Raw genomic sequence first — 55,003 nt, 5'->3', positions numbered from 1 at the left:
AGTAATTAACCTAAAAGGTAAAATTACTCAGCTTCGATGCTTACAAACTTACGGTTCTTAGGACCTTTAACCTCGAACTTCACCTTACCTTCAGTAAGAGCGAATAGAGTGTGGTCTTTACCGATACCTACGTTGTTACCAGCGTGGAACTTAGTACCACGTTGACGAACGATAATGTTACCTGCAAGAACAGATTCACCACCGAAACGCTTAACACCTAGACGTTTGCTTTCTGAATCGCGGCCGTTACGAGTAGAACCACCAGCTTTTTTGTGTGCCATTGTTAAACTCTCCTAATAGATTAAGCGTTGATACCAGTGATCTTCACTTCAGTGAACCACTGACGGTGACCCTGTTGCTTACGAGAGTGCTTACGACGACGGAACTTAACGATTTTAACTTTATCGCCACGACCGTGTTGTACAACTTCAGCAACAACTTTGCCGCCCTCTACAAGAGGAGCACCAACTTTGATGTCTTCGCCGTTAGCAACAAGAAGAACTTTATCAAATTCTACAGTTGCACCAGTTTCAACGTCTAATTTCTCTAAACGAAGAGTTTGACCTTCGCTTACACGGTGTTGTTTACCACCAGATTGGAAAACAGCGTACATATTTTACTCCGCTTTTTCCGCACAGCCTTTTCATGAGGGTGTGCGCTAAACTAATCATCAATAGGGCGCAGATTCTACAGAAGAGATGCCCCTATGACAAGCCATATTTTGAAAAAATTGGCGAAAAGCTAATCGCCAAAGAAAAGTGCGGCAATCATGCCCTTTAGTAATGTATTAATCAACGTTTTTTAGTGTATTATTCGACAATTATATAAATCGAATAAGCCTTGCAGGGTCTAACTTCAGCCGGATATACGATGGATTTTAAAACTATCCAAGCGCTTACTGCCGATGACATGGCAAAAGTGAATGAAACAATTCAAGCCCAACTAAATTCTGATGTCTCTTTAATCAACCAACTCGGTTTCTATATCGTGAGTGGTGGAGGCAAACGCCTGAGACCACTTCTGGCGATATTGTCAGCTCGTGCTCTTGGTTACCAAGGTAACGGTCATACCATGGCTGCGGCGTTTATCGAGTTCATCCATACTGCGACTCTGTTGCACGATGATGTAGTTGATGAATCTGACATGCGCCGTGGTAAAGCGACAGCGAATGCTGCGTTTGGTAATGCCGCGAGCGTGTTAGTTGGGGACTTTATTTATACTCGCTCATTTCAAATGATGACTGAGCTAGGATCAATGAAGATCCTTAAACTGATGAGTGATGCAGTTAATGTGATCGCAGAAGGTGAGGTTCAGCAGTTAATGAACTGTAATGATCCTGACACGACTGAAGAAAGCTATATGCAGGTCATCTACTCAAAAACTGCGCGTCTGTTTGAATCAGCAACGCAGATTGGTGCCATCTTAAATGACGCACCAGAAGAAGTAGAAGTGGCATTGCAAAACTACGGCAAATACCTTGGCACCGCATTCCAACTGATCGATGACGTGATGGACTATACGTCAGACGGTGAGGATATGGGTAAGAATGTTGGTGACGATTTGGCTGAAGGCAAACCAACGCTTCCTCTATTGCATGCGATGCGCAATACCACGCCAGATAACGCAGCGATGATTCGTGAAGCTATCGAGAAAGCTAACGGTATGGATCGACTAGAAGATATCTTAACGGTTATGCAGCAAGCTGGTTCTCTTGAGTACACAACACAAAAAGCGTTAGAAGAAGCCGATAAAGCCATTGCTGAGTTGGCGGTGCTGCCTGAATCCGACTATAAGCAAGCACTAATTACACTCGCTCATATGTCTGTGAAGCGCACTAGCTAACAAAAAAGAAAGACCCAAAAGTAAAAAGGAAGAGTCATGCTCTTCCTTTTTGTTATCTTTTACTGGTAACAGTCCTTAGTAATATTGATCGCAGTTACCATGCAACTGTGGGTTGTCTTCTATTTCATCAAAGCTTACCGCAAGCTGCTCTTCTGACCCCTGCTTCGCCAATAGAACGGTTTCAGCTTCTTGATCGACGACCAAGATGGTGCCAACACCTTGCTGACACTCTACAACCATACCTTTACGGATTCGACTCGCTTCCATCATCTTCTCCTTCACAAAGTTGTTTGGTTCTGACTCTGATACGGCAAGCCAAAAGAAAGGATCAAAAAAGCCGATCCTAAGATCGGCTTTCTTTGCTATTTGTCTTGTTTACATGCTTTGCATGTAGAGACGCTTATTTTGCGAATTCAACACCAATGTTGATATCACCATTTAGCGTTTCTAGCATGCCATCAAGTGCCGACTTCTCGTAGTCGCTTAATGCGCCGTAGCTTAGAACTTCTTCTACGCCATCTTTACCTAGCTTCACAGGTTGCGCGAAGTAAGGAGCATGCTCGCTATCGCCTTCAACATATGCACACTCGATCACGCCTTCTTCACCTTGAAGAGCACGAACTAGCGCTAGACCAAAGCGACATGCCGCCTGACCCATAGACAGAGTTGCACTACCGCCACCCGCTTTTGCTTCTACAACTTCTGTACCTGCGTTTTGGATACGCTTCGTCAGAGCTTCTACTTCTTCAGCCGTGAACTCAACACCTTCAACTTGAGAAAGTAGAGGAAGAATCGTTACGCCAGAGTGACCACCGATAACAGGCACGCGGATATCACCTGGATCTTTGTCTTTTAGCTCAGCAACGAATGTTTCTGAACGGATAACATCTAGCGTCGTTACACCAAACAGCTTGCGCTTGTCGTAAACGCCTGCTTTTTTCAACACTTCAGCAGCAATTGGCACCGTTGTGTTCACTGGGTTAGTGATGATACCTACACATGCTGTTGGACATACAACGGCAATCTTCTCTGCTAGCGATTTAACGATGCCAGCATTTACGTTAAACAGATCCGCGCGATCCATACCAGGCTTACGAGCCACACCAGCTGAGATTAGCACCACGTCCGCACCTTCAAGTGCAGGCGTTGGATCTTCACCAGCGTAACCTTTGATAGAAACTGGAGTTGGGATATGGCTAAGATCAGCAGCCACACCAGGAGTTACTGGAGCAATATCATATAGGGCTAAATCAGAACCTGCAGGAAGACGGTTCTTAAGTAGAAGGGCCAGTGCTTGACCGATGCCGCCAGCGGCACCAATAACGGCTACTTTCATGTAGTTCTCCTTGAGAGTATTTCTCTTATAAACGTATTCGTAGGGTATTTTGTAACCAGCTGAAATAAAGCTATCGGAATCACAACTTGATTACAATCAATTAACGCCAGCTTTGCGACCTCGCGCAACTCACTGTTACCGTGCTACAAACAAAGGTCTGATTATTCTTTTATTCTGTTGAAATGACAAGAAATTCAACACAATAAATAGGTCAACGATTTCATACTTAAAGAATCCTATCCTGTTTAGGGTTTACAGTGATGGAATTAACATAATGTCGTGACTTTTTGGCACTGCATGAATATCTATGCGAGAATATGCAAAATTGCTGACCCTTGATAAGAGAATCATAACGACTATGCGCAATTCAGAAAAACAAGATAACTTAGTTCGCGCTTTTAAAGCCTTATTAAAAGAAGAGAGTTTTGGCTCACAGGGCGAAATCGTTGATGCACTAAAACAACAAGGTTTTGAAAGCATCAACCAATCTAAAGTCTCTCGCATGCTAACCAAGTTTGGTGCTGTCCGTACACGCAACGCAAAAATGGAGATGGTTTACTGTCTGCCTGCTGAGCTAGGTGTACCAACAGTGAGCAGCTCTCTACGCGAGTTGGTATTAGATATTGATCATAACGCCGCTTTGGTTGTCATTCATACAGGTCCAGGTGCTGCTCAACTGATCGCACGCTTGCTTGACTCTCTTGGCAAATCTGAGGGTATTCTTGGTGTCGTTGCGGGCGATGACACTATCTTCATTACCCCAACAATGCCAGTATCTACAGAACAACTGTTCAAATCTGTGTGTGAACTTTTCGAATACACAGGCTAAGTAACTGTTTGTGGGCTATGAAATTAATTGAATTTTGTAGCCCATTAAAAATGTAAATTTTTTGATTTTACAGCTTATTTTTCACCCAGCAATTTTGTGATCAACATCACGCTATTGGTTTTTTTAACACCTCTTCTCAAACTCATCATAAGTATTTGTTCTAGAAAGAATTAACTTACAAATTTATCTCCACTCTCAGTCGCAACATTTAGACTTATTCGCTATAACTTTTAACAATCGGATAATTTTCTGCCAATTTTTTGTTATGATTCGCTCGCTTTTTCAAACGATTGGATTGGAAAAGATGCCGTTTCCAAATAGGAAACTCCTGAAGTAATTTATGGTTATTTCCGGGTTAATAATGAATATAAGGAAGGGAAATTCATGGCATTTAACAAACTTCTTAAAGTAGGCGCTATCGCTGCAGCAGTTATGGGCGCAGGCGCAGTTAACGCTCAAGAGTTTATTACTATCGGTACTGGCTCTGTTACAGGTGTTTACTACCCTACTGGTGGTGCTATTTGTAAATTGGTAAACAAAGGTCGTAAAGATCACAACATTCGTTGTTCAGTAGAATCGACTGGCGGCTCAATTTACAACGTCAACACAATCCGTGCTGGCGAGCTAGACTTTGGTATCGTGCAATCGGATTGGCAGTACCACGGCTACAACGGTACGAGCAAGTTTGCTGAACAAGGTCCGTACAAAAAACTACGCGCAATGTTCTCTCTTCACACAGAACCTTTTAACATCATTGCACGTGCAGATTCTGGTATCGAAAACGTTAAAGACCTGAAAGGTAAACGTGTAAACATCGGTAACCCAGGTTCTGGCGACCGCGCAACAATGGGTGTAGTGATGGATGCAATGGGCTGGACTAACGACAGCTTCAAGCTAGCATCAGAGCTTAAAGGCTCAGAGCGTTCACAAGCTCTATGTGACAACAAGATCGACGCGTTCATCTACATGGTTGGTCACCCGAACGGTTCAATCAAAGAAGCAACAACCTCTTGTGACGCGAAACTGATCCCTGCGACAGGTCCAGAGATCGACAAGATCGTTGCTGAAAACCCTTACTACGCGTTTAGCACAGTACCTGCTGGTATGTACCGTGGTACAGACAAAGACGTAAACAGCTTTGGTGTTGCGGCAACAATGGTAACAACATCAGACGTTTCTGATGATGTCGCTTACAACGTGGCAAAAGCGGTGTTTGAAAACTTCGACACATTCAAACGTCTACATCCTGCATTTGCAAACCTGAAGAAAGAAGACATGGTGAAAGCTGGTCTTTCTATCCCTCTTCACCCAGGTGCAGTGAAATACTACAAAGAAGTAGGTCTGCTTAAGTAAGCAACTACTGACTTCAAGCTCAGGCAGAAACGGATCGCTTTCTGCCTGATTGAGTATGCTGGCGGGACAGCCCCATCAGCATACTTTGTTCAATTTGCTTTATGCAATCTGCCGATTTCTTTCGGAAGTCGCGCTCATACCTAAGAAAAAGAAAACGCACCTTTACCACTCTCATCGTTCAATGAGTTTAAGGGTTATCGCGGTTCAATCGAAAGCAAACTTCGCTCTATTCACTACACTGTTATAGCGAAGCGAGGTTCTCGAAACATAAAACAGACAGGACCATCAATAATAAGGAAAAAGTACATGGCGACGAACAACACTCCGTCACAAGATGTGCAAGAGATGGTGGCTCAGGCAGACACAGGTGCGCGTAGCCCAATGGGCTTGCAAGGTCGAATCCTATGGTTCGTACCACTGTGCTGGTCGCTATTTCAATTATGGTATGCCTCTCCGCTACCATTTATTTTTAATTTTGGCGTACTCAATGACACTGAAGCGCGAGCAATTCATTTAACTTTTGCTACTTTTCTCGCTTTCACTGCTTATCCAGCAATGAAAAACTCTCCGCGTGATCATATCCCTTTGATTGACTGGATATTGGCACTAGCGGGCAGTTTTGCGGCAGCTTACATTTATATTTTCTACACTGAGCTTGCCGGCCGTTCAGGCGCACCAACCACTGTCGATATCGTGGTATCAGTCACTGGTATGGCATTGTTGCTTGAAGCAACACGTCGTGCACTGGGTCCCCCTTTGATGGTCGTTGCAGCCGTATTCCTGACTTACACCTTCGCTGGGCCATACATGCCAGATGTTATTGCTCATAAAGGCGCAAGCTTAAACAAAGCGATGTCGCATCTGTGGTTAACAACAGAGGGTGTATTCGGCGTGGCGCTTGGCGTATCAACGTCTTTCGTATTCTTGTTCGTACTGTTTGGTGCCATGCTAGAGCGCGCAGGTGCTGGTGCTTACTTCATCAAAGTTGCTTTCTCACTGCTTGGTCACATGAAAGGTGGTCCAGCGAAAGCCGCAGTGGTTGCATCAGGTCTATCCGGTCTAGTTTCAGGTTCATCCATCGCTAACGTAGTAACGACAGGTACGTTTACGATTCCATTGATGAAGCGAGTTGGCTTCCCTGGAACAAAAGCGGGTGCTGTTGAAGTTGCAGCCTCTACTAACGGTCAGCTCACACCACCTATCATGGGTGCAGCGGCATTCTTGATGGTAGAGTACGTCGGTATCTCTTACGTTGAAGTCATCAAAGCTGCTCTACTTCCAGCACTGATTTCTTACATCGCCTTGATTTACATTGTTCACCTAGAAGCATGTAAAGCTGGCATGACAGGGCTTCCTCGTCGCCACAACCCAACAATGCTACAAAGCCTATTGTCATTTACTGGCACTATTCTCGGTTTGTGCGTTATCAGTGCCTTGGTTTACTACGGTGTGGGTTGGACTAAAGACGTATTTGGCGATGCTGCTACAACCATCGTAACCATCGCGTTATTAATTGCTTACGTCGGTCTGGTGAAGATTTCAGCCAACCACGCCAAAGATGGTGCAATCGAAATTGATGCGGAACTCACTGAGGTCCCAGATCCGGGTCCAACAATTAAATCTGGCTTACATTTCCTATTGCCTATCGTCGTACTGGTTTGGTGTTTGACCGTTGAACGCTTTTCTCCGGGTCTATCGGCATTCTGGGCAACAGTATTCATGATCTTTATCTTGCTGACGCAACGCCCATTGATCGCATTACTGTCAAAACAAGGTGACTTGGTTGAACAAACTAAAGACGGCTTTGTTGACCTCGCAGAGAGCTTGGTGTCAGGCGCACGTAACATGATCGGTATCGGTGTCGCAACAGCAGCGGCAGGCACTGTAGTTGGTGTGGTCACCCTTACTGGTATTGGCTTGGTGATGACAGACTTCGTCGAGTTCATCTCTGGTGGTAGTGTCATACTCATGCTGCTGTTTACTGCGGTTATCAGTTTGATTCTGGGTATGGGTCTGCCAACAACTGCAAACTACATCGTTGTATCAACACTAATGGCACCGGTTATCGTAACTCTGGGGGCAGCTCATGGCTTGATCATCCCACTGATTGCGGTGCACTTATTCGTGTTCTACTTCGGTATATTGGCTGACGATACCCCTCCAGTAGGTTTGGCTGCATTTGCAGCTGCTGCAATTGCCAAGTCAGATCCGATTCGTACTGGTATTCAAGGCTTTACCTACGATATTCGGACTGCGATCCTGCCATTTATGTTCGTCTTCAACACTCAACTTCTATTGATGGGGATCGACACTTGGTGGCACTTAGCGCTGACCGTAATCTCTTCAATCATTGCCATGTTGATTTTCTCTGCGGCGACGCAAGGTTGGTGGTTCACACGTAACAAATGGTGGGAAACGGTCCTACTATTAGTATTAACGTTCTCTTTCTTCCGCCCTGGTTTCTGGTGGGACATGCTCTACCCAGCGAAAGTTCTTTCCCCTGGTGTTGAGATAGCTCAAATCACAGAAGGGCTAAATGTAGGAGAATCCCTAGAGTTACGTGTCGCTGGTGAAAACTTAGAAGGCGATTACATAGAGAAAACGGTACGTCTTCCGTTCGAAGATAAAGCGGCAACCGCTGAAGAGCGTATTTCTTCAATGGGTCTAATGCTGACCGAGAACGACGGCAAAATGATCGTAGACATGGTTGAATTTGGCAGCCCGGCAGAATCTTCTGGTATCGACTTCGATTGGGAGATCAAATGGGTAGTTCAAGACGCCGATCGACCGATGAAAGAGTGGGTATTTATCCCTTGTTTGATGATTTTGCTGGTACTTGCCCTGAACCAAAAACGTCGTGCTCGTAAGGAACAGTTGAGCGCATAACCGATTTGGCCTCGAGGATACGGGGCCTTAATGAGAGACATTGAATGTACAAACAAATTCTTGTTCCGGTTGATCTAAATGACCAAGGCTTTTCTGACCGCGCCGTTGAATTGGCGGTATGGCAGGCGAAGCAAGCCAATGCTGAAGTGCACCTGCTGACAGTATTGCCAGGCATCCATATGTCAATGGTCGCGAGTTACTTTCCGAAAGATGCCGCTGCAAAAATGAAGCAAGACGTAAAGCAGCAGCTAAAAGCGTTTGCTGATCAGCATATGGACGACGAAGTGATTTACAAGGTGCATGTTGCGGAAGGTAAAGCTTACGCAACCATCTTAGATTACGCAGAACGTTTAGGTGCAGACCTTATCATTATGCCAAGCCACAAACGTTCGAAGATCAACAAAGTGATGCTGGGCTCTGTAGCGAGTAAAGTAGTAGAGAACTCACCAATCAACGTTATGGTGGTGAAGCCTCAAGGCTAACGCGCTCATTCAAACTCAAAATGAAAGAAAAGGTTGATGCTCGCATCAACCTTTTTTCTGTCTTGGGCTAATTATCTCGCTGCTTTGACAAAAGCCTTCAATGTTTCGCTGCAATGTTGAGCATTGAGTTCGCGAATTTTACCCGACGCTTCTACCTGACCACCAGCAACAAAAGCAAAGTGGCTGGCGATGGCTCTGGCATCACTCAAATGGTGCGTGACCATCAATACCGTAATGCCGCGTTCAGCAGCCAACTGTTTAACCAGTGTCAGCATCTCTTCACGCAGCACTGGGTCTAGTGCAGAAAAAGGTTCGTCGAGTAACCACATTGGATGCGGTTGAACAAAACAACGCGCAAGAGCAACACGCTGGCGTTGACCGCCAGAAAGATGTTCAGGTAAACGGTCCAGATACTCAGCAACACCCACTTGCATTGCTGCTTGCTCGACAAGAAGCTTTTGGTCTGCCGTAAGCTTTAACCCCGGATGCAGCCCTAAACCAATGTTGTCCCTTACTGACAGGTGGGCAAACAGATTGTGTTCTTGGAACAGCATTGAAAACGGGCGCTGATACGGCTCTTTACTCACGATAGATGTGCCATCAACCAAGATATCGCCTAGGTCAGGATTAATGAATCCAGCAACCAAAGCGAGCAACGTTGATTTACCTGCACCGCTCGGTCCCATCAGCGACACGATTTGTCCGCGTTTAATCTCTAAATCAAAGCGAAATAGCTCACGTTGATAGGTGTACTGAACATCATCCAACACTAACATTATGCTTTCCCCTTTGTTTTTAATACTTTTTCAATCACAGCAAAGCAGCCTACGCTGAGTAATAGCAAGGTAACCGACACAACCGCTGCTGCATCCATTTGATAACTGCCCAGTAGTTGGAATAAATACAGCGGTAAGGTTCTAAATTCTTGCCCGCCAAACAAGGCGATCGCACTTAAGTCACCAATCGCAAACATAAAGCTGATGGCAAAAGCATGTGCAAACGGCTTACGCAGTGCTTGCCACTCCACGACTTTAAATCGTTGCCAACCACGCATCCCCAAACTGGCGCACACGTACTGGTACTGCTGCTCAATGTGCAACATGGGTTGAGATAAAGTTTTAATGACATAAGGCAATGCCATCAAGCCGTTAACCAAAATAACGACAAAAAACGCTAAGCTGAATACATCGGTAAACGATCGTAGTAACAGGAACAATCCCGTACTGATCACCAATCCCGGCGTTACTAAGATAATGGTTCCGATAAGCTCGATTTGGTCGGCGCGAGTGTTTTTGCACTGCAATCGCCAACGTCGGCTGGTCAGTAAAATCGACACGCCAGCAGCAACAGCAAGAGAGCTCGCGAGAACAGCGACTTTGATTGAATTAAGCAACGCGGACCAAAAACGCTCATCGGTCAATACCGTCCCAACTTGTTGGTTGATCCCACTGAACACCACCATCAAAAGTGGCGGTATTACTAGTAAAAAGGCACCTATGATCCAAAAGCTATCCCAAGCTTTTGACCACCCATGATCCTTCGTTAAATATTGCTGTACTGATGTACTGCCAGCGCTTACTGATACTGGCTTCGTCAACTTCTGTACGCCAATTGCTAACAAGCCACATAACAGCATTTGCCATAGTGCCAAAAGTGCCCCTGCCTGCAGATCAAAATCGAACTTAATTGCCTGATAAATGGCAAGCTCAATAGTGGTCGATTTCGGTCCGCCACCCAGCGCCATCACGGTGGCAAAGCTGGTAAAGCAAAGCATGAACACTAAGCCGCTTACGTGTGGTAATTGCTGCCTTAGGCGTGACCATTCTACCCAGCGGAATTTGTCCCAATGGCTCATTCCAAGGTGCGCACACAGTTTATGTTGCTCTGCGGGGATCGACTCTAATGCTTGCAAAAGTAGGCGCGCCGCATAGGGCATATTGAAGAACACATGCGCAAGTAAAATTCCGTTCAGACCATAGATGGAAAACGGCAGCTCAGCGTCGATACTTTTTAGCCATTGAGCCAATAAGCCGCTATTACCGTAAATCGCCAATAAGCCAAATACACCGACCAACACAGGCAGAACTAAGGTAGACGCAAACAACTTTAATAGTAGAGACTTACCATAGAACTCACGTCGAGAAAGCGCGTGCGCCACAGGGATCGCCAAACCGACACTCAAAATCGTAGAGAGGAAAGCTTGGTAGAAGCTGAACTTGGTGACGTGCTGATAGTATGGATCTCCCCACACTATAGACACATCAAGAGAAGGCGCTTGGACAATCAAAGCACCTAGGGCAGAAATAACAAAGGTCGCGATAATCATCGCGACCCCTAACCCTATTTTCGGAACAGAATTCAAAAGTAGAACCTATCTTAGAACGTCAATGCGCTTTGCCATTCACGAATCCAAGTCTTGCGCATTTTTGCTACTTCGTCTGCACTAAAGCTCAATGGTTTACTTGGTACGCTTAAGGTTTCAAAGCCTTTTGGTAATTCAACGTCAGTCACTGGGTACATCCAGTTGCCTGTTGGCATTGCCGATTGGAACTCATCACTCAAGATGAAATTCATAAACTCATCAGCAAGTTCCGCATTCTTTGAGCCTTTAACCTTAGCCGCTACTTCTACTTGCATGTAGTGACCTTCAGAAAAATCTGCGCTCGCATATTTCGCATCATCTTCTGCAATCAAATGGTACGCGGGAGAAGTCGTGTAAGACAGCACGAGATCGGACTCACCGTTCAAAAACATCGAGTAAGCTTCTGACCAGCCTTTCGTAACCGTAACTGTTTTCGTTGCCAGTTGCTTCCACGCTTGAGTCGCATCATCGCCGTAGATGGACTTCATCCACAGCATCAAACCTTGACCCGGCGTCGAAGTACGAGGGTCTTGGTAAATCACTTTCAGATCATCACGCTCTTCCACTAGCTCTTTCATGCTTTTTGGAGGATTCGCCAACTTCTCCTTGTTGTACACAAACGCAAAGTAGCCGTAATCGTACGGTACGAAGGTCTTATCATCCCAACCATTAGGCAAGGTCGTCTTCGATGTATCAACATTGTGCTCAGCCAGAAGCCCAGTCTTTTTCGCTTCCGCCATCAGGTTGTTATCCAAACCTAACACGATATCCGCTTTGCTATTGTTTCCTTCCAAGCGAAGGCGGTTAAGGATTGAAACACCGTCATCCAGAGCAACGAAATTAACGTCGCAACCGCATTTGGCTTCGAACGCTTTTTCAACTTTAGGACCAGGTCCCCAATCGGCAGCGAAAGAGTCGTAAGTGTAGACAGTTAGGGTGTTTTCAGCGGCAAACGCTGAAGTAGAAGTGATGGCTGCAAGGGCAATCAGACTAAGAGTGGTTTTCACTGCTCGCTCTCCATTTGCATTAGTAAACATGAGTTGAGCGGCACAGGGTTGAGGCGGTATCTAGGACTTCCAATATCCAGACTCAATTCCTACGCCAGCATTATCTGGTTCAGGTAATACGGGTCCCTGTTTGCTCAACAACGTTAAGCGATTAGGTCTCAGCACCCAATGGTATTGATAAGGTCAATGCCAAATGGGTTTGCTCCCCGATGAGTTGGATGGATTGTAAAGGTCTTTTATTGATTACACAATCAACGTTGGTCATAACCCCAACGTGGCACCAAGCCTTGCTCAATGCCCAAGTGATCAAGAATTCTCGCCACCATAAAATCCACTAAGTCTTCAATACTCTTTGGTTGATGATAAAAACCAGGAGCCGCAGGCATAATGGTGACGCCCATCTGAGAGAGCTTGTGCATGTTTTCAAGATGCAGCGTAGAGAAAGGCGTTTCACGCACCACAAGTAATAACTGTCCGCGCTCTTTCATTACCACATCCGCAGCGCGTTCAATCAAGTTATCCGACATGCCATGTGCAATGGCCGCAACACTCCCCGCAGAACATGGGCACACTACCATTTGCTTTGGTGCAGCAGAGCCCGATGCTACCGGAGAGAACCAATCGTCTTTGCCACAAACGGTGATGTTATCTGGATTGCAGTTGAGATGCTCAACTAACGCCTTTTGTGCCGCTTCAGGGCCGCTTGGTAATTTCAGATCATGCTCGGTTGCCATTACTACACGTGCAGCCGAAGAGATCAGCACATACACGTGATAATCCGCGGCAACCAAGCATTCAAGAAGACGAAGCCCATACGGGGCACCAGAGGCGCCCGTTAGTGCTAATGTGATGGCTTTTTTAGGGGTTACTTTTTGCTGCATAGATGTCATTAAGCTTTTTGTTTAAGTTGTTGCAGAAGCTTGCCGTGGATACCACCAAAGCCACCGTTACTCATCACGAGGATTTGGTCACCCGGCTGCGCTTGCTCTACGATTTTTGCGACAAAGCTGTCCATCTCTGCATCCACAAAAGCAGGTTGTTTACACTGGTCTGCAATCTCTTGTACCGACCAATCAATGTTGTCTGGTTGGAAGAGGAACACCTCATCAGCATTGTGCAATGAAGCCGCCAAAGTATTTTTGTGAACGCCGCGCTTCATCGTCGCAGAGCGAGGCTCTAAAACGGCAAGGATACGTTTTTCGCCAACCTTGTTACGTAAACCGCCCAATGTCAGTTCAATCGCCGTTGGATGATGAGCAAAATCATCATAAACCGTCACGCCTTGCTCTTCTCCTTTGAGCTCCAAGCGACGTTTGGTATTAATAAAGCGACCAAGAGCCTGACAAGCCAGTTCTGGTGCAACACCAACATGGCGAGCAGCAGCGATGGCCATCAAAGCGTTATCCACGTTGTGGTCACCAACAAGCTCCCAATCTACAACGCCTACTTTCTCGCCTTGCAGCAACACTTCAAATTTCGAGCCATCAACAACCAGTTTGCGTGCTTGCCAATCACCATCGACACCAGAGAACTGCTTTTCTGTCCAACAACCACGCTCGATCACATCTTGCAGCGACTGATCTTGCTTCGGAGCCAAGATCAAACCGTTCCCCGGAACAGTACGCACCAAATGATGGAATTGACGCTTTATCGCCTCTAGATCGTCAAAGATGTCTGCATGATCGAACTCAAGATTATTCATGATCAGTGTGCGTGGGTGGTAATGAACAAACTTAGATCGTTTGTCGAAAAAAGCACTGTCATATTCGTCTGCTTCGACGACGAAGAACATACTTTCACCCAAGCGAGCTGACACACCGAAGTTACCTAACACACCACCAACAAGAAAACCTGGTTGGTAACCGCAATCTTCTAAGATCCACGCCAACATACTTGAAGTGGTGGTTTTACCATGGGTACCCGATACCGCTAGAACCCAGCGATCGTGCAATAAGAACTCTTGTAACCATTGTGGGCCAGAGGTGTAACGCATATTGGTATTCAGCACATGCTCAACACATGGGTTACCACGGCTCATCGCGTTACCAATCACCACAAGATCTGGTTGAGGGTCAAGTTGAGAAGGGTCAAAGCCTTCAATAATTTCAATACCTTGAGACTCCAACAGGGTACTCATTGGTGGATAAACATTGGCATCCGAACCCGTCACTTTATGACCTAGCTGACGCGCTAAAATTGCCGCACCGCCCATAAACGTGCCGCAGATACCCAAGATATGAATGTGCATAAACTTAACCTTGTAATGCGTTCTTTAATCCTTTCATTATCGTGATAACCACCAGAAAAGCGAGAGCCTTTCGCTGTGTTCTTGCAGTCTCTTTCACAAATCTGACAGGGCTTAGCACTGACTGACCAAGCATTAACCAAGTGACAGACTTCTTATGCAATAAGACAAATAAATTGAGATCTCAGTCGGTTACTTCATTACCATTAATAAGATCCACGTCATAAACTTACATCTAGCGCAATCGTTTAACATCCATAAAGAGATGACCCCATTGCGCGACACCCCCAACGAAATGAAAAATGTAAGGATAAACCATGTCAGGACTGCGCACCCTAGGCGAATTCATTGTTGAGAAACAAGCGGATTTCCCCCACGCTAGCGGTGATCTTTCATCTCTCTTAGCTTCCATTCGTTTAGCTGCAAAAATTGTTAACCGTGAAATTAACGCGGCAGGTCTTGGTGATATCACCGGCGCTGTAGGTACGGAAAACGTACAAGGCGAAGATCAGCAAAAGCTTGATGTATACGCGAACGACAAGTTCAAAGCAGCACTCGAAGCACGTGACCAAGTGTGTGGCGTTGCAAGTGAAGAAGAAGATGAAGCGGTTGCGTTCAACAAAGAACTCAACCAAAACGCAAAATACGTTGTACTAATGGACCCACTCGATGGCTCATCAAACATCGATGTGAACGTATCAGTCGGTACGATTTTCTCTATTTACCGTCGAGTTTCTCCTATTGGTACCCCACCAACAGAAGAAGACTTCCTACAGCCTGGTCACAAACAAGTGGCAGCGGGCTACGTGATTTACGGCTCATCTACTATGTTGGTTTACACCACAGGTAATGGCGTAAACGGCTTCACTTACGATCCATCGATTGGCAGCTTCTGTCTTTCTCATGAAAACATGATGATCCCAGAAGACGGCAACATCTACTCGATCAACGAAGGTAACTACATCCGCTTCCCGCAGGGCGTGAAGAAGTACATCAAGTACTGTCAGGAGAATGTGCCTGAAGATGGTCGCCCATACACTTCTCGCTACATAGGCTCACTAGTTGCGGACTTCCATCGTAACTTGCTTAAAGGCGGCATTTACTTGTACCCAAGCACGCAAAGCCACCCTCAAGGCAAACTGCGTCTGTTGTACGAGTGCAACCCAATGGCATTCTTGATTGAGCAAGCTGGCGGTCTGGCATCTGACGGTGTAAACCGCATTATGGATTTGAAACCTACCGAACTGCACCAGCGTGTGCCTTTCTTTGTGGGTTCAAAGAACATGGTGAACAAAGTCGAAGAGTTTCTTGAGCTGAATCGCGAAGAAGACTAATTTCAGACCTTTGTCCAACGCGGCAGGTGTTTACCTGCCGCGTTTTTGTCGTTAAAGTGAACTGCGTAAATGTTAGCCAGATTAAGCCTCTCAGCGCTTAATCCTCAATGAAAAGGAATATTCAAATGAGCTTAAACAACGTACCAGCAGGTAAATCTTTGCCTGAAGATATCTATGTCGTTATTGAAATCCCAGCTAATGCGGATCCAATCAAATACGAAGTAGATAAAGACACTGGTGCTGTATTTGTCGACCGTTTCATGTCTGCGCCAATGTTCTACCCATGTAACTACGGCTATGTGAACAACACCCTTTCTCTAGATGGCGACCCAGTGGACGTACTGGTTCCGACCCCTTACCCATTAATGCCAGGTTCTGTGATTCGCTGCCGTCCAGTCGGTGTATTGAAGATGACGGATGAATCCGGTGAAGATGCGAAAGTCTTCGCTGTACCGCACTCTAAAATCTCAAAAGAGTACGAAGGCATTCAAGATGTTGACGATATTCCAGAGCTACTCAAAGCCCAAATCACACAGTTTTTTGAACGTTACAAAGAGCTTGAAGCAGGTAAGTGGGTGAAAGTGGATGGCTGGGCAGATGTGGCTGCCGCAAAAGCAGAAATCCTAGAATCTTACGAGCGTGCGCAAAACAAGTAATTGCGAACGCCAGAAAGCAAAAGAGCTGCAAATTAGCAGCTCTTTTTTGTTATATCGTTTTGACTAATACTCGCCAGCGGTAGAAGTTCGACCCGATTCATAATTTTGTTTGAAAAACGGGTCAATATCATCACAAATGCCAAAGTAAGGCATATCTCGTACGCCAAGCATATAAGCACTTTGCTCACAGTACTCTTTTTTACCTTCTTGGTAACCAGATTGATAAGCCATGATCAATTCCGGTGTAGCACGATTTGTATCATCAAGCTTGACGATACGGTCTTCCGATAATTCAATCAGACCATCGAGAGCAGATTGCTTACCGAAGTCCTGCCAATCTGTTACGTTCACTGAATCTGGCAACCTTGTTTGCGCACAAGCGGTGAGAAAAAGCAGCATGGCGCCGATGATGATGGATCTCATAAGTTCTCCTTAGGCTTATACAAAAGACCGTCGGAAACTCACTTTCATACCCCTTTATCGAGTACTCATTCGACAGTCATACACTTTCACTACAAATGCTTACGCGTACTCGCGGAGTATGGTTCACACTCTCTGACACCAATCACCAGATGCAATCTCTTCACTCAACTGCTCAGTGTCTTGATACAAGTAGATCCAAGCTTGGCCAAAAGGTGTAGTAATGCTTTCTCGACGATACTCAACCGGTACGTCTTCTAACTTATCAAGTTCCTGCAGCGTGTCATTATCAATCAAATAAACTTCGCCCTGTATCGCATTTTGTCCGACCGACAAAGCCGGGTAAGGACCTAAATCATACAGAGCGAATTGGGCATCTGTTTCATGGTGACCAAGAAACTCAGCAGTGCTTAAAAAGTGATGATTGCACTCTCCTTTGCGCAAAGTTCCATACACAAACACTAAATGTTGCATAGCCGCTCCTTCTGCTTACAAGCTAAGTTTAGTTGAATTCGAATTGATAGAGCAGGTCAACAGCACTATCAACACCTGAAACTGCCTCTAGGTACAAGTCTTTCATCAAACGATAACGCACTGTGAACTCACCTAATGAGGTAAAGATACCCACACCATATTTCACCTGTAAACCAGGAAGAATATAGCCGCTCACCGTTACTTGAGAGTCGTCACCTGAACCTGCAGTATCCAGTTGCAGATCTTGTACGCCAAAGGCTTCGCCGATTTCACCTACGACTTTACCGCTCTTAGCTAAACTCAAGCCAATAAGGGTCGTCGTCATCGCATTACCGCCCGATTCTGCATCGATATCTTGACCTCGCAACAAGTAAGAAAGTGCGTTCGCTTGCGGCATTGCCGGATCAGAGAAGATTTCCACCGTAGGATCACTTGCAGGACCAGTCACACGTACACCCGCTGTCACATCATCTTGCGTGTTGTCCGGATTACGAATCGCTTTGATCGAGACATAAGGCTGATCCGCTGGTCCATTCATCATGATCTTACCTTCTTGGATGACCAAGTCTTGCCCAAATGAGCGATAAGAACCGTCAATGATGTTCACCTCACCGACAATAAACGGACCTTTGTCTTTTTGCGTCACGTTGAGGTTACCTTGCAAGTCACCTTTTAGACCAAACGCAGACAACTGGAAATCATCGCCGATTTTGATGTTAATGTTGGTTTCAACGTTAAACGGCAACGCTTGCTCACCATCAACAGGCTGCATGTCTTTGTTCAAAATGACTGTGTCGCTTGAAACACCAACCGCACTTGGTGGCAGTTCATCAATTAAGATACGTCCCCAAGGTAGATTAATACTGCCTTCGACCTTGGCAAGTTGAGGCGTCACATCAATAGTCATATCCGGTTTGACTTTGATTCTCACCATCGGTGGCATATCCACTTTAAGCTCTTCAGCGAACACACGAGCCTTAGTGTGCCAATTTTCTAGGTCACGCCAATCAGCATCGCCTTTAATCTCTAGCTTGCCATCTGGCGTAATGATCCCAGCATCTAAATCAGCTTGATGACCTTTAAAGTTAATCACCACTTGTCCTGAATTGATATCAATTGGCGTAACTTCACCTTGCAGTTTCATTTGATCAATCAAGAACTGACCATTCACCTTTGGATGCATCACATCACCAGATAGAGCAAGGTCAGTGTTCATGTTGGCTTTAAACAGGCTGTATTCGCCAATCAGGGGCGCTAAAAAGTCCAAGTGGAATGTCGATAGCGACACCTTACCGTCAATCGTCGGCTTCTCGGACGACACATCATTCAGGGCGACTTTACCAGACAAATCACCGTTATCCGTTACATCAAGCAACCACTCAGCATCTAGCTTATCTTGTGCCAACTTGGCTTTAAAACTCACACTTTCCCAACCGACTTTCACCGGTTGTTCTAGCGTTTGTTCTACCTGACCTTTTGGCATATCGACATTCACCGTGACTTCCGGTTTCATGTCTGGCGCCCATTTCGCGAAAGCATTCGCGTTCACAGAACCTTGCAGTTTGGTTTCTGGCGGTAAGAATTGTTTGATTTGGTCGAAGTCAAAGTTAGTGATGGCTAACTTCGCTTCACCGCTTTTACCAACGCTGATGTCTTCACTTAAACACACGCTTGATTTTGACTGTAACCAACAGTGTGCTTGCACATCAGCAATCTGCTTGTCGATGTTCACTTTGACTGCCGTCGACTTTTGCAATGCCCATGGACCTTGAGGTGTGCTCAGCGTTAAGCGGCGTAGCGCACCATCCCAAATCATTTCTGGCTTTTGCTTAAAGATGCCTTCGATCTCTAAACTGCTCGAAACAATGTCTGAAACCACGTCGAGTGTCAGTTGGTGTAGCTTTTCATCGCCACTCACTTCCAAATCTGCACTGTCAATTTTAATGTCGTCGTAGGTGATGTTCTTCGCAATTAGGCTAACATCAGCTTTTGGCGCAGGCAGTGGTGTAACATCCCCTTTTAGAGTGATGGTTTCCACCTTGGCTTGCTGCTGCCAATTCAGCTGGTTCAGCGCGAGATCTAAATTAATGTCCGGCTGTTTCAAACTGCCGCGAAGAGCAACCGTACCATTCATCTTACCAGCAAGATCCGGTACGCTTTTCGCAAAATCAGGGAAATTAACATCAACATCCATCAAGATTTGTTTGTCGATTTTACCCTTTGCTCGCAAAGAGTTGGGACCATGTGACAAAGCTAAACCTTGCGTGTTCAATTGAATATCTTCACCTTTACCGTTCTTATCTGAGGCTTCTAATTGACCTTCGATATGCAAAGGGTAGCCACGTAAAATACCGTCAATATCCAATTTAGGTAGACTCACTTGCCAGCCACCTTGTGCGGTTAATGACCCCGACGTCGACAAGCTACCACTGATATCGCCTTCCGCTTCTTCCCACTGTAAGCCCGGTTGAATATTTTTTAAGTTCAGATCGGCTTGCCAGTTGATAGGTGCAGCCCAATTCGCCATGACTTTACCTGCAAGCTCACCACCCAGCGTTTTGACAACTAAGCTGTCTAAGTCAATCTGTTCTAAAGTACCTTTACCGTTTAACGCCACATCAACTGCTGGAATATCTTTACCAGACGCCTTAGTTTCCAAGGCAACCGTGTAACCTTGTAAAGAGCCTTTCGCTGCAAGACTCGGGACCGATACTTGGTAATCACTCTTACCACTCAATGGCCATTGCGCCTCAACATCTTTCAATTTGATATCAAACGGCAACTCGGACTTAAGGGGTTGAATTTGCCCCTGAATCTTGGCTTTCACCAAATCAGATAACGTGGCATCCAGTGATAAATCGCCAACCGAGCCAGATGCCGTCAGTGATAATTTCTGACCTTTTACATCCGCTTGTTCAACCAATGCGTCAATTTGGGCTTGAATTGGGTAGTCACCTGATAATGTCACTTGAGTGCTTAACTGCCCTTTCACTTCCGGCATGTCAAGCTCAAGGGTTTTGACATCGACTTGGTCACCACCCGCTTTGGCTTCTAACCCTAAATGATGAACGATAACCGGTGTGTCACCAGCCAACTTAAAGTCATGAATATCGAGGCGCTGTGCTTCAATAGTGAGCGGAATCCAGACTTCAGGTAGAGCGATACCATTTGATTCAGGCTTAACGTCTAACTTCTGTTCATCAGACTTTGAACCTTTGTTAGCAGCAACATTTTCTGCACCTTGCTGCGATGGATTTTTAGACGCGTCTGAATTGACCGATGTTGACGACTGGACTTCCGCATCTTGCTCAATTTTAGCTTGAGCTTGATGGTTCGTTTTCGTGTCTTGAACTGGCGGCTGTTCCACACCCTCTTCACTTGGTGCAAGTGCCACATTGATGGTTTTCAATGCCGTAGGGGCAATCACCAAACGATCACCTTGCATTGATAATGCGGTTGAAAAATCTTGCCAATCAATCTTATTCCCCAAGATATTCAGATTGATATCATTAAATCTGACTTTATTGACAAAAATAGGCACTGGCGTACTGATAGAGCGCAATGGTGGCGTTTCTTCTTCAGGCTCGTCAGATGCCGGAGGGAGCTCTGGCATCTGAAAGTTCACCCCTTGCAGTGCCAACTCATCGACACACACTTTCGGATCGAAGAAGCAACGAAAGTTGATAGCAAGCGTTACGCTTTCAACCTTAGCATCGACATGTAAGGATTCATCGACAAAGCTGACGTTATGTAAAGCAAAACGCGGAAAAAGCGAACCTTGAACTTCTTCCACTTTGAGTTGCGGTAAGGCTTTCTCTGCCCCCCACAGCGCAAGTTTTAAACCCGGATGGGTGAAAAGTAATGTGCCAACAAAAACCGTCAGCAGCAATAATAGACTCAGCAGACCGATTGAGAGCCATTTCGTCCACTTCAGAGTTGTTTTGATCATAGTTCAGGCCCCAACGAGAAGTGAATGCGGAATTCTGGATCAGGCTCGGAGTCGAGCCCCCAAGCAAAGTCAAAGCTCACCGGACCAACCGGTGACGCCCAGCGGATACCAACACCCGCACCAGCCTTCCATTCTGGGGTTTCATTAAATGCATCACCAATATCGTAGAAAGCAGCGCCCCACCAGTTGCCGTAGACACGGTATTGATATTCAAGGGTGCTGGTCACCATATACTTAGCACCCGTCAATGCGCCACTGGCATCTTTCGGTGAGATAGACTCATAGCCATAACCACGAATGTTGTTATCACCACCAGCAAAGAAACGTAGTGATGGCGATAGTTTTTCAAATTCATCCGTAATGTTGGCACCGCCCTCTAAACGGAACAAACCACGGTGGTTTTGACCAATACCGCGAATCCAAGATGTACGTCCTAACAAGCGCAGTACTCGTGTTTCTGACAGCAAAGCAGTATCGCCATATTCAACGGTCACACTCTGCTTATCCCCCCACATTGGCATATTACCACCACGGGTCCGGGTTCGAGAAAAAGAAGCACCAGGCAAGACAAATTGCACACCATCTTCTTGCAAACCTTGCGAGAAGTTTTCGTACAGGTGGCGAACATACAAAGTCTTATGCCAACCACCGTCGGTGATCCAGTGGCGTTCTACCGCAAGATTCGATTCCAAACTTTCGGTATCTCGGTTATCAAGATGCTTGAGACCAAACTGCAATTGGTAGTATTCGTGTAGAACGTCATCAAGAGGGATTTTGTAGCCTGCTGTGATAGTTTGTTCAGGCTTGGAAAGAGAAAGAGCAGTATCAAAACTATGACCGCGTGCGCTTACCCACGGTTTTTTCCATTTCAGCGTACCGCGAACACCCGTATCGGTCGAATAACCAATACCAGTCTCAAGTTGGTTTTTCGCTGCGGGGGCAAGTGAGACTTTGATTGGCAGCTCGCGACCGTCGTCTAGCTTACTTAAATCTGGCTCAACAAATACTGACGAAAACCAATCGGTATTAGACAGGTTTTGGTTGTATTCCCCAACTTCTGAAACCAAATAAGGTTCACCAGTTTTAAATGGACGCAGAGACTCAACACGGTCTTCCCAAATCTGACTTCCAAAAATCTCCACCGAACCAAAGTGATAACGGATACCACTGTCATAATGAAGACGCACATTCGCTTCGTTAAGTTCGGGAACCACCTCAAGACGGCTTAAAGTGAAATCTCCATTAAAGTAACCACGTTGCAACGCTAAGTTACGAATACTTGATTTCAAGCTGTCGTATTCACCTTGATTTAAGATGCGTCCTACCTTCAATGGTGATTTTTCAAGAAGCTTAACGAATGCTTCGTCTTGGTTTGCCTCACCTGAAATCACCACATCCATCAGTTTCACCCTTACAGGCTCACCCGGTTGGACATTGACGATCAATTCATCATTATCTTTCGTAATAGTGTATGAAATTTTCGCATGATAATAGCCGAGCGCATTGAGCGCTTCAGTGATACTTTGTTCCAATCGCGCCTGAAAACGCAGGGACGTGGAATAATCGTCTTCAGGAATGGAAGACAAATAAGCGTTCACATTATCTTCTAGCGCACCATCGATCCCTTTAATTTTTAAGGAAACATCGGCATAAGCGCTATGAGAAAAGGCAAGTAGGCTGACAATGATCGGAGTAGCTTTTCTTATCATGCTTTTTAGCTGGACGAGGTTAAATAAACGTAAACAATAATAACGCCAAATAAAGGCTAAGTCTGTAATATTAATAGGTTTAACACGGTCTATGTCATCACAACATCATATTCAGACTGAATAGATTTTTTCGCAAAATTAAGACACGTATTAAAGGACAAATACCATGCTCAACAAACAGACAATGATCAGTATAGAAGATGCACTGCCCGGTAGAGAGGCATCAATGCAGATCGACGACACTCATTTTGTCAATCAATCGAGTTTAACGGCGCAGCCACAAGCTAACCAGCAACAGATTTTGTTTGGCATGGGATGCTTTTGGGGAGCTGAACGCTTGTTTTGGCAACTCGATGGCGTAATCTCAACATCGGTCGGTTACGCTGGCGGTTATACTCCAAATCCAACTTACGAAGAAGTCTGCTCTGGAAAAACCGGACACACAGAAGTTGTTCGTGTCGTATTCGATGAAGCCGTAATTTCTATAGAGCAGTTACTTGCGGCATTCTGGGAAAAACACGACCCAACTCAAGGTATGCGTCAAGGCAACGATTTGGGTACTCAATACCGCTCAGCGATCTACACCTATTCTCAAGAACAACAAGATGCCGCTGAAAAATCAAAAGCTCAATATCAGCAAGCACTGCAAGAAGATCAACGTTCAGCAATCACTACAGAGATCCAAGCAGCAGGCCCTTATTACTTTGCTGAAACTTACCACCAGCAATACCTAGCGAAGAACCCTAACGGTTATTGTGGTTTAGGTGGTACGGGTGTGTGCTTCCCACCAAGCCTACAAAGTTAACCACAACGAAAAAGAGCGACAAAAGTCGCTCTTTTACAATTCTTGTCATCACACTGGAAGAGATAAAATCGCTTGGTTTACTTCTCTAAATACAGAGAGTTGCTTGGGATTTTTGACATCAGGTAGTAGCACTTTTCCATTGTCAAAACGGAACTCACCAATACCTGCAATTGAGAATTGACCTTTGAATAAAGTCTTAACGAAACGCGCCACCTGACGTGGACGGTACACAGCAAACTCACGTAGCATAACCAACCTCAACATCCTTTTGAGAAAACACCGATTGCTCTTTCCTTGGCAACCTTTATGCGCAATTTGCGACGAACTTCATTCTATCAAATTCCAACGTGAACGCAACATTATTAGATGGCATACGTTAAATAATTGTTATTACAGGTTCTACATTTTTATGCACCGTACGTATATACTTGGTGAGTCTCACAACCCATATGGAACATAACAACATGAAAACTAAGACTCTCCTCCCTCTTCTATTCGCTCTTGCTCCGGGTCTGGCTCTGGCTCATAACCTATCTGTTGGTGAGAGTGTACCCGCAGCAAAAGTCGATGCTTATGGTGAAATCGTACTGCAAGGCGAAGGTGTCGCTTACCAGCCTTGGGCAACTCAAAACATGCTGGGTAAAGTTCGTGTCATTCATGCAATTGCAGGACGCAGCAGCTCAAAAGCGATGAACGCACCACTAATGACAGCGCTAACTGAAGCGAAATTCCCAGAAGACGCTTACCAAACGACTACCATCATTAACCAAGATGATGCTGTTTGGGGAACAGGTTCATTTGTAAAATCATCGGCGCAAGACAGCAAACAAGAATTCCCTTGGTCTTCAATGGTGCTGGATGAAAACGGTGTTGTAGCAAACACATGGGCACTGCAAGAAGAAAGCTCTGCAATCGTAGTCCAAGATAAGCAAGGTAAGATTTTGTTTGTAAAAGAGGGCGCATTAACGCCTGACGAAATCACTCAAGTGCTTGGCTTAATCAAACAGAATATTTAGATCTGTTGATATATACCCAAGTAACCTCGAGATGCTTGGGTATACAGCTCTCCGCTCATTACACACTTTAAGCAAAGAGCCCCCTATTTTCCTGAGCGTAAGCTCTTATTTCACCTAGATAATTTACCCAAAACGAACAAAAGAGTGAACTTTTAACGAAAATGGGTGTTATATTATAACACTAGGTATCGTTTCAGGTTTTAAGATGCATTCTCGTTGGCAAGTCACCACACATCATTGGCGTCGCACTGTCATATTACTCAGTGTTGCGCTGCTGCTTACCTGGAACTTTGCAACCATCGCGCATCAACTTGATCTCATCTCAGAGCATCATAGCCATCATCATTGCCAGCTGTTTGCTGGTGCACAACATGGTTTGGTCAAGCAGTTACCGGAGATAATCCCTCCAACCTACCAGCGCGCCGCACACTCTGACGTCATAGAACGGCAGTTCAGCCTTAGCGACGTGCGTTATACTGCGCGTGCACCTCCTATTTTTGCTTAAACTTAAGAAGTCCCCTTATAAGAAATTAAGGTTGCTAGTCGCACGATTTGAACTGCAACCACATCAGAAAATTAAGCAAAATTAGGATAAGAAAATGCCATCTAAACACGCTCTAGCTCTTGTTATCGGTCTATCACTAACCGCTACTGCTAACGCTGAAGAATACCGTCAACATGAAGCACACGTGCACGGTCACGTAGAATTCAATATTGCTCAAGACGGTAAAGACCTATTGATCGAAATCACATCTCCAGGTGCTGACGTAGTGGGCTTTGAGCATGCACCAGAAAACGCAGAACAAGAAAATGCACTGAATAATGCTATTGCTGCTCTAAAAGACACGAACAAACTGTTTGCTATCAACCAGCAAGCAAAGTGTGTAATTGAAGATGTACATGTAGCTCACACGCTAGGAGAAGAGTCACACGAAGGTCATGATCACCACGACCATGGAGGTCACGATCATGATAAACATGACCACGAAGGGCATGATCACGATAAACATGACCATGACCATGACCATGACAAGCATAAAGACCATGATCATGATGAGCATGATGACCACCACGATCATGACGGTCACGAGCATCACGAAGGTCATGACCATGAACACGGTGGTCATGGTGAATTCACCGTAGAGTACCGCTACCACTGTGATTCAGTTGCAGACCTAAACAGCATCGATACGACTTGGTTTAAGCAATTCCCAGCAACGGAATCTATCAGTGTGAACCTGTTCACTGACACCACTCAGTCTGCGACTAACCTAAGCAAAGACAACGCAAAGATCGCAATTAAATAACTCATATGGCGTGTAAGTACCCACTTACACGCCATTGCTTTGGTGATTTACTATGACTGAAACCACGTCAAACGTTGTTGAGCTATCTAACGCCCAGTTTGTCTGGCCCGGCTCAGAAAACGCGACCATTAACATCCCGCAACTTCACATTGCTCAAGGCGAGCATGTCTTTATCAAAGGTCCTAGCGGCTGTGGTAAATCGACTCTGCTTGCTTTGTTAACTGGCATCAACACACTCACATCTGGCTCACTGTCGGTATTGGACACTGATATCGCCAGCCTAAGAGCAAGCCAAAGAGACAAATTTCGTGCCGATCACATTGGCTATATCTTCCAACAATTCAATTTGTTGCCTTACCTAAATGTGATTGAGAATGTCCTAATTCCATGCCAATTCAGCAGAATTCGCCGCGACCGCGTTGCTCCAAATGCTTCTACGGCATCACTGGAGCAACAAGCAACGACGTTATTGGAGCGCTTACGTTTACCAAAAGCACTGCATGACAAGCCAGTATCAGAACTCAGCATTGGTCAGCAACAACGTGTCGCAGCCGCACGCGCTTTGATCGGTCAGCCTGAATTGGTGATTGCCGATGAACCGACATCTGCATTGGATCATGACAACCGTAAGGCTTTTATTGAACTATTAATGGAGCAAGCCAACCTTGCTAACGCGACACTGGTTTTTGTCAGCCATGACCCGACGCTAGAGTCCTTGTTTGACCGAACACTCAATCTACCTGAAATCAATCAAGTGCAAACCCTAGGAGCCGCATCATGAGTGCAGTTGTAAAGCTCGCTTGGAAAAGCCTGATGAACCGCAAGGCGACTGCTATTCTCACCATCATGACAGTCGCAATTTCTGTTGTCCTACTATTGGGTGTAGAACGCATTCGAACCCAAGCAAAAGACAGCTTCGCTAACACCATTTCTGGTACAGACTTAATTGTCGGAGGTCGCTCAGGGCAAGTGAACCTGTTGTTGTACTCGGTATTCAGAATTGGTAATGCCACAAACAACATTGACTGGAAGAGCTACCAAGAGTTTGCTAACCACCGCGCTGTAGATTGGGCGATTCCAATCTCGCTGGGTGATTCACACAAAGGCTTTCGAGTCATGGGGACCAACCACAGCTATTTCGAACATTATAAGTATGGAAGTAAGCAACCACTAACCTTCTCTGAAGGTAGAGAATTCAATGGCTTATTTGAAACCGTACTTGGCTCTGATGTTGCGAAACAACTTGGCTATAAGATTGGTAGCGAAATCATCATTGCTCATGGCATCAGTGATGTCGGCTTCAGTCGACACGATAACTTGCCATTTAAAGTGGTGGGGATTCTTGCGCCTACTGGCACTCCGGTGGACAAAACTGTCCATGTTTCTCTAGAAGCGATTGAAGCGATTCACGTCGGTTGGGAAAGCGGGGCTCGCTTAGGTCCGACACCAAGTGCGGCTGAGCTCAAAGCCAGAGACTTCCAACCTAAACAGATCACTGCCATGTTGGTTGGCTTGAAATCACGCATTCAGACTTTTGCTCTGCAAAGACAAATTAATACTTACCCGAAAGAGCCGCTTAGCGCCATCATGCCGGGCGTCGCTCTGCATGAATTATGGGGCATGATGTCGGTTGCAGAACAAGCACTGATGGCAGTCTCAGGCTTCGTAGTCGTTGCAGGTTTATTGGGTATGTTGAGTAGCTTGCTAACCAGCTTACAAGAACGCCGCCGTGAAATGGCAATTCTGCGTGCGATGGGGGCAAGACCTAAACACGTCTTCTCATTACTGATCAGTGAAGCGAGTTTACTGACGTTTGCAGGCATCATTACTGGTGTTGCGGGCTTGTATTCCATTCTTGCCCTCTTGCAACCAATAATCCAACAAAGTTATGGTATACACCTAACCTTAACGGCACTGTCGCCGTATGAATGGATGTTGCTTGGCTTTGTACAGTGTGCAGGTATTGTGATTGGCTTCATCCCAGCATTCCGCGCTTACCGACAATCGCTCAGTGATGGAATGACAATTAGGATTTAGTAAAAATGTGGAAAAAGATACTCGCTAGCTGTTTGCTACTGATTTCCTTCACTGCGCCAGTAATGGCAAGTGATGAACCATTAACGCTCGATTGGATTGATCTTGTGCCAGAGAATGAGCGCAAGATGTTCGACAGTGTTGGCATGCCAGCCACTGACCACAATGGTGGTGCGGCACTTCAATCTAAGATTGGTAATGTTCGCCCTGAGCTTAACGGCAGCAAAGTGAAAATCCCGGGCTTTGTCATCCCATTAGAAGGTGATGCGAATACGGTGACGGAATTCCTACTGGTGCCATATTTTGGCGCTTGTATCCATGTTCCGCCACCACCACCAAATCAGATCATCTATGTAAAATTCCCGAAAGGAGCCCCAGTGCAGGAGCTTTGGGATGTCATTTATGTGGTGGGAACGTTAAAAACCGAGACCATTGAACATGAGTTGGCAGAAACTGCCTACGTGATTGAAGGCTCATCAATCGAACCCTACGATGACATGTAATGTCTGCTTGATTAAATAAATACACTAGGCGTCGGTTCGGCGCCTTTTTTATGCCTGCTGTTTATACGATGTAACGAGATAAATACGCTAACACGCCAACATACAAAACCAAAAGTAGCGCTATCGACAGGTGTTTTCTCAGTTTGCTTGCGTCTGAATATTTCATCACCCCTCCAAAATAACGATAACAATTTTAACAACTCATTATCATTTTGAATAGTCCTTATTCTGTCAAAATCCGGACATGCCTCTCTGGTCGAGAAAACAGGAAAGGTGTAAATTTAAGCAAGCGCTAATCGCCAGTCTTGGTAGGAAATGAAATGGCAGAACCAACAAAGCAACCTGTTGTTATCGAACACGAACCCACACAACAAAAACATACTCATCATGAAAAGAAGTCTGGCTACATTAAAGACAGTGCAAGCCGTGTTCAAAGCATTGCCCAAATCTACGGGTTAGACGCATTGTTGCAAAGTGATCCTCCAGCTAAAACCGCACTAGAACGCGCTCAATTGCGTGAACAACGCCGCCAAGAGCAAAGACAAAAGAACTTAGAGCAGATCCTAAAACTGGCGCACAGCTCATGTCGAGATGAGACCGCAGGTGAACCTGACCAAGACTGGTTGTATCGTTTTTTCGATATGGCTCAGGACATCCACAACAGCTCAATGCAAAAGTTGTGGGCACAAGTCATGAAGCGCGAAGTGACCAACCCCGGCTCAACATCGATGAAAGCGCTTAAAGTCCTTAAAGATATGTCGCCGAGAGAAGCACAGACTCTGCAACGGGCAGCCACACTGGCATGCAGCTTCGGTGGAGATACCAGTCGCAAACTGCTGATTGGCTACAAAGCGCATGGCGGGATGTTCAGCTTTGGCAAACGCGATACCACTAGCAATCTTAATATGGGCAGCTTCCAGCTTCCTTATTCAAGCTTGTTAGTGTTGATTGAATTGGGACTGCTGCACAGCACTGAATTAGAGTCCGGAGAAATTGGCATTGAAACGCCTTTGATGCTCACCTATCAAGGTAAAAACTTATCACTGCAGGTAAATACGAAAGGCGTGCGCCTGTTGTACTACCGCTTTACCCCAACAGGTAATGAGTTGTGTAAACTGCTCGGAAATAAACCTAACAACCAGTATTACGATCAGATGTTAGCGCTTTTAAATCAGAGATTTAGCGTTCATAGTGAAGCAAAACCTACGGTGAATCACACCGTTTAGTACAGCAAAAAGAGCTTTTGGTCACCTATGATCCAAAAGCTCTTTTATCCGCTCAATGACTTTTTGGCCACCTATGATCCAAATGCTTTTTTATCGGATCACGCCACGTTGTTTAAGGTCAATTAAACACAACTCCACCAGCTCTTCGACACTCTTTTCGCCCGCAGGCAAATCAATTTCTGGGTTTGCTGGTGCTTGGTATTCTGAGTCAATACCGGTGAAATTCGGGATTTCACCTGCGCGTGCTTTTTTGTACAAGCCTTTTGGATCGCGACCTTCACATACTTCTAGAGACGCATTGACGAACACTTCAATAAACTCACCCTCAGGCAGTAGATCACGCACCAATTGACGCTCAGCGCGGTGAGGAGAAATAAACGCTGACAAAACAATCAACCCCGCATCTGCCATCAGTTTTGCTAACTCACCAATACGGCGAATGTTCTCGCGACGGTCTTGCTCAGAAAAGCCTAAATCGCTGCACAAGCCATGGCGCACATTGTCGCCATCGAGCAAATAAGTGTGATAACCCAATTCGGCTAAGCGATTTTCCAATGCGCCCGCCACCGTTGATTTACCTGCACCTGATAGCCCAGTAAACCAAAGTACCGCAGGCTTCTGCTTTTTTAATCCAGCACGAAACTGTTTATCAACCGAGTGCTGATGCCAAACGATGTTTTCATCTTTTACCGGAGTTTCGGCAGTCATAACGTATCCTTGTAAATTTACAGATTAAAACGGAAAGAAGACCGGAATCAGCGTCAGTACTAGCACTGAATACACAATGGAAATCGGCACGCCAATTCGCACATAATCGGTCAATTTGTAATTCCCTACGCTGTATACCAACAAGTTGGTTTGGTATCCGTAAGGAGAGATAAAACTGGCACTGGCACCAAACAGCACCGCCATAATGAAAGGCATTGGGTCAACGCCATAGCCTACCGCCATGCTATAGCCAATAGGGAAAGACAGCGCCGCCGCCGCATTATTGGTGACAAGTTCCGTTAGCACCAGAGTCATGATGTAAGTTGCAACTAAAGCGCCAAACACGCCCCAGCCATTAAAGGCTTCGATAAACATATTGCCCATACGCACCGACAAGCCGGATGAAATCATCAATTGCGCAATAGATAACGCAGAGCCAACAATCACCACGATATCAATTGGGAAGCGACGACGAAGTTCAGAAAGTTGAATCACACCAAAGGCAAGTAGCGCAATCAAATACGCCGCCAGACCTTTGATAATAGGTACGAGTTCCAACAACGCACAGCCAATCACTGCAGCAAAGCCAAACAACACCAAGGCCGATTTATTCGCATCCAAACGTGCACTCGAATCTAAATCGTTCACCAACACGAACTCTTTACGATGCGCGCGGCGTTCCGCTTCAAAGCGCTTACCGGGAACTAAAACTAACGTATCACCCGCGGCTAAAGTGATATTGCCTAAGCCACCTTCAAGACGCTCATGACCACGGCGAATCGCCACGACCACCGCATCAAATCGATCTCGAAAACGGCTCTCTTTAAGCGTTTTATGGCAGAAGGTCGCCGATGAGCTCACCACCACTTCCATAAAATTTTGTCCGTTGAGGTGTTGATGACCAAACAACGTTAAACCTGGGATCTCTTGTAGCGTCGCAACACTCTCTACATCACCACAAAATAGTAATCGGTCTTTAGCATTAAGCACAAAATCAGGACCAACAGAAGGCACACTGACACCATCGCGTATCACTTCAGCCAAAAATAGTTTTCTCAGTGCGCGTAAGTTATTTTCCGTAATAGTACGTCCAACCAGTGGCGAGCCCGGTTCGACACGAGACTCTAAGAAGTAAGGCAAGTCTTCTTGGTTTTGGTCATCGTAATTAGGCAAAAGGTAACTTAGCGGAATCAGAATCAGCACACCGCCCACCAACACCGCTAAACCAATCATGGTTGGAGTAAAGAAGCTCAAGCTTGGCAGACCGGCATCTTCGACAAAGCTGTTGATGATTAAGTTGGTCGAAGTACCAATCAACGTCAAAGTGCCACCAAAAATCGCCGCATAAGAAAGTGGAATCAAAAGCTTAGATGGCGCATGTTGTTGGTTGCGTTTAATCGCACCAATTAACGACACCACAACGGCAGTATTATTAGTAAAAGAAGAAAGCAAAGCAGTAGAAAAACCCAACTTAGCGATCACACTGCCAAGGTGCCCTTCAGAAATACTGCGACTGACCCAACTGATTAATAGCGTTTTTTCTAATGCGCTCGATGCAAGAATCAACAACACCAAGGTCAGAAGTGAAGAATTAGTAAAGTTTGCCGCAATGGTATTGAGCTCAATCATCCCCGCCATAAACGCAATGAAAGCGGCCCCAGCAAATACGTAGCTTGGTTTGATTTTGGTTACGAGCAAACAAGTGATAATGCCAAGCAAAATCGCTAATACAAATCCTTGTTCCCACATAGCCAATCCTTACCAATAAACCCGATATGGGCACAACAACGACTCGTGCAAACTTAGCTGCACGGAGTGACAAACGAGTAACCAGACAAAAAAGCAAAGCAAGCGAAAAAGAACGCCAGAATGCTCGGTTTCTTGGGCTTCCGGAGCATTCTGGATTCGGGGGAAATCAGCCTGACGGGTTTCGCAATCCAGTCAGGCTAAATGAACCAATTACTTCTTCAATAACTGGCTCAGGTCTTTAGCTTCCCAATGCGGGAAGTGCTTACGAACCAAAGCATTGAGTTCAAGTTCGAACGCTGAAACATCCGCAAGACCACGCTCAACAGCCGCTAGGCTTTCTTTCACCATACCTGCACCAACCGTTACATTGGTCAGACGATCGATGATGATGAAGCCGCCGGTATCGGCACAATCTTGGTAGTTATCCAATGCGACAGATTCGTTCAGCGACCACTCACACAAACCGATGCCGTTGAGTGGCAATTCAGCTGCACCGTGAGTAGAAAGATTGTTGATGTCGTACTGGTGACGAATCGCTTCAACGTGACCAACCGTCTTCTTACCAGCAATCTTAATGTCGTAATCACGACCCGGTTGCAGCGGTTGCTCTGTCATCCACACCACGTCAGCCAACAAGTGGTTAGTTGATTCTACTTGTGCATTTTCCAGCACCAGCAAATCACCACGACTGATATCAATTTCGTCATTCAGAGTCAGCGTCACAGCCAGACCTGCTTGGGCTTCTTGTACATCGCCATCAAAGGTCACGATGCGTGCAACGGTTGAGGTTTTGCCTGATGGCAGCGCCTTGATCGCATCACCTACTTTCACTGAACCTGATGAAATCGTGCCCGCAAAACCACGGAAATCGAGATTAGGACGGTTTACATACTGAACAGGGAAACGGAAATCACCTTCGCCTTTCTCGTGGTCAACATCAACAGTCTCAAGTAGCTCAAGCAGAGATGGACCTTCAAACCAACTTAGGTTTTGTCCTTTCTCTACTACGTTGTCGCCTTCTAGCGCTGACAACGGAATGATTTGGATATCCGTCTCACCCGCTAGGTTTTCTGAGAACTGTAAGTACTCATCACGGATCTCTTCAAAACGTTCTTGTGAGTAATCCACCAAGTCCATTTTGTTGATAGCGACAACAAAGTGTTTCAAACCCAGTAGGTTAGAAATGAATGAGTGACGACGCGTTTGGTCCAACACACCTTTACGTGCATCAACCAGAATCACAGCCAAATCACAGGTCGATGCACCTGTTGCCATGTTACGCGTGTATTGCTCATGCCCTGGCGTGTCAGCAATGATGAACTTACGTTTCTGCGTTGAGAAATAACGGTAAGCCACATCAATGGTGATGCCCTGCTCGCGTTCTGCTTGTAGACCATCTACCAGCAATGCCAAATCTGGCTTTTCACCCGTGGTACCTACGCGTTGGCTATCCGAGTGAACCGCTGCTAGCTGATCTTCATAAATTTGTTTTGAGTCGTGGAGTAAGCGACCGATTAGGGTACTTTTACCGTCATCTACCGAACCACAAGTCAGGAATCTAAGTAACGACTTGTACTGGTGTTGTTTTAAATAGCCTTCAATACCAAGCTCGGCTAACTGAGCTTCAACTGCACTGTTCATTATCTTTCCTTAGATCCTTTAGAAGTAACCTTGACGTTTCTTAAGTTCCATCGATCCTGACTGATCGTGGTCGATCGCACGACCTTGGCGCTCACTTGAGGTTGCCACCAGCATTTCTTCGATGATGCCTGTTAGCGTGTTTGCTTCAGACTCAATCGCGCCAGTCAGTGGGTAACAACCCAAAGTACGGAAACGAACACTCTTCTCTTCAATCACTTCACCTGGTTCTAGCTCCATGCGGTCATCGTCTACCATGATCAGCATGCCATCACGCTCAACAACCGGTCGCTTGTCTGCAAGGTACAGAGGCACAATCTCGATGTTTTCTAGGTAGATGTATTGCCAGATATCCAGCTCAGTCCAGTTTGAAAGTGGGAACACACGAATGCTTTCCCCTTTGTTTACTTGACCGTTGTATGTTTTCCAAAGCTCCGGACGTTGGTTTTTCGGATCCCAGGTATGGTTCTTATCGCGGAATGAGTACACGCGCTCTTTTGCACGTGACTTCTCTTCATCACGACGCGCACCACCGAATGCCGCATCAAAACCATACTTGTTCAGAGCTTGCTTCAAACCTTGAGTCTTCATGATGTCGGTATGCTTAGAAGAGCCGTGCACAAATGGGCTACATCCCATAGCTAGACCTTCTGGGTTCTTATGAACCAAAAGCTCAAAGCCGTATTTCTCAGCGGTACGATCACGAAACTCGATCATCTCGCGGAATTTCCAATCCGTATCTACGTGCAGTAGTGGGAATGGAATTTTGCCTGGGTAGAAGGCTTTACGCGCAAGATGCAACATGACTGATGAATCTTTACCAATCGAATACATCATGACTGGGTTATCGAACTCAGCCGCAACTTCGCGGATGATATGAATACTCTCCGCTTCGAGTTGTTTAAGGTGAGTTAAACGTTGTTGGTCCATGTTTTGTCTTTCCTTTTTAAGCTTGAAGGCTCATTAGTCCCTAATCTTTGGTCTGAAATTATATGGAGCTGGCAATAGCACTTTTGTTGAATTCAGTACTAGACAAAAACCAGTCCAACTTTTGAGACAGACGCACAACTTCGCCGACAACAATCAAAGACGGAGCTTGAGCTTCTTTAGATAATTCAGATAGTTGAGAAAGTTCTCCGGTGAAAACTTTTTGCTGGATTTGCGTACCGCGCTCGATGATGGCGATAGGGGTTGAGGCTGCCCTACCATGTTTGATGAGCTGATTCTGAATATAGTGTGATTTCATCAGTCCCATGTAGATCACTAAAGTCTGATTCCCGCGCGCTAATGTCGACCAGTCCATGTCGTCACTTTCTTCTTTAAGATGACCCGTAACAAACAGTGCTGACTGCGCGTAATCACGATGCGTCAGCGGGATCCCGGCATAAGCAGTCGCACCCGCAGCGGCAGTAATGCCTGGAACTACTTGGAAACGAACACCGGCATCAGCCAAAACTTCCAATTCTTCACCACCGCGACCAAACACAAATGGATCGCCACCTTTAATGCGCACCACTTTGTAGCCTTGCTTGGCAAAGTCCACCAGCAATTGGTTAGTCTTTTCTTGCGGCACACTGTGGTGACCAGCACGTTTACCCACGCACACCAAAATGGTTTCGCTTGGAATTAGCGCCATGATCTCGTCAGACACTAGGTAGTCGTAAAGCACGACGTCAGCCTGTTGTAGGCAGTTAAGTGCTTTCAGTGTTAACAGCTCAGGGTCACCCGGACCGGCACCAACAAGGGCAACTTCACCTGGTTGAAGAGATTGCTTGCTAAAACGCGGAAGATCGGCAGCTCGGTTATTTGAAACCAGCCGAGGCTTGTTGATTGGAAAATTCGTTACTGAATCGTTAACTGCCATGTGCTTGCTCATCATCCATTGATATCGTTATGGATGGCATTATGGCGGTGGGTTTATATTACCGGAAATTCTAAAATTTCATTTTTTATTCAAAAAACTGCTAAGAAGCTTTTGTTAGGTCTCATTTAAAATGGTGAAAAAGGCATCACTTTGACACTTTCCTCCGCATTTAATTGCCTAATGTTCACAGTTTTCTGCATCTTAGCCTGAGCTTGCACTAATATTTGTTACATTACGCTGTACGACCCCTCTATCCCATTTAATTGGAGCACCTCATGAAAATGGCAGTTAATCCCGTATCCGTCGCAGTTTTAAGCGGTATGTTGACGCTTGCAGGTCCAGCAATGGCAGACACTATTAAGCTACGTATTATCGAAACCACCGATATTCACACCAATGTGATGGATTACGACTACTACAAAGATCAGCCTTCTCAACAAATCGGTCTTAGCCGTGCGGCAACACTGGTTAAGCAAGCTCGTGAAGAAGCTGTAAACAGTGTATTGGTCGACAATGGCGACTTGATTCAAGGCAGCCCGATGGGCGATTACATGGCAGCGAAAGGGATTAACGCTGGCGAAATCCACCCGGTATACAAAGCGATGAACCAGTTGGATTACGATGTAGGTAACATTGGTAACCATGAATTCAACTACGGTCTTGAGTTCCTGAAAAACTCTATCGACGGTGCGAACTTCCCTTATGTTAGTGCTAACGTTTTCGACAAGAAGACAGGTGAGCACTACTTCAAACCTTATCTCATTAAAACGCACACGTTTAAAGACACCGACGGTCAAAGCCACGAAATCAAAGTGGGCTACATCGGCTTCGTACCACCGCAAATCATGGTGTGGGATAAGAAAAACCTAGAAGGTAAAGTTTTCGCTGAAGACATCACTGAGACTGCGAAAAAGCTGGTTCCTCAGATGAAGAAAGAAGGTGCTGACGTGATTGTGGCGATTCCACACTCGGGCATTTCTACTGACCCATACAAGCTCGGCGCTGAAAACTCGGTTTACTATCTCACAGAAGTTGAAGGCATTGATGCGATTGCGTTTGGTCACTCTCACGCCGTGTTCCCAGGTAAAGACTTTGCCAAGCTGCAAGGTGTCGACAACGCAAAAGGCACAATTAATGGCGTAACCGCAGTCATGCCAGGTCGCTGGGGTAGCCACGTTGGCGTAATGGACTTGATGCTGAAAGAAAAAGACGGCAAATGGCAAGTTGTTGAGGGTCAATCTGAAGCTCGCCCTATCTTCGACAAAGCCAACAAAAAGTCGTTGGCGGAAGCCGATAAAGGCATCGTGGATGCACTTGTTGATGACCACAAAGGCACACGTGAATTCGTCAATCAGCCAATCGGTAAAGCAAATGATGTGATGTACAGCTTCCTAGCGCTTGTACAAGATGATCCAACGATTCAAATCGTAAACCTTGCTCAAAAAGATTACGTGGAACGCTTTATCCAAGGCGACCCAGATCTTGCAGACATTCCAGTACTAAGCGCAGCTGCACCATTTAAAGTGGGCGGACGTAAAGACGATCCAAATGGCTTCACGGAAGTAGAGTCCGGCCAGCTGACTTTCCGTAATGCCGCGGATCTTTACTTATACCCGAATACGCTGGTAGCAATGAAGGTTAAAGGCAAAGAAGTTCACGAATGGCTAGAGTGTAGCGCGGGTCAGTTCAACCAGATTGATGTCAACAGCACCAAACCTCAGTCTTTGTTGAATTGGGATAACTTCCGCACTTATAACTTCGACGTGATTGATGGTGTGAACTACCAAATCGATGTCACTCAACCACCGAAGTACGACGCAAGTTGTAACGTGATCAACCCAGACTCACAACGTATCGTGAACCTGACTTATAACGGAAAACCGGTTGATCCGAAGCAAGACTTCATCATTGCAACCAACAACTACCGTGCTTACAGCGCGACTTTCCCAGGCACTGGTCCGGATTTCATCGCATTTGATTCTCCAGATGAGAACCGCTCAGTAGTTGCTGCTTACATCTCTCGCATCAGTAAAGAGCAAGGTGAAGTAACACCAAGTGCAGATAACAACTGGTCTTTCGCGCCAATCAAATCGGATAACAAACTTGATGTTCGCTTTGAAACCTCACCAAGTGATAAAGCTGCGCAGTTCATCAAAGAGAAAGGGCAATACCCGATGAAACGTGTCGCAACTGACGAAGTTGGTTTCGCGATTTACCAAATCGACCTGAATAAATAAGGGGTATGCCCAAGTAACCTCGAGATGCTAGGTTCTGCGAGAATGACTTGGGTATACTTGACAATGATTTCAAGCGGCTCTCATGAGCCGCTTTTTTGTTATCAGTAAAAACCGTTAGAATGAGAAAAACCGTTTCTGAGTTATCACATGCACAGCGATCTTTTTTCAGACTTAATCAATCATGGCTTCCTCGAAAATGAGGCAAATCAGCTTATTGAACATGGGCAACAGCTTGAACTGCCAACACGCCATATTCTCAATCACCAAGGTGAGTTCAGCTCGCACATCTACTTTGTGTTAGAGGGATTGTGCCACGCCAGTTATCTGACCGACAAAGGGAAGGAATTCAGTAAAGAGTTCTACTGGGAAAAAGATTGGGTGATTGGCTTTGAAGGGCTTATCAAAAATCAGCCTTCGCCGTATTTATTGGAAACGCTGACACCTTGTCATCTGTTTTGCTTACCGGTTGAAGTGCTACATCAGTGGCGTGAAGAAAAGCATCCTATCTACTTAAAGCTGCTCGAAGCGCAACTGATGCATAAAGAAAACAAAGAACGTTTTATGTTGCTTTACTCACCAGAAGAACGTTACCAACTGTTTTGTCAACACTATCCAGACTTAGAACAACGCATTACCGATAGCCAGATTGCCGCTTACTTGGGGATTACCGCGATCAGTCTTAGCCGAATTAAGTCGCGCTTAAAGAAAGGCAATGAATAAGATCAGGTAGGCAGGAAAAAACAAAGGCGCTCAATATCGAGCGCCTTTGCATTAAATGAGGTTCTGCTTACTTCAGAATACGAGCTCGGAATTGACGACCTTTCATCTTACCGTTGCTGATGGTTTGCAGTGCTTTCTTCGCCACAGATTTCTCTACCGCGACATAAGAACGCATCGCCATTAACTGAATCTTACCCACTTGTGCACCCGTGATACCATTTTTACCGGTCAAACAGCCAAGGATGTCACCCGCACGTACTTTCTGTTTCTTACCGCCATCGATATTAATCGTCACCATCTTCGCTTGGTATGGCTGCTGAGTTGATTTCGCTGGCAGTGTTGCTGGTACCACATCCATATCTAGGTACTCTTCAATACGAGCTACACGTAGACCATCTTTCTCACCAAAGAAGCTGAACGCCAGACCTTTGCTGCCCGCACGACCAGTACGACCAATACGGTGAACGTGTACTTCAGGGTCACGAGACAGTTCGAAGTTAAATACTGCATCAAGGTTGTCGACGTCTAAACCACGCGCTGCCACGTCTGTTGCAACAAGGATAGACACACTCTTGTTAGCAAACTGTACCAGAGCTTGGTCGCGTTCACGTTGTTCTAGATCGCCATGAAGGTCCACCACACTGAAGCCTTTGTGATGCAGTTCATCTGCCACATTCTGTACTTCTTTCTTGGTATTACAGAACACTACTGCTGACTCTGGCTGGTGCGTCAGTAGTAGGTTTGCCAGAGCTTCATCGCGTGCTTCTGAACCTTCAACGTTGTAAAAGTATTGCGCGATGCTCGACGTATCATGTGTCGATTCTACTTTGATCATCTCTGGTGATTGCATAATACGTTGAGCAATCTGTTCGATCTTCTCTGGGAAAGTCGCACTGAATAGCAGTGTTTGACGTTGCTTCGGTGCTGCATCAATGATCGCATCGAGTGCGTCTTGGAAGCCCATTTCCAGCATGCGGTCTGCTTCATCTAGAACCAGCGTGTTTAGCTCTTCTAGGTTAATGCGACCTTTCTCTAGGTGATCAAGGATACGACCGGGCGTACCTACCAGAATATGCGCGCCATGCTCTAGTGAACCGATTTGCGGTCCCATTGGCATACCACCACACAATGTCAGTACTTTAATGTTGTGAATACCACGACCTAACGTACGGATCTCTTTCGCCACCTGATCAGCCAGTTCACGCGTTGGGCACAACACCAAAGATTGTACACGGAAGCGCTTCACATTTAGGTTGGACAATACGCCCAGACCAAATGCCGCGGTTTTACCTGAGCCTGTTTTGCCCTGACCAATCACATCACGCTGATTCAAAATCGCAGGTAAGCTCAACGCTTGAATTGGCGTCATATGGGTGTAGTTCAATGATTCAAGCGTCTCTAGTAGCGCTGGATTAAGCCCTACTTGGTCAAAAGTTTGTTTGCTCACAGGGAAATATCCTCAGGTGGGATGAAAAAGAGGGCACATTATCGCCAGATTTGTCACGAAGACCAGTGAAAATTAACCATTGTTAATGAGTAATAGCAGAAAACGACGTAAAGTCAGCTGCATTCGCTCATTAATGGATATTGAAAATGATCAACTGGACTGCCCTACCTTTCTCTCAACTGACGACGACACAACTCTACGAGATGCTGCGCTTGCGCGTTGATGTCTTTGTGGTGGAGCAAACCTGTCCTTATCCAGAGCTAGATGGCAAAGATACACTAGAAGGCGTTTTTCACCTATTAGGTTACAAAGGAGATGAACTGGTTGCCTGTGCTCGCCTATTGCCTGCAGGTACCACCTACGACAATGTCAGTATTGGTCGTGTAGTAACCAAGCAAAGCGCTCGTGGTGGTGGTCTTGGACATGAACTGCTTGAGCAAGCCCTGCAACATTGCCAACAGCTTTGGGCAGGTAAAACGATAGATATCGGCGCACAGGAACACCTGATGGCTTTCTATGCGAGTCATGGTTTTGAAGTTATTTCCGAAAGCTACCTTGAGGATGGTATCCCTCATGTGGATATGCGCCGAGTAAGCTAAATGTCACCCCATCATCTGGCGTTACTATTACTGGTTATCGGCAACTTGGCGGCGTCACTCTCCGATGTCGCCGTTAAACTGATTGAAGGCGGCATTAGCCCGTTCCAATATATGTTTGTGCGCCAGTTGGCTTCACTGCTGCTCATCCTACCTTTCTATCTCAGACAACAACCGGATAAACGTAGCCTAAAGCAAGCACCTATTACCTTGTTGCGAGCGCATCTAATATTAATTGGTAGCGGATGTATGATGGTTGCGGTGACTCACCTCCCTCTGGCAACTGCAAACGCGGTTTTTTACGCAGCGCCGATTTTAATGTTGCCGCTGTCGATATTGTTCCTCAAAGAGCATCCTCCACTAAGTAAAATCTTGCTCACTTGCTTCGGGTTCCTTGGTGTCTTAGTGGTGCTCAGGCCGGATCATTTTCATTGGGCTGCACTATTTGCACTCGGCACGGCGACCACACTGGCGATGTTTAATATATTGGTAAGAAAGCTACCCAGTGAACAGTCTGTCGTCACCACACTTTGGTGGACCACGCTGTTCTCGCTGCCTATATCGGCGATAATGGCTTGGTTTTATTGGCAGCCGATTAGTTGGCAAGAACTGACACTAGTTATCGCAAGTGCAGTGTGCATCCTAAGCTATAACGGCTTGGCAGTAATGGCATATCAAAAAGCTCCAGCCGGAGAAATTGCTTTAGCAGAATACTCTGGCTTAGTGTTCGTAACACTCTTTGGGATATGGTGGTTTGACGAGATTCCAGATTGGCTGACTGCAATAGGGATCCTGATGATCGTATTACCGCTCTTACCATGGAATAAGAGAAGACAACTTGCCAATCAACAGGCACAAGATTGAGTTCCAGCAGCAAGTAAGCTTACAGACATAAAAAAGACGCGAATCATCGCGCCTTTAGAATGCTTGCTAGTGAACGTTATTTATTACGTCCGAATGTCCCGTCAGATAAACGGAAGAACATCACCGACTCACCACTTTTCTCAAGTTGAAGCATATCTAATTTGCCATCGTCAGCGAGCTTGAAGCGCACCAATTGACCTTGCTTGATTCGACTTAAAGGTTTGTCGCTGCCTTCAATTTTAACTAGGGCGTTTAAGTCCGCCATTGGCAGTTGATTACTGCGGAATACTTGGGCCAGTGTATCGCCGTTCTTTACCGTGTACTCTTTCCATTGCTCAGACTTTGGTTCTGAGTTTTGTGCAGAACGCTGCTCACTCAAGCTTTGCGCATTCAATTGAATGGCAACACGTTGATTCTCAACTTGAGTATCATCGATAAGTGCTTCAGTATCTTTTGGCACTGGAATGATCAGAAGCACCAACACCACAGGCACCAATACCATTAGTGCACGTTGATGTAGTTTTGGAAGACGGTGCCAAAACTGAGTGACAGGCTCGATCCTCTCCTGCCACTTCTCTTTGCTAAACGGCTGCTTCCAATCGATAGCAGCGAACTTTTGTTTCATCAATTCGACGTGGTCGACTTGCTGCTTTTTCTTTCTGCGACGATTCATTCTGATGAGTCCCTTAATACTTCTAATCTCAGTATAAAAATACCAGCGCGGAGAGTATATGTTTTTCGCCAAAGTAAAATGTAATTTGGCGTAAATTAGCAGAAATTTCACTTGGAGTAAGAGATAAGTCACACCCTCTGCTCCAGAATGCGACATTCGAGCTCAATCATTTAAACCGAGGCTCGAACCTGATATCCTGTGCCTTTATCACTCCTAACAAGAGCGACATTCATGTCTGAAATTAAATTTGAAACTGCAGAACAGAAAGCTAGCTACGGTATTGGTCTGCAAATGGGTCAGCAACTAGCTGGTTCTGGTCTAGAAGGTCTTAGCGTTGACGCTATCGCTGCTGGTATTGCAACGGCACTAACTGGTGACATGCCATCTATCGAAATCGATGAGATCAACAACGCGCTTCAAGAGCTACACACTCGTGCAGAAGCAGCTCGTCAAGAAGCAGCTAAAGCAGCAGCAGCTGACGGCGAAGCGTTCCTAAAAGATAACGCTCTACGTCCAGAAGTAAACGTTCTTGAGTCTGGTCTTCAGTACGAAATCATCACTGAAGGTACTGGTGAAATCCCAACAGCGGCGTCTCAAGTACGTGTTCACTACCACGGTGAGCTAACTGACGGCACTGTATTCGACAGCTCTGTATCTCGCGGTCAACCTGCTGAGTTCCCAGTAACTGGCGTAATCAAAGGCTGGGTTGAAGCACTTCAACTAATGCCTGTTGGCTCTAAGTGGAAACTATACATCCCGCAAGACCTAGCATACGGTGAGCGTGGCGCAGGTGCTGCAATCCCTCCATTTGCAGCTCTAGTATTCGAAGTAGAACTACTAGACATCCTATAATTGAGACCATTCTCAATAGCAAATTCGAAGCGGCGCACACTAGCGCCGCTTTTTTTGTTTAGAATAAACAGACTTGAGCTCAATAACCTTACGTCTCAGTAATCTCAAGAAGTAAACAAACAATAATAATCGCAAGCCACATGGAGGTATTATGCGTAAAACACTCCTCACCTTAGCTCTGCTGTCAATGAATATTGGTACAGCTCACGCTTTTCTTGATGCCGTGACCGACAAAGATAACCAAGAAGGTTTAATGGACATGGTTAGCCAAGGTATGAATGCGGAGTCCTCTCCAATCACAGATTTACTAACGAGCCAATTACCAGTTTCGACTGAACAAGCCGCTGGTGGCACAAGTGCATTATTAGCTTTGGCACAAAGCCAACTGTCAGATCAAAATAGCAGTGAACTAGAATCTCTGATCCCAGGGATGTCGAGTTTGGATGGCGCACAAAGCTTGCTAGGTAATATCGAAAGTTTAAGCGCGGTACAAAGCACTTTTGACAAGTTGGGGTTAGACCCTTCAATGATCAGTCAATTTGCGCCGGTGATACTGGGCTATTTGGGCGACCAAGGGGCAAGTGAGGGCTTACTCAAGTCACTAAGTGGATTGTGGGGTTCAGGCAGCTAAGAAGTTTCGCCTAAACATAAATTAAGACTAAAGATTCGATTATCAAAGACTAGTTTGAGAGGGGAGACAGAAAACTCAATTTGTTTCGCTTTCAAATACGACAGATACAAAAAAGCCGAGCTAATGCTCGGCTTTTTTTGTTCTTACGAACTGAGATTACTCAGCAGCTTCTTCAGCAGCTGGGCGATCTACAAGCTCAATGTAAGCCATTGGAGCTTTATCACCAGCACGGAAGCCAGCTTTTAGGATACGAGTGTAACCGCCCTGACGAGCAGCAAAACGTGGACCTAGTTCGTTAAACAGTTTTGCAACTACTTCGTTGTCACGAGTACGTGCAAATGCTAGACGACGGTTAGCAACACTGTCAGTCTTAGCTAGTGTAATCAAAGGCTCAACTACGCGACGTAGCTCTTTTGCTTTTGGCAAAGTAGTCTTGATAACTTCATGACGTACTAGAGAGCTAGCCATGTTGCTGAACATCGCTTTACGATGTGAGCTGTTGCGGTTGAGTTGACGACCACTCTTACGATGGCGCATGACCTAATCCTTCTAACTAGTATCGATTAATCTTCAGCGATTGATGCAGGTGGCCAGTTTTCTAGGCGCATGCCCAGAGACAGACCACGTGACGCAAGTACGTCTTTAATCTCAGTAAGAGATTTTTTACCAAGGTTAGGCGTTTTAAGTAGCTCAACCTCAGTACGTTGTACTAGATCACCGATGTAGTGAATCGCTTCTGCTTTCAGACAGTTAGCAGAGCGAACTGTTAGTTCAAGATCGTCTACAGGACGCAGTAGGATCGGATCGAATTCTGGCTTCTCTTCCTTCTCCTCAGGTACACGTACATCACGAAGATCTACGAACGCATCCAATTGTTCAGCTAGGATAGTAGCTGCACGACGGATTGCTTCCTCAGGTTCTAGAGTACCGTTTGTTTCCATATCGATAACAAGCTTGTCTAGATCAGTGCGCTGTTCTACACGAGCTGCTTCTACAGCGTAGGCAATTTTGTCTACTGGGCTGTAAGTAGCATCTACTAGTAGGCGACCGATTGGACGCTCGTCTTCTTCGTTATGGATACGCGCAGAAGCTGGAACATAACCACGACCACGTTCAACTTTGATACGCATTGCGATCTCAGCGTTGTCATCCGTTAGGTGACAAATAACGTGTTCAGGGTTAGCGATCTCTACATCACCGTCATGGGTGATGTCACCTGCAACCACAGGGCCCGAGCCTGATTTGTTCAAAGTAATGAACACTTCATCTTTGCCTTCAGCTACGCGCACTGCCAAACCTTTAAGGTTTAGAAGGATTTCAAGAATATCTTCTTGTACGCCTTCTTTAGTGCTGTACTCATGAAGTACGCCTTCGATTTCTACTTCTGTCACTGCACAACCAGGCATAGAAGATAGAAGAATGCGGCGAAGTGCATTACCTAGAGTATGACCAAAGCCACGCTCTAATGGCTCAAGAGTTACTTTTGCGTGAGTCGAGCTGATTTGTTCGATGTCAACTAGACGTGGCTTAAGAAATTCTGTTACAGAACCCTGCATTGTGTCCTCTCTTTAGTTTAAACCTTACTTAGAGTAAAGCTCGACGATCAATTGTTCGTTGATGTCAGCTGATAGATCAGAACGCTCAGGCATACGCTTGAATGTACCTTCCATCTTGCCACCATCTACTTCAATCCAAGTTGGTTTTTCACGTTGTTCAGCAACTTCTAGAGCTGCTTTGATACGAGCTTGCTGTTTAGCTTTCTCGCGGATAGAAACAACGTCATTAGCCGCTACTTTGAAAGAAGGAACGTTTACAACTTTACCGTTAACTAGGATAGCTTTGTGGCTAACTAGCTGACGTGCTTCTGCGCGAGTTGCGCCAAAGCCCATGCGGTAAACTACGTTATCAAGACGACCTTCAAGAAGCTGAAGTAGGTTTTCACCTGTGTTGCCTTTAAGACGCGCAGCTTCTTTGTAGTAGTTACGGAATTGTTTTTCTAGAACGCCGTACATACGACGAACTTTTTGCTTCTCACGAAGCTGAACGCCATACTCAGATAGACGACCGCGACGAGCGCCGTGTACACCTGGTGCGTTATCAATTTTACACTTGGTATCGATCGCGCGAACACCAGACTTAAGGAATAAGTCAGTGCCTTCACGACGGCTAAGCTTCAGCTTAGGACCCAAATATCTTGCCATGATCTTTCTCCAGTAATCTAAAAAACGTTATACGCGACGTTTCTTAGGTGGACGACAACCGTTATGAGGGATTGGTGTAGCATCAACGATGTTTGTGATGCGGAAACCAGCAGCGTTCAGAGCGCGAACAGTAGATTCACGACCTGGACCAGGACCCTTAACCATAACTTCCAAGTTCTTTAGACCGTATTCTTTAGCCATTTCAGCACAACGCTCAGCAGCAACCTGTGCAGCGAACGGAGTAGACTTACGAGAACCACGGAAACCAGAACCACCTGCAGTAGCCCAAGCTAGAGCGTTACCTTGACGGTCAGTAATGGTTACGATTGTGTTATTGAAAGAAGCATGGATGTGCGCAACGCCATCTGCAACTTGCTTGCGTACGCGCTTACGAGCGCGAGTTGGTTGTTTAGCCATTGTACTCTACCTTCCCGATTATTTCTTGATCGGCTTACGCGGACCCTTACGGGTGCGAGCGTTGGTTTTAGTACGCTGTCCACGTAGTGGTAGACTGCGACGATGACGAAGACCACGGTAACAGCCAAGGTCCATAAGACGCTTGATGTTCATAGATACTTCACGACGTAGATCACCTTCTACAGTGTACTTAGCTACACCATCACGCAGTTGATCGATCTGCTCTTCAGTTAGTTCACTGATCTTAACATCTTCAGCAATACCCACTTCAGCTAGGATAGCTTGAGAGCGAGTTTTACCGATGCCGTAGATCGCCGTTAGAGCGATTACAGCGTGTTTCTGATCAGGAATGTTAATGCCTGCTATACGGGCCATTATTCACTCCTAAGTGTTTCTATAAAAGAATTAGCCGCAGCAAAGCCCGTTATGGATACGCTGCGGAGTACTACTTCTTTTGCACGCAAAAGGTAGGCCGAGGAATATACTCGACCTAACCTTCATTTTCAAGTAAAAATTTCTGCTAATTAGCCTTGGCGCTGTTTGTGCTTTGGCTCACTGCAAATCACGCGAACAACACCGTTGCGCTTGATTACTTTACAGTTACGGCAGATTTTTTTAACGGAAGCACGAACTTTCATTGCTAAACTCCGTAATTGAAACTGAGTCTACCGTCGAATTAACGACCGTAGCCTTTCAGATTCGCTTTCTTCAACACAGAATCATACTGTTGAGACATCAGATGAGTCTGTACCTGTGCCATAAAGTCCATGATAACAACTACTACGATAAGTAGTGATGTACCGCCGAAGTAGAAACGTACGTTCCACGCGACCATCATGAACTCGGGAATCAGACAGATAAAGGTAATGTACAGTGCACCCGCTAGGGTTAAACGTGTCATCACTTTATCAATGTACTTAGCTGTCTGCTCACCTGGGCGGATACCGGGTACGAATGCACCGGACTTCTTCAAGTTATCTGCTGTTTCACGCGGGTTGAATACCAACGCCGTGTAGAAGAAACAGAAGAAAATAATCGCTGCTGCATAAAGCATTACATACAGCGGTTGACCTGGGCTAAGAGCCAAAGACACGTCAGTTAACCAACCGAACGCGCTGCTCTCACCATTCTGACCAAACCACTGAGCCAGTGTTCCTGGGAACAGGATAATACTTGATGCAAAAATCGCTGGAATAACACCCGCCATATTAATTTTAAGTGGCAAGTGCGAGCTTTGCGCAGCAAATACTTTACGACCTTGTTGACGCTTAGCGTAGTTAACGACGATTCGGCGTTGACCACGTTCCATGAAAACAACGAAGTAAATTACTGCAAAAGCTAATACCGCGATTAGCAACAGAAGAAGTACATGCAATTCACCTTGACGCGCTTGCTCGATTGTTTGACCGATTGCAGAAGGCAATCCAGCAACAATACCTGCAAAAATCAGAATGGAAATACCATTACCGATTCCTCGCTCTGTAATTTGTTCACCTAACCACATTAGGAACATGGTACCAGTTACTAAACTTACGGTAGCAATTAGCGTAAACATGGTTTGGTTCATAACAACCAGATTATCGACCATGTTTGGTAAGCCTGTTGCAATACCAATAGCTTGGAATGTTGCAAGTACAAGCGTGCCGTAGCGTGTATATTGGCTGATCTTACGACGGCCTGCTTCACCCTCTTTTTTGAGTTCCGCTAACGCTGGATGAACTACAGTTAGCAATTGGACAACAATAGAAGCCGAAATATACGGCATGATGCCCAACGCTAATATAGATGCACGCTCAAGAGCACCACCGGAGAACATGTTAAACATTTCAACGATGGTACCTTTTTGCTGTTCGAACAAATCGGCAAGTACAGCAGCGTCAATACCAGGAATCGGCACAAAAGAGCCGGCTCGGAATACTAAAAGTGCACCAATTACGAATAACAAGCGCGACTTTAGTTCACTTAAGCCGCTCTGAGCACTACGAAAATCTTGTCCTGGTTTCTTAGCCATCTGTACCTCGTTCCTCGAGATTATTCCTCGATTTTACCGCCTGCAGCTTCGATTGCAGCTTTAGCGCCTTTAGTCACACGTAGACCTTTAACAGTCACTGCTTTGTTAATCTCACCAGAAAGAACAACTTTTACAAATTCGATGTTCTTAGTGATGATGTTAGCAGCTTTAAGGCTGTTTAGATCAACCACGTCACCAGAAACTTTCGCTAGCTCAGCTAGACGAACTTCAGCAGACACTAGGCTCTTACGAGAAGTGAAACCGAATTTTGGTAGACGTTGTTTCAGAGGCATTTGACCGCCTTCGAAACCTGGACGAACTTTACCGCCAGAACGTGATTTTTGACCTTTGTGACCACGGCCACCAGTTTTACCTAGGCCAGAACCGATACCACGACCTACACGCTTAGGAGCGTGCTTAGAGCCAGCAGCCGGTGCAAGAGTATTCAAACGCATTCTGATTACTCCTCAACTTTAACCATGTAGAAAACCTTGTTGATCATACCGCGTACACACGGAGTATCTTCAAGTTCTACTGTATGGTTGATTTTACGAAGACCTAGACCACGCAAAGTAGCTTTGTGCTTTGGTAGGCGGCCAATTGAGCTTTTAGTTTGAGTTACTTTAATAGTTGCCATGGTGTTCTTACTCCGAAATAGCTTCAACAGTTAGACCACGTTTAGCAGCAACCATTTCTGGCGACTTCATGCTACCTAGTGCATCGATCGTTGCACGAACGATGTTGATAGGGTTCGTAGAACCGTATGCTTTAGATAGTACGTTGTGTACGCCAGCAACTTCTAGTACTGCACGCATCGCACCACCTGCGATAACACCAGTACCTTCTGCAGCAGGCTGCATGTAAACTTTAGAGCCCGAATGGCGACCTTTCACTGGGTGGTGAAGAGTGCCTTCGTTTAGCGCGATAGTAGTCATGTTACGACGCGCTTTTTCCATTGCTTTTTGAATCGCTGCAGGTACTTCACGAGCTTTGCCGTAACCGAAACCTACACGACCGTTACCGTCACCAACTACTGTTAGTGCAGTGAAGCTCATGATTCGACCGCCTTTAACCGTTTTAGAAACACGGTTAACTGCGATTAGCTTTTCTTGCAAATCATTCGCTTGAACTTGTTGTTCTTTAGCCATCTTCCAACCCTACCTTAGAATTTCAGACCAGCTTCGCGAGCAGATTCTGCTAGCGCCGCTACTCGACCGTGGTATTGGAAACCAGAACGATCAAATGCAACTGCAGTTACGCCTTTTTCAAGAGCGCGCTCAGCAACAGCTTTACCTACTGCTTTAGCTGCATCAACGTTACCAGTGTATTTCACTTGCTCACGGATCGCTTTTTCTACAGTAGAAGCTGCTGCGATAACCTCAGAGCCATTAGCCGCGATAACCTGTGCGTACACGTGACGAGGAGTACGGTGTACAACTAGGCGAGTCGCACCCAGTTCTGCAATCTTACGACGTGCACGTGTAGCACGACGGATGCGAGATGCTTTCTTATCCATAGTGTTACCTTACTTCTTCTTAGCTTCTTTAGTACGCACATTTTCATCTGCGTAACGAACACCTTTACCTTTGTAAGGCTCAGGTTGACGGTAAGAACGAATGTCAGCCGCAACTTGACCAACTAGTTGCTTATCACAACCAGTGATGATGATTTCAGTTTGGCTTGGACATTCAGCTTTAATACCCGCTGGCAACTCGTGCTCAACTGGGTGAGAGAAGCCTAGTGTTAGACCTACAGCGTTGCCTTTGATAGCAGCACGGTAACCAACACCTTTAAGAGTTAGCTTCTTAGTAAAGCCTTCAGTAACACCAACAACCATGTTGTTAACTAGAGCGCGAGCTGTACCAGCTTGTGCCCATGCGTTAGCAACACCTTCTTTAGGACCGAAAGTTAGGTTGTTTTCTTCCTGAGCGATTACTACAGCGTTGTTAAGAACGCGAGATAGTTCGCCCTTAGCACCTTTTACAGTGATTTCTTGGCCGTTTAGTTTCACCTCTACGCCAGCTGGAATAGCGACAGGTGCTTTAGCAACACGAGACATATTCTACTCCTATTAAGCTACGTAGCAGATGATTTCACCACCAAGACCTGCTTTACGTGCAGCGCGGTCTGACATAAGACCCTTGGAAGTAGAAACGATAGCAATACCAAGACCACCCATTACAGAAGGAAGTTGATCTTTCTTCTTGTAAACACGTAGACCTGGACGAGAAACACGTTTAAGTTGCTCGATTACTGGTTTAGCTTGGAAGTACTTAAGAGTAACTTCTAGCTCAGGTTTTGCTTCGCCTTCAACAGCGAAGTCAACGATGTAACCTTCAGCTTTTAGTAGTGCAGCGATTGCAACTTTAAGCTTTGAAGAAGGCATTTTAACAGCAACTTTGTTTGCTGCCTGACCGTTACGAACACGGGTCAGCATATCCGAAATCGGATCTTGCATGCTCATATGATTTACTCCAAATGATTAAGTGGCAATTACCAGCTAGCCTTACGAAGACCCGGAATCTCGCCTTTCATGCAAGCTTCACGAACCTTAATACGGCTTAGACCGAACTTACGTAGGTAACCGTGTGGACGACCAGTTTGGTTACAACGGTTGCGCTGACGTGATGCACTTGAATCACGTGGAAGAGATTGCAGTGTAAGAACCGCATTCCAACGATCTTCTTCAGATGCGTTTACATCGCTGATGATAGCTTTTAGCGCTGCACGCTTTTCAGCGAACTTAGCTACTAGCTTCGCACGTTTTGCTTCACGTGCTTTCATTGAATTTTTAGCCATAACAGTAACCCTTCACCTTACTTACGGAATGGGAAGTTAAAGGCAGCCAGCAGAGCACGGCCTTCCTCATCAGTACCAGCAGACGTCGTAATAGTGATGTCTAGACCGCGTACTCGATCAACTTTATCAAAGTCGATTTCCGGGAAGATGATTTGCTCGCGAACGCCCATGCTGTAGTTACCGCGACCGTCAAAAGACTTAGCGCTAACACCACGGAAGTCACGTACTCGTGGAAGAGCGATCGAAATTAGACGCTCAAGAAAATCCCACATACGTTCGCCACGCAAGGTTACTTTACAACCGATAGGGTAGCCTTCACGGATTTTGAAACCTGCAACAGATTTACGAGCTTTAGTGATAAGTGGCTTTTGACCAGAGATCGTTGCCATATCAGCAGCTGCGTTTTCTAGCAGTTTCTTATCGTTGATTGCTTCACCAACACCCATGTTTAGGGTGATTTTCTCGATTCTAGGGACTTGCATGACGCTTGTGTAGCTAAACTGTTTGGTCAGTTCAGCGACTACAGACGACTTGTAGTAATCATGCAGTTTCGCCATAGTAGAACTCCAAATTACTTCTATTAGTTAGAAACGATTTCGTTGTTAGACTTAAAGAAACGAACTTTCTTACCATCTTCAAAACGGAAACCGATACGGTCAGCTTTACCAGTAGCTGCGTTAAAGATCGCCACGTTAGAAACGTCGATTGCTGCTTCTTGCTCTACGATACCGCCTTGGATACCTAGTGCAGGAACAGGTTTCTGGTGTTTCTTAACAAGGTTGATACCTTCAACGATAACTTTACCAGTTGCTAGGACCTTAGTTACTTTACCTTTCTTGCCTTTGTCTTTACCAGCAAGAACGATTACTTCGTCATTACGACGGATTTTAGCTGCCATTTCTACGTGCTCCTTACAGAACTTCTGGAGCCAGTGAAACGATCTTCATGAACTTATCGCCACGAAGTTCGCGTGTCACAGGACCAAAGATACGTGTACCGATTGGTTGCTCAGTGTTGTCGTTCAACAATACACAAGCATTTCGGTCGAAGCGAATGACAGAACCGTCAGGACGACGTACGCCTTTACGGGTGCGCACTACCACCGCCTTCAGAACGTCACCTTTTTTAACTTTACCGCGAGGAATTGCTTCCTTAACAGTAACTTTGATAACGTCACCGATATGTGCATAACGGCGGTGAGAGCCACCCAGAACCTTAATACACATTACGCTGCGTGCGCCTGAGTTATCAGCTGCGTCCAGCATACTTTGCATTTGGATCATGTTAGTGCTCCGCTAAATAATAAAAAAACTAGACCCTCTCGGGTCGGGCTGCCTCTTTAAAAGGGACGCGAATTGTACCACCCTTTTTTGTGATTGGGTAGTCAAAAAATAAACGGCTCCAAAAATAATTTTTGGAGCCGTTTGTCAATCATAGATTGGGGAAGATTACATCTTCGCCTTTTCTACAACTTTAACCAAAGTCCAAGACTTAGTCTTAGACAGTGGACGACACTCTGCGATTTCAACTTTGTCGCCTAGGCCACATTCGTTGTTCTCGTCGTGTGCGTGTACTTTAGTCGTGCGCTTTACGAATTTACCGTAAATTGGGTGTTTAACCATGCGCTCGATAGCAACTACGATAGACTTGTCCATCTTGTCGCTAACAACACGACCTTGTTGAGTACGTTTTACTTCGCTCATTATGCGCCTGCCTTCTCAGTCAAAACAGTTTTCACACGTGCGATATCACGGCGTACAGCTTTCAGAGTATGAGTTTGCTGTAGCTGACCAGTTGCAGCTTGCATGCGCAAGTTGAACTGTTCACGTAGCAAATTCAATAGCTCAGCGTTAAGCTCTTCAACGCTTTTCTCGCGTAGATCTTGTGCTTTCATCACATCACCTGCTTAGTTACAAATGTAGTTTTGAATGGCAGTTTACGAGCCGCTAGGCGGAACGCTTCACGAGCCAATTCTTCAGGTACACCACCCATTTCGTACATAACCTTACCAGGTTGGATTTGGGCTACCCAGTACTCAACGTTACCTTTACCCTTACCTTGACGAACTTCAAGTGGTTTTTCTGTGATTGGTTTGTCTGGGAACACACGGATCCAGATTTTACCTTGACGCTTAACGTGACGTGTCATTGCACGACGTGCCGCTTCAATTTGACGAGCAGTTAGACGACCACGGCCAACAGCTTTAAGACCGAATTCGCCGAAGCTTACATCAGTACCTTTAGCTAGACCACGGTTACGACCTGTCTGAACCTTACGGAACTTAGTACGTTTAGGTTGTAGCATCTGTCGACTCCTTACTTACGGCCTTTACGCTGCTTCTTAGGCTTGTCGCCTTTAGGCTCTACAGCGTTAGCTGCTGGCATACCACCTAGGATCTCACCTTTGAAGATCCAAGTTTTAATGCCGATCACACCGTATTGAGTGTGAGCCGAAGAAGTTGCGTAATCAATGTCTGCACGTAGAGTGTGTAGAGGTACACGACCTTCACGGTACCACTCAGAACGTGCGATTTCAGCGCCGCCTAGACGACCGCTTACTTCTACTTTGATGCCTTTAGCACCTAGACGCATTGCGTTTTGTACCGCGCGCTTCATAGCACGACGGAACATAACACGACGCTCTAGTTGAGACGCGATGCTGTCACCAACAAGTTGTGCATCAAGTTCAGGCTTACGTACTTCAGCGATGTTAATTTGCGCTGGTACACCTGCAATTTTTGCTACAGCTGCGCGTAGTTTCTCAACGTCTTCACCTTTCTTACCGATTACAACGCCTGGACGAGCAGTGTGAATAGTCACACGGATGCTCTTAGCAGGACGCTCGATAACGATGCGTGAAAGAGACGCTTTTTGTAGTTCCTTAGTTAGGAACTGACGTACCTTGAAGTCGCCGTCTAGGTTGTCAGCGAAATCTTTGGTGTTAGCAAACCATGTAGCATTCCAAGGCTTAACGATGCCAAGACGAATACCATTAGGATGTACTTTTTGACCCATTGCTTACTCTCCTAGTCTCTAGCGATCTGCTACAACAACAGTGATGTGGCTTGAACGCTTCAAGATACGATCCGCACGACCTTTAGCACGAGGCATAATACGCTTCATGGTTGGGCCTTCATCTACAAAGATTTTTGCGACATTCAGATCGTCAATATCTGCACCTTCGTTGTGCTCCGCGTTAGCGATAGCAGACTCTAGAACTTTCTTAACTAGAGCAGCAGCTTTTTTGTTGCTGAACGTTAGAATTTCTAGAGCTTGGTCAACAGATTTACCACGAATTAGATCCGCAACTAAGCGAGCTTTCTGAGGCGAAATGCGAGCAAAGTTATGTTTAGCAATAGCTTCCATTATTTACTCCTTAACGCTTCTTAGCTTTCTTATCCGCAGCGTGACCGCGGTAAGTACGTGTTGGTGCGAATTCACCTAGTTTGTGACCGATCATTTCTTCGGTTACGAAAACAGGTACGTGCTGACGACCATTATGGACAGCGATGGTCAAACCGATCATCGATGGGATGATCATTGAACGACGGGACCAAGTCTTAAGTGGCTTTTTGTCTCCGCTTTCCACCGCTTTCTCTACCTTCTTCAGCAAGTGTAGGTCAATAAATGGACCTTTCTTGAGAGAACGTGGCATGGCGATTCCTCTTTATATAGATTACTTGTTACGACGACGTACGATGTACTTGTCAGTGCGTTTGTTCTTACGAGTCTTGAAGCCTTTAGTTGGCATACCCCAAGGAGATACTGGATGACGGCCACCAGAAGTACGACCTTCACCACCACCGTGTGGGTGATCAACCG

The 55,003-nt window shown here is 45.8% G+C and carries 66 protein-coding genes and 1 riboswitch (1 of these 67 cut by a window edge); of the genes, 21 read left to right on the top strand and 45 right to left on the bottom strand.

Going from position 1 to position 55,003, the window contains the following annotated elements:
• Nucleotides 1–23: 23 nt before the first annotated feature.
• Entirely contained in the window at nt 24–281 is a 258-nt protein-coding gene (gene rpmA, locus ABMY42_RS16495) for a 50S ribosomal protein L27 (protein WP_005383095.1), read from the bottom strand.
• Nucleotides 282–301: 20 nt separating this feature from the next.
• On the bottom strand, nt 302–613 hold the full coding sequence (gene rplU, locus ABMY42_RS16490; RefSeq protein ID WP_000271393.1) for a 50S ribosomal protein L21: 312 nt from the start codon (nt 611–613) through the stop codon (nt 302–304).
• A 257-nt stretch (nt 614–870) separates the two neighbouring features.
• On the opposite strand from rplU, the gene ispB reads away from it, so the two are divergent.
• Nucleotides 871–1,842, top strand: coding sequence for an octaprenyl diphosphate synthase (gene ispB / locus ABMY42_RS16485; protein ID WP_005450493.1), 972 nt, complete (start codon nt 871–873; stop codon nt 1,840–1,842).
• Between the two features lie 75 nt (nt 1,843–1,917).
• On the opposite strand, the gene ABMY42_RS16480 is transcribed toward ispB, so the two are convergent.
• Together ABMY42_RS16480 and mdh are read right to left on the bottom strand one after the other, a co-directional pair.
• Entirely contained in the window at nt 1,918–2,109 is a 192-nt protein-coding gene (locus ABMY42_RS16480) for a hypothetical protein (RefSeq protein ID WP_005430528.1), read from the bottom strand.
• A 133-nt stretch (nt 2,110–2,242) separates the two neighbouring features.
• The gene (gene mdh, locus ABMY42_RS16475; protein WP_005450494.1) at nt 2,243–3,178 is read right to left on the bottom strand and encodes a malate dehydrogenase; all 936 of its coding nucleotides are present in this window, start codon (nt 3,176–3,178) and stop codon (nt 2,243–2,245) included.
• 358 nt (nt 3,179–3,536) lie between these two features.
• Here mdh and argR point away from each other — a divergent pair, with 358 nt between their 5' ends.
• From argR to ABMY42_RS16455, 4 genes are all read left to right on the top strand, one after another.
• A complete protein-coding gene (gene argR, locus ABMY42_RS16470) occupies nt 3,537–4,007 on the top strand; it encodes a transcriptional regulator ArgR (protein ID WP_005430583.1) in 471 nt (156 codons plus the stop codon).
• Between the two features lie 384 nt (nt 4,008–4,391).
• A complete protein-coding gene (locus ABMY42_RS16465; RefSeq protein WP_009698854.1) occupies nt 4,392–5,360 on the top strand; it encodes a TAXI family TRAP transporter solute-binding subunit in 969 nt (322 codons plus the stop codon).
• Between the two features lie 306 nt (nt 5,361–5,666).
• A complete protein-coding gene (locus ABMY42_RS16460) occupies nt 5,667–8,246 on the top strand; it encodes a TRAP transporter permease (RefSeq protein WP_005450496.1) in 2,580 nt (859 codons plus the stop codon).
• A 44-nt stretch (nt 8,247–8,290) separates the two neighbouring features.
• Entirely contained in the window at nt 8,291–8,728 is a 438-nt protein-coding gene (locus tag ABMY42_RS16455; RefSeq protein WP_005450497.1) for a universal stress protein, read from the top strand.
• A gap of 71 nt (nt 8,729–8,799) precedes the next feature.
• Here ABMY42_RS16455 and thiQ read toward each other — a convergent pair whose 3' ends face one another.
• The 5 genes from thiQ to mpl form a co-directional block, all read right to left on the bottom strand.
• Nucleotides 8,800–9,504 carry a thiamine ABC transporter ATP-binding protein gene (thiQ, locus tag ABMY42_RS16450; protein ID WP_349266555.1) on the bottom strand — a complete coding sequence of 235 codons (705 nt, stop codon included), beginning with the start codon at nt 9,502–9,504 and terminating at the stop codon, nt 8,800–8,802.
• Nucleotides 9,504–11,090 carry a thiamine/thiamine pyrophosphate ABC transporter permease ThiP gene (thiP, locus tag ABMY42_RS16445; protein WP_154203229.1) on the bottom strand — a complete coding sequence of 529 codons (1,587 nt, stop codon included), beginning with the start codon at nt 11,088–11,090 and terminating at the stop codon, nt 9,504–9,506. Before thiP ends, thiQ begins: the two co-directional genes overlap by 1 nt.
• A gap of 14 nt (nt 11,091–11,104) precedes the next feature.
• Nucleotides 11,105–12,097 (bottom strand): thiamine ABC transporter substrate binding subunit, encoded by a 993-nt coding sequence (gene thiB / locus ABMY42_RS16440; protein ID WP_005450500.1) that lies wholly within the window; start codon nt 12,095–12,097, stop codon nt 11,105–11,107.
• Nucleotides 12,098–12,166: 69 nt separating this feature from the next.
• A riboswitch (TPP riboswitch) is annotated at nt 12,167–12,316 on the bottom strand.
• A gap of 32 nt (nt 12,317–12,348) precedes the next feature.
• On the bottom strand, nt 12,349–12,987 hold the full coding sequence (locus ABMY42_RS16435; protein ID WP_005450501.1) for a flavin prenyltransferase UbiX: 639 nt from the start codon (nt 12,985–12,987) through the stop codon (nt 12,349–12,351).
• Complete coding sequence (gene mpl / locus ABMY42_RS16430) at nt 12,987–14,345, bottom strand: UDP-N-acetylmuramate:L-alanyl-gamma-D-glutamyl-meso-diaminopimelate ligase (RefSeq protein WP_349266554.1); 1,359 nt, start codon at nt 14,343–14,345, stop codon at nt 12,987–12,989. The genes ABMY42_RS16435 and mpl overlap by 1 nt, the downstream gene beginning before the upstream one ends.
• A gap of 314 nt (nt 14,346–14,659) precedes the next feature.
• On the opposite strand from mpl, the gene fbp reads away from it, so the two are divergent.
• Both fbp and ppa read left to right on the top strand, forming a co-directional pair.
• On the top strand, nt 14,660–15,676 hold the full coding sequence (gene fbp, locus ABMY42_RS16425) for a class 1 fructose-bisphosphatase (protein WP_005450509.1): 1,017 nt from the start codon (nt 14,660–14,662) through the stop codon (nt 15,674–15,676).
• Nucleotides 15,677–15,801: 125 nt separating this feature from the next.
• Nucleotides 15,802–16,332: an inorganic diphosphatase gene (ppa, locus tag ABMY42_RS16420; protein ID WP_009698861.1), complete on the top strand. Its 531-nt coding sequence runs from the start codon at nt 15,802–15,804 to the stop codon at nt 16,330–16,332.
• 63 nt (nt 16,333–16,395) lie between these two features.
• Here ppa and ABMY42_RS16415 read toward each other — a convergent pair whose 3' ends face one another.
• The 4 genes from ABMY42_RS16415 to ABMY42_RS16400 form a co-directional block, all read right to left on the bottom strand.
• A complete protein-coding gene (locus ABMY42_RS16415) occupies nt 16,396–16,755 on the bottom strand; it encodes a DUF2799 domain-containing protein (RefSeq protein ID WP_005450511.1) in 360 nt (119 codons plus the stop codon).
• Between the two features lie 123 nt (nt 16,756–16,878).
• Nucleotides 16,879–17,226: a gamma-glutamylcyclotransferase gene (locus tag ABMY42_RS16410; protein ID WP_005450512.1), complete on the bottom strand. Its 348-nt coding sequence runs from the start codon at nt 17,224–17,226 to the stop codon at nt 16,879–16,881.
• 28 nt (nt 17,227–17,254) lie between these two features.
• Nucleotides 17,255–21,175, bottom strand: a complete 3,921-nt coding sequence (locus ABMY42_RS16405; RefSeq protein WP_349266553.1) for a translocation/assembly module TamB domain-containing protein — start codon at nt 21,173–21,175, stop codon at nt 17,255–17,257.
• Nucleotides 21,172–22,884 carry an autotransporter assembly complex family protein gene (locus tag ABMY42_RS16400; RefSeq protein ID WP_009698863.1) on the bottom strand — a complete coding sequence of 571 codons (1,713 nt, stop codon included), beginning with the start codon at nt 22,882–22,884 and terminating at the stop codon, nt 21,172–21,174. Before ABMY42_RS16400 ends, ABMY42_RS16405 begins: the two co-directional genes overlap by 4 nt.
• 166 nt (nt 22,885–23,050) lie before the next feature.
• Between ABMY42_RS16400 and msrA the strand changes: the two genes are divergently transcribed.
• Nucleotides 23,051–23,689 (top strand): peptide-methionine (S)-S-oxide reductase MsrA, encoded by a 639-nt coding sequence (gene msrA / locus ABMY42_RS16395; protein WP_009698864.1) that lies wholly within the window; start codon nt 23,051–23,053, stop codon nt 23,687–23,689.
• Between the two features lie 48 nt (nt 23,690–23,737).
• Here the strand turns inward: msrA and ABMY42_RS16390 are convergent, their stop codons facing one another.
• Nucleotides 23,738–23,938: a DUF1107 domain-containing protein gene (locus tag ABMY42_RS16390; protein WP_005450516.1), complete on the bottom strand. Its 201-nt coding sequence runs from the start codon at nt 23,936–23,938 to the stop codon at nt 23,738–23,740.
• 215 nt (nt 23,939–24,153) lie between these two features.
• Here ABMY42_RS16390 and ABMY42_RS16385 point away from each other — a divergent pair, with 215 nt between their 5' ends.
• From ABMY42_RS16385 to ABMY42_RS16355, 7 genes are all read left to right on the top strand, one after another.
• Nucleotides 24,154–24,705 (top strand): YtfJ family protein, encoded by a 552-nt coding sequence (locus tag ABMY42_RS16385; protein WP_026000311.1) that lies wholly within the window; start codon nt 24,154–24,156, stop codon nt 24,703–24,705.
• A 205-nt stretch (nt 24,706–24,910) separates the two neighbouring features.
• Complete coding sequence (locus ABMY42_RS16380; RefSeq protein ID WP_349266552.1) at nt 24,911–25,210, top strand: DUF2607 family protein; 300 nt, start codon at nt 24,911–24,913, stop codon at nt 25,208–25,210.
• A 94-nt stretch (nt 25,211–25,304) separates the two neighbouring features.
• Nucleotides 25,305–26,012 carry a DUF2796 domain-containing protein gene (locus ABMY42_RS16375; RefSeq protein ID WP_069686797.1) on the top strand — a complete coding sequence of 236 codons (708 nt, stop codon included), beginning with the start codon at nt 25,305–25,307 and terminating at the stop codon, nt 26,010–26,012.
• Nucleotides 26,013–26,064: 52 nt separating this feature from the next.
• Entirely contained in the window at nt 26,065–26,793 is a 729-nt protein-coding gene (locus ABMY42_RS16370) for an ABC transporter ATP-binding protein (RefSeq protein WP_029788842.1), read from the top strand.
• Nucleotides 26,790–28,049: an ABC transporter permease gene (locus tag ABMY42_RS16365; protein WP_005450526.1), complete on the top strand. Its 1,260-nt coding sequence runs from the start codon at nt 26,790–26,792 to the stop codon at nt 28,047–28,049. The genes ABMY42_RS16370 and ABMY42_RS16365 overlap by 4 nt, the downstream gene beginning before the upstream one ends.
• Nucleotides 28,050–28,054: 5 nt before the next feature.
• On the top strand, nt 28,055–28,549 hold the full coding sequence (locus tag ABMY42_RS16360; protein ID WP_005450528.1) for a DUF3299 domain-containing protein: 495 nt from the start codon (nt 28,055–28,057) through the stop codon (nt 28,547–28,549).
• A gap of 320 nt (nt 28,550–28,869) precedes the next feature.
• Nucleotides 28,870–29,775: a TIGR03899 family protein gene (locus tag ABMY42_RS16355; protein ID WP_009698869.1), complete on the top strand. Its 906-nt coding sequence runs from the start codon at nt 28,870–28,872 to the stop codon at nt 29,773–29,775.
• 90 nt (nt 29,776–29,865) lie between these two features.
• On the opposite strand, the gene cysC is transcribed toward ABMY42_RS16355, so the two are convergent.
• The 5 genes from cysC to cobA form a co-directional block, all read right to left on the bottom strand.
• Nucleotides 29,866–30,483 carry an adenylyl-sulfate kinase gene (gene cysC / locus ABMY42_RS16350; protein WP_005450533.1) on the bottom strand — a complete coding sequence of 206 codons (618 nt, stop codon included), beginning with the start codon at nt 30,481–30,483 and terminating at the stop codon, nt 29,866–29,868.
• Nucleotides 30,484–30,507: 24 nt separating this feature from the next.
• Nucleotides 30,508–32,232: an SLC13 family permease gene (locus ABMY42_RS16345; RefSeq protein ID WP_009698870.1), complete on the bottom strand. Its 1,725-nt coding sequence runs from the start codon at nt 32,230–32,232 to the stop codon at nt 30,508–30,510.
• Between the two features lie 210 nt (nt 32,233–32,442).
• Nucleotides 32,443–33,873 (bottom strand): sulfate adenylyltransferase subunit CysN, encoded by a 1,431-nt coding sequence (cysN, locus tag ABMY42_RS16340; protein ID WP_005528550.1) that lies wholly within the window; start codon nt 33,871–33,873, stop codon nt 32,443–32,445.
• 18 nt (nt 33,874–33,891) lie between these two features.
• A complete protein-coding gene (gene cysD, locus ABMY42_RS16335) occupies nt 33,892–34,800 on the bottom strand; it encodes a sulfate adenylyltransferase subunit CysD (protein WP_005450539.1) in 909 nt (302 codons plus the stop codon).
• Between the two features lie 58 nt (nt 34,801–34,858).
• Nucleotides 34,859–35,734, bottom strand: coding sequence for a uroporphyrinogen-III C-methyltransferase (gene cobA / locus ABMY42_RS16330; protein ID WP_009698871.1), 876 nt, complete (start codon nt 35,732–35,734; stop codon nt 34,859–34,861).
• Nucleotides 35,735–36,009: 275 nt separating this feature from the next.
• On the opposite strand from cobA, the gene cpdB reads away from it, so the two are divergent.
• Nucleotides 36,010–37,971 carry a 2',3'-cyclic-nucleotide 2'-phosphodiesterase gene (gene cpdB, locus ABMY42_RS16325; RefSeq protein WP_009698872.1) on the top strand — a complete coding sequence of 654 codons (1,962 nt, stop codon included), beginning with the start codon at nt 36,010–36,012 and terminating at the stop codon, nt 37,969–37,971.
• A gap of 147 nt (nt 37,972–38,118) precedes the next feature.
• Nucleotides 38,119–38,691 (top strand): Crp/Fnr family transcriptional regulator, encoded by a 573-nt coding sequence (locus ABMY42_RS16320; RefSeq protein ID WP_009698873.1) that lies wholly within the window; start codon nt 38,119–38,121, stop codon nt 38,689–38,691.
• 67 nt (nt 38,692–38,758) lie between these two features.
• Here the strand turns inward: ABMY42_RS16320 and dbpA are convergent, their stop codons facing one another.
• Nucleotides 38,759–40,138 (bottom strand): ATP-dependent RNA helicase DbpA, encoded by a 1,380-nt coding sequence (gene dbpA, locus ABMY42_RS16315; RefSeq protein WP_005430562.1) that lies wholly within the window; start codon nt 40,136–40,138, stop codon nt 38,759–38,761.
• A gap of 146 nt (nt 40,139–40,284) precedes the next feature.
• Between dbpA and ABMY42_RS16310 the strand changes: the two genes are divergently transcribed.
• Both ABMY42_RS16310 and ABMY42_RS16305 read left to right on the top strand, forming a co-directional pair.
• Nucleotides 40,285–40,737, top strand: a complete 453-nt coding sequence (locus ABMY42_RS16310; RefSeq protein WP_005450547.1) for a GNAT family N-acetyltransferase — start codon at nt 40,285–40,287, stop codon at nt 40,735–40,737.
• A complete protein-coding gene (locus tag ABMY42_RS16305) occupies nt 40,738–41,598 on the top strand; it encodes a DMT family transporter (protein WP_009698874.1) in 861 nt (286 codons plus the stop codon).
• Nucleotides 41,599–41,674: 76 nt separating this feature from the next.
• On the opposite strand, the gene ABMY42_RS16300 is transcribed toward ABMY42_RS16305, so the two are convergent.
• Complete coding sequence (locus ABMY42_RS16300; protein ID WP_005450551.1) at nt 41,675–42,271, bottom strand: LysM-like peptidoglycan-binding domain-containing protein; 597 nt, start codon at nt 42,269–42,271, stop codon at nt 41,675–41,677.
• Between the two features lie 231 nt (nt 42,272–42,502).
• Here ABMY42_RS16300 and ABMY42_RS16295 point away from each other — a divergent pair, with 231 nt between their 5' ends.
• Nucleotides 42,503–43,123 carry an FKBP-type peptidyl-prolyl cis-trans isomerase gene (locus ABMY42_RS16295; protein WP_005450553.1) on the top strand — a complete coding sequence of 207 codons (621 nt, stop codon included), beginning with the start codon at nt 42,503–42,505 and terminating at the stop codon, nt 43,121–43,123.
• 151 nt (nt 43,124–43,274) lie between these two features.
• Complete coding sequence (locus tag ABMY42_RS16290; RefSeq protein WP_349266551.1) at nt 43,275–43,754, top strand: DUF2780 domain-containing protein; 480 nt, start codon at nt 43,275–43,277, stop codon at nt 43,752–43,754.
• A 156-nt stretch (nt 43,755–43,910) separates the two neighbouring features.
• Here the strand turns inward: ABMY42_RS16290 and rplQ are convergent, their stop codons facing one another.
• The 24 genes from rplQ to rplB all read right to left on the bottom strand — a co-directional run.
• Entirely contained in the window at nt 43,911–44,291 is a 381-nt protein-coding gene (gene rplQ / locus ABMY42_RS16285) for a 50S ribosomal protein L17 (RefSeq protein ID WP_005383141.1), read from the bottom strand.
• Nucleotides 44,292–44,317: 26 nt separating this feature from the next.
• On the bottom strand, nt 44,318–45,310 hold the full coding sequence (rpoA, locus tag ABMY42_RS16280; RefSeq protein ID WP_005383143.1) for a DNA-directed RNA polymerase subunit alpha: 993 nt from the start codon (nt 45,308–45,310) through the stop codon (nt 44,318–44,320).
• A gap of 24 nt (nt 45,311–45,334) precedes the next feature.
• Entirely contained in the window at nt 45,335–45,955 is a 621-nt protein-coding gene (rpsD, locus tag ABMY42_RS16275; protein ID WP_005383146.1) for a 30S ribosomal protein S4, read from the bottom strand.
• Between the two features lie 27 nt (nt 45,956–45,982).
• Nucleotides 45,983–46,372 carry a 30S ribosomal protein S11 gene (rpsK, locus tag ABMY42_RS16270; protein ID WP_001118870.1) on the bottom strand — a complete coding sequence of 130 codons (390 nt, stop codon included), beginning with the start codon at nt 46,370–46,372 and terminating at the stop codon, nt 45,983–45,985.
• Between the two features lie 18 nt (nt 46,373–46,390).
• Complete coding sequence (gene rpsM / locus ABMY42_RS16265) at nt 46,391–46,747, bottom strand: 30S ribosomal protein S13 (RefSeq protein ID WP_005450559.1); 357 nt, start codon at nt 46,745–46,747, stop codon at nt 46,391–46,393.
• Nucleotides 46,748–46,896: 149 nt separating this feature from the next.
• Complete coding sequence (gene rpmJ / locus ABMY42_RS16260) at nt 46,897–47,010, bottom strand: 50S ribosomal protein L36 (RefSeq protein ID WP_000868186.1); 114 nt, start codon at nt 47,008–47,010, stop codon at nt 46,897–46,899.
• A gap of 38 nt (nt 47,011–47,048) precedes the next feature.
• Nucleotides 47,049–48,383 (bottom strand): preprotein translocase subunit SecY, encoded by a 1,335-nt coding sequence (secY, locus tag ABMY42_RS16255; RefSeq protein WP_005435093.1) that lies wholly within the window; start codon nt 48,381–48,383, stop codon nt 47,049–47,051.
• A gap of 20 nt (nt 48,384–48,403) precedes the next feature.
• Nucleotides 48,404–48,838, bottom strand: a complete 435-nt coding sequence (gene rplO, locus ABMY42_RS16250) for a 50S ribosomal protein L15 (protein WP_005450562.1) — start codon at nt 48,836–48,838, stop codon at nt 48,404–48,406.
• Between the two features lie 5 nt (nt 48,839–48,843).
• Entirely contained in the window at nt 48,844–49,020 is a 177-nt protein-coding gene (rpmD, locus tag ABMY42_RS16245) for a 50S ribosomal protein L30 (RefSeq protein WP_005450564.1), read from the bottom strand.
• A gap of 7 nt (nt 49,021–49,027) precedes the next feature.
• On the bottom strand, nt 49,028–49,531 hold the full coding sequence (rpsE, locus tag ABMY42_RS16240; RefSeq protein ID WP_005435090.1) for a 30S ribosomal protein S5: 504 nt from the start codon (nt 49,529–49,531) through the stop codon (nt 49,028–49,030).
• 14 nt (nt 49,532–49,545) lie between these two features.
• A complete protein-coding gene (gene rplR, locus ABMY42_RS16235) occupies nt 49,546–49,899 on the bottom strand; it encodes a 50S ribosomal protein L18 (protein WP_005435088.1) in 354 nt (117 codons plus the stop codon).
• Between the two features lie 9 nt (nt 49,900–49,908).
• Nucleotides 49,909–50,442: a 50S ribosomal protein L6 gene (rplF, locus tag ABMY42_RS16230; RefSeq protein ID WP_005450565.1), complete on the bottom strand. Its 534-nt coding sequence runs from the start codon at nt 50,440–50,442 to the stop codon at nt 49,909–49,911.
• Nucleotides 50,443–50,454: 12 nt separating this feature from the next.
• A complete protein-coding gene (gene rpsH, locus ABMY42_RS16225) occupies nt 50,455–50,847 on the bottom strand; it encodes a 30S ribosomal protein S8 (protein ID WP_005450567.1) in 393 nt (130 codons plus the stop codon).
• Between the two features lie 29 nt (nt 50,848–50,876).
• Nucleotides 50,877–51,182 (bottom strand): 30S ribosomal protein S14, encoded by a 306-nt coding sequence (rpsN, locus tag ABMY42_RS16220; protein ID WP_004410442.1) that lies wholly within the window; start codon nt 51,180–51,182, stop codon nt 50,877–50,879.
• 17 nt (nt 51,183–51,199) lie between these two features.
• The gene (gene rplE, locus ABMY42_RS16215) at nt 51,200–51,739 is read right to left on the bottom strand and encodes a 50S ribosomal protein L5 (RefSeq protein ID WP_005450569.1); all 540 of its coding nucleotides are present in this window, start codon (nt 51,737–51,739) and stop codon (nt 51,200–51,202) included.
• Nucleotides 51,740–51,762: 23 nt separating this feature from the next.
• Nucleotides 51,763–52,080 (bottom strand): 50S ribosomal protein L24, encoded by a 318-nt coding sequence (gene rplX, locus ABMY42_RS16210; RefSeq protein ID WP_005435084.1) that lies wholly within the window; start codon nt 52,078–52,080, stop codon nt 51,763–51,765.
• A gap of 13 nt (nt 52,081–52,093) precedes the next feature.
• Entirely contained in the window at nt 52,094–52,465 is a 372-nt protein-coding gene (rplN, locus tag ABMY42_RS16205; protein WP_004410450.1) for a 50S ribosomal protein L14, read from the bottom strand.
• Nucleotides 52,466–52,630: 165 nt separating this feature from the next.
• Nucleotides 52,631–52,885: a 30S ribosomal protein S17 gene (rpsQ, locus tag ABMY42_RS16200; RefSeq protein ID WP_005450571.1), complete on the bottom strand. Its 255-nt coding sequence runs from the start codon at nt 52,883–52,885 to the stop codon at nt 52,631–52,633.
• Nucleotides 52,885–53,076 (bottom strand): 50S ribosomal protein L29, encoded by a 192-nt coding sequence (gene rpmC / locus ABMY42_RS16195; protein ID WP_004410456.1) that lies wholly within the window; start codon nt 53,074–53,076, stop codon nt 52,885–52,887. The genes rpsQ and rpmC overlap by 1 nt, the downstream gene beginning before the upstream one ends.
• Nucleotides 53,076–53,486, bottom strand: a complete 411-nt coding sequence (gene rplP / locus ABMY42_RS16190) for a 50S ribosomal protein L16 (protein ID WP_005379577.1) — start codon at nt 53,484–53,486, stop codon at nt 53,076–53,078. Before rplP ends, rpmC begins: the two co-directional genes overlap by 1 nt.
• An 11-nt stretch (nt 53,487–53,497) precedes the next feature.
• Nucleotides 53,498–54,196: a 30S ribosomal protein S3 gene (rpsC, locus tag ABMY42_RS16185; protein ID WP_005435080.1), complete on the bottom strand. Its 699-nt coding sequence runs from the start codon at nt 54,194–54,196 to the stop codon at nt 53,498–53,500.
• Between the two features lie 18 nt (nt 54,197–54,214).
• The gene (rplV, locus tag ABMY42_RS16180) at nt 54,215–54,547 is read right to left on the bottom strand and encodes a 50S ribosomal protein L22 (RefSeq protein WP_005383164.1); all 333 of its coding nucleotides are present in this window, start codon (nt 54,545–54,547) and stop codon (nt 54,215–54,217) included.
• A gap of 10 nt (nt 54,548–54,557) precedes the next feature.
• Nucleotides 54,558–54,836: a 30S ribosomal protein S19 gene (gene rpsS / locus ABMY42_RS16175; protein ID WP_005431614.1), complete on the bottom strand. Its 279-nt coding sequence runs from the start codon at nt 54,834–54,836 to the stop codon at nt 54,558–54,560.
• A gap of 21 nt (nt 54,837–54,857) precedes the next feature.
• Nucleotides 54,858–55,003 carry the final stretch of a 50S ribosomal protein L2 gene (rplB, locus tag ABMY42_RS16170; RefSeq protein WP_005450574.1) on the bottom strand. 679 nt of this gene lie beyond the right edge of the window, so 146 of the gene's 825 nt are visible here — the last part of the coding sequence; its start codon lies off the right edge, out of view — the gene reads right to left on this strand; it ends in the stop codon at nt 54,858–54,860.

The sequence above is a fragment of the Vibrio sp. SSH13-20 genome (assembly GCF_040104475.1).
Classification (GTDB): domain Bacteria; phylum Pseudomonadota; class Gammaproteobacteria; order Enterobacterales; family Vibrionaceae; genus Vibrio; species Vibrio harveyi.
This window is presented reverse-complemented; position numbering and strand designations above follow the sequence as displayed.

What these genes read in the sequence shown, in the direction of transcription:
- rpmA (WP_005383095.1), bottom strand. Translation starts at nt 281, where the DNA reads ATGGCACACAAAAAAGCTGGTGGTTCTACTCGTAACGGCCGCGATTCA.
- rplU (WP_000271393.1), bottom strand. Translation starts at nt 613, where the DNA reads ATGTACGCTGTTTTCCAATCTGGTGGTAAACAACACCGTGTAAGCGAA.
- ispB (WP_005450493.1), top strand. Translation starts at nt 871, where the DNA reads ATGGATTTTAAAACTATCCAAGCGCTTACTGCCGATGACATGGCAAAA.
- ABMY42_RS16480 (WP_005430528.1), bottom strand. Translation starts at nt 2,109, where the DNA reads ATGGAAGCGAGTCGAATCCGTAAAGGTATGGTTGTAGAGTGTCAGCAA.
- mdh (WP_005450494.1), bottom strand. Translation starts at nt 3,178, where the DNA reads ATGAAAGTAGCCGTTATTGGTGCCGCTGGCGGCATCGGTCAAGCACTG.
- argR (WP_005430583.1), top strand. Translation starts at nt 3,537, where the DNA reads ATGCGCAATTCAGAAAAACAAGATAACTTAGTTCGCGCTTTTAAAGCC.
- ABMY42_RS16465 (WP_009698854.1), top strand. Translation starts at nt 4,392, where the DNA reads ATGGCATTTAACAAACTTCTTAAAGTAGGCGCTATCGCTGCAGCAGTT.
- ABMY42_RS16460 (WP_005450496.1), top strand. Translation starts at nt 5,667, where the DNA reads ATGGCGACGAACAACACTCCGTCACAAGATGTGCAAGAGATGGTGGCT.
- ABMY42_RS16455 (WP_005450497.1), top strand. Translation starts at nt 8,291, where the DNA reads ATGTACAAACAAATTCTTGTTCCGGTTGATCTAAATGACCAAGGCTTT.
- thiQ (WP_349266555.1), bottom strand. Translation starts at nt 9,504, where the DNA reads ATGTTAGTGTTGGATGATGTTCAGTACACCTATCAACGTGAGCTATTT.
- ABMY42_RS16435 (WP_005450501.1), bottom strand. Translation starts at nt 12,987, where the DNA reads ATGACATCTATGCAGCAAAAAGTAACCCCTAAAAAAGCCATCACATTA.
- mpl (WP_349266554.1), bottom strand. Translation starts at nt 14,345, where the DNA reads ATGCACATTCATATCTTGGGTATCTGCGGCACGTTTATGGGCGGTGCG.
- fbp (WP_005450509.1), top strand. Translation starts at nt 14,660, where the DNA reads ATGTCAGGACTGCGCACCCTAGGCGAATTCATTGTTGAGAAACAAGCG.
- ppa (WP_009698861.1), top strand. Translation starts at nt 15,802, where the DNA reads ATGAGCTTAAACAACGTACCAGCAGGTAAATCTTTGCCTGAAGATATC.
- ABMY42_RS16415 (WP_005450511.1), bottom strand. Translation starts at nt 16,755, where the DNA reads ATGAGATCCATCATCATCGGCGCCATGCTGCTTTTTCTCACCGCTTGT.
- ABMY42_RS16410 (WP_005450512.1), bottom strand. Translation starts at nt 17,226, where the DNA reads ATGCAACATTTAGTGTTTGTGTATGGAACTTTGCGCAAAGGAGAGTGC.
- ABMY42_RS16405 (WP_349266553.1), bottom strand. Translation starts at nt 21,175, where the DNA reads ATGATCAAAACAACTCTGAAGTGGACGAAATGGCTCTCAATCGGTCTG.
- ABMY42_RS16400 (WP_009698863.1), bottom strand. Translation starts at nt 22,884, where the DNA reads ATGATAAGAAAAGCTACTCCGATCATTGTCAGCCTACTTGCCTTTTCT.
- msrA (WP_009698864.1), top strand. Translation starts at nt 23,051, where the DNA reads ATGCTCAACAAACAGACAATGATCAGTATAGAAGATGCACTGCCCGGT.
- ABMY42_RS16390 (WP_005450516.1), bottom strand. Translation starts at nt 23,938, where the DNA reads ATGCTACGTGAGTTTGCTGTGTACCGTCCACGTCAGGTGGCGCGTTTC.
- ABMY42_RS16385 (WP_026000311.1), top strand. Translation starts at nt 24,154, where the DNA reads ATGAAAACTAAGACTCTCCTCCCTCTTCTATTCGCTCTTGCTCCGGGT.
- ABMY42_RS16380 (WP_349266552.1), top strand. Translation starts at nt 24,911, where the DNA reads ATGCATTCTCGTTGGCAAGTCACCACACATCATTGGCGTCGCACTGTC.
- ABMY42_RS16375 (WP_069686797.1), top strand. Translation starts at nt 25,305, where the DNA reads ATGCCATCTAAACACGCTCTAGCTCTTGTTATCGGTCTATCACTAACC.
- ABMY42_RS16370 (WP_029788842.1), top strand. Translation starts at nt 26,065, where the DNA reads ATGACTGAAACCACGTCAAACGTTGTTGAGCTATCTAACGCCCAGTTT.
- ABMY42_RS16365 (WP_005450526.1), top strand. Translation starts at nt 26,790, where the DNA reads ATGAGTGCAGTTGTAAAGCTCGCTTGGAAAAGCCTGATGAACCGCAAG.
- ABMY42_RS16360 (WP_005450528.1), top strand. Translation starts at nt 28,055, where the DNA reads ATGTGGAAAAAGATACTCGCTAGCTGTTTGCTACTGATTTCCTTCACT.
- ABMY42_RS16355 (WP_009698869.1), top strand. Translation starts at nt 28,870, where the DNA reads ATGGCAGAACCAACAAAGCAACCTGTTGTTATCGAACACGAACCCACA.
- cysC (WP_005450533.1), bottom strand. Translation starts at nt 30,483, where the DNA reads ATGACTGCCGAAACTCCGGTAAAAGATGAAAACATCGTTTGGCATCAG.
- ABMY42_RS16345 (WP_009698870.1), bottom strand. Translation starts at nt 32,232, where the DNA reads ATGTGGGAACAAGGATTTGTATTAGCGATTTTGCTTGGCATTATCACT.
- cysN (WP_005528550.1), bottom strand. Translation starts at nt 33,873, where the DNA reads ATGAACAGTGCAGTTGAAGCTCAGTTAGCCGAGCTTGGTATTGAAGGC.
- cysD (WP_005450539.1), bottom strand. Translation starts at nt 34,800, where the DNA reads ATGGACCAACAACGTTTAACTCACCTTAAACAACTCGAAGCGGAGAGT.
- cobA (WP_009698871.1), bottom strand. Translation starts at nt 35,734, where the DNA reads ATGGCAGTTAACGATTCAGTAACGAATTTTCCAATCAACAAGCCTCGG.
- cpdB (WP_009698872.1), top strand. Translation starts at nt 36,010, where the DNA reads ATGAAAATGGCAGTTAATCCCGTATCCGTCGCAGTTTTAAGCGGTATG.
- ABMY42_RS16320 (WP_009698873.1), top strand. Translation starts at nt 38,119, where the DNA reads ATGCACAGCGATCTTTTTTCAGACTTAATCAATCATGGCTTCCTCGAA.
- ABMY42_RS16310 (WP_005450547.1), top strand. Translation starts at nt 40,285, where the DNA reads ATGATCAACTGGACTGCCCTACCTTTCTCTCAACTGACGACGACACAA.
- ABMY42_RS16305 (WP_009698874.1), top strand. Translation starts at nt 40,738, where the DNA reads ATGTCACCCCATCATCTGGCGTTACTATTACTGGTTATCGGCAACTTG.
- ABMY42_RS16300 (WP_005450551.1), bottom strand. Translation starts at nt 42,271, where the DNA reads ATGAATCGTCGCAGAAAGAAAAAGCAGCAAGTCGACCACGTCGAATTG.
- ABMY42_RS16295 (WP_005450553.1), top strand. Translation starts at nt 42,503, where the DNA reads ATGTCTGAAATTAAATTTGAAACTGCAGAACAGAAAGCTAGCTACGGT.
- ABMY42_RS16290 (WP_349266551.1), top strand. Translation starts at nt 43,275, where the DNA reads ATGCGTAAAACACTCCTCACCTTAGCTCTGCTGTCAATGAATATTGGT.
- rplQ (WP_005383141.1), bottom strand. Translation starts at nt 44,291, where the DNA reads ATGCGCCATCGTAAGAGTGGTCGTCAACTCAACCGCAACAGCTCACAT.
- rpoA (WP_005383143.1), bottom strand. Translation starts at nt 45,310, where the DNA reads ATGCAGGGTTCTGTAACAGAATTTCTTAAGCCACGTCTAGTTGACATC.
- rpsD (WP_005383146.1), bottom strand. Translation starts at nt 45,955, where the DNA reads ATGGCAAGATATTTGGGTCCTAAGCTGAAGCTTAGCCGTCGTGAAGGC.
- rpsK (WP_001118870.1), bottom strand. Translation starts at nt 46,372, where the DNA reads ATGGCTAAACAACCAACTCGCGCTCGTAAGCGCGTACGCAAGCAAGTT.
- rpsM (WP_005450559.1), bottom strand. Translation starts at nt 46,747, where the DNA reads ATGGCCCGTATAGCAGGCATTAACATTCCTGATCAGAAACACGCTGTA.
- rpmJ (WP_000868186.1), bottom strand. Translation starts at nt 47,010, where the DNA reads ATGAAAGTTCGTGCTTCCGTTAAAAAAATCTGCCGTAACTGTAAAGTA.
- secY (WP_005435093.1), bottom strand. Translation starts at nt 48,383, where the DNA reads ATGGCTAAGAAACCAGGACAAGATTTTCGTAGTGCTCAGAGCGGCTTA.
- rplO (WP_005450562.1), bottom strand. Translation starts at nt 48,838, where the DNA reads ATGCGTTTGAATACTCTTGCACCGGCTGCTGGCTCTAAGCACGCTCCT.
- rpmD (WP_005450564.1), bottom strand. Translation starts at nt 49,020, where the DNA reads ATGGCAACTATTAAAGTAACTCAAACTAAAAGCTCAATTGGCCGCCTA.
- rpsE (WP_005435090.1), bottom strand. Translation starts at nt 49,531, where the DNA reads ATGGCTAAAGAACAACAAGTTCAAGCGAATGATTTGCAAGAAAAGCTA.
- rplR (WP_005435088.1), bottom strand. Translation starts at nt 49,899, where the DNA reads ATGGATAAGAAAGCATCTCGCATCCGTCGTGCTACACGTGCACGTCGT.
- rplF (WP_005450565.1), bottom strand. Translation starts at nt 50,442, where the DNA reads ATGTCTCGTGTTGCTAAAGCACCTGTCGCTATTCCAGCTGGCGTAGAG.
- rpsH (WP_005450567.1), bottom strand. Translation starts at nt 50,847, where the DNA reads ATGAGCATGCAAGATCCGATTTCGGATATGCTGACCCGTGTTCGTAAC.
- rpsN (WP_004410442.1), bottom strand. Translation starts at nt 51,182, where the DNA reads ATGGCTAAAAATTCAATGAAAGCACGTGAAGCAAAACGTGCGAAGCTA.
- rplE (WP_005450569.1), bottom strand. Translation starts at nt 51,739, where the DNA reads ATGGCGAAACTGCATGATTACTACAAGTCGTCTGTAGTCGCTGAACTG.
- rplX (WP_005435084.1), bottom strand. Translation starts at nt 52,080, where the DNA reads ATGGCAGCTAAAATCCGTCGTAATGACGAAGTAATCGTTCTTGCTGGT.
- rplN (WP_004410450.1), bottom strand. Translation starts at nt 52,465, where the DNA reads ATGATCCAAATGCAAAGTATGCTGGACGCAGCTGATAACTCAGGCGCA.
- rpsQ (WP_005450571.1), bottom strand. Translation starts at nt 52,885, where the DNA reads ATGAGCGAAGTAAAACGTACTCAACAAGGTCGTGTTGTTAGCGACAAG.
- rpmC (WP_004410456.1), bottom strand. Translation starts at nt 53,076, where the DNA reads ATGAAAGCACAAGATCTACGCGAGAAAAGCGTTGAAGAGCTTAACGCT.
- rplP (WP_005379577.1), bottom strand. Translation starts at nt 53,486, where the DNA reads ATGCTACAACCTAAACGTACTAAGTTCCGTAAGGTTCAGACAGGTCGT.
- rpsC (WP_005435080.1), bottom strand. Translation starts at nt 54,196, where the DNA reads ATGGGTCAAAAAGTACATCCTAATGGTATTCGTCTTGGCATCGTTAAG.
- rplV (WP_005383164.1), bottom strand. Translation starts at nt 54,547, where the DNA reads ATGGAAGCTATTGCTAAACATAACTTTGCTCGCATTTCGCCTCAGAAA.
- rpsS (WP_005431614.1), bottom strand. Translation starts at nt 54,836, where the DNA reads ATGCCACGTTCTCTCAAGAAAGGTCCATTTATTGACCTACACTTGCTG.